The sequence below is a fragment of the Bacillus sp. AR2-1 genome, assembly GCF_008368755.1.
GTDB lineage: Bacteria > Bacillota > Bacilli > Bacillales > Bacillaceae_G > Bacillus_A > Bacillus_A wiedmannii.
This window is the reverse complement of the sequence record NZ_QORY01000025.1, coordinates 1-57,671: the sequence shown is the minus strand read 5'-3', so window position 1 is coordinate 57,671 and position 57,671 is coordinate 1. Positions and strand designations below refer to the sequence as shown.

General features: G+C 36.0%; 60 protein-coding genes and 1 riboswitch. Of the genes, 23 read left to right on the top strand and 37 right to left on the bottom strand.

Annotated elements, in window-relative coordinates; genetic code table 11:
* The first annotated feature begins 166 nt into the window (after positions 1 to 166).
* Entirely contained in the window at positions 167 to 370 is a 204-nt protein-coding gene (sasP, locus tag DT250_RS25620; protein WP_000013339.1) for a small acid-soluble spore protein, SasP family, read from the top strand.
* Between the two features lie 51 nt (positions 371 to 421).
* On the opposite strand, the gene DT250_RS25615 is transcribed toward sasP, so the two are convergent.
* The 5 genes from DT250_RS25615 to DT250_RS25590 all read right to left on the bottom strand — a co-directional run bounded on the left by DT250_RS25615 (position 422) and on the right by DT250_RS25590 (position 6,696).
* Positions 422 to 1,156, bottom strand: coding sequence for an amino acid ABC transporter ATP-binding protein (locus DT250_RS25615; protein ID WP_000623593.1), 735 nt, complete (start codon positions 1,154 to 1,156; stop codon positions 422 to 424).
* A 28-nt stretch (positions 1,157 to 1,184) separates the two neighbouring features.
* Positions 1,185 to 1,883 carry an amino acid ABC transporter permease gene (locus DT250_RS25610; RefSeq protein WP_033657688.1) on the bottom strand — a complete coding sequence of 233 codons (699 nt, stop codon included), beginning with the start codon at positions 1,881 to 1,883 and terminating at the stop codon, positions 1,185 to 1,187.
* Positions 1,870 to 2,667 carry an amino acid ABC transporter substrate-binding protein gene (locus DT250_RS25605; RefSeq protein WP_000732834.1) on the bottom strand — a complete coding sequence of 266 codons (798 nt, stop codon included), beginning with the start codon at positions 2,665 to 2,667 and terminating at the stop codon, positions 1,870 to 1,872. The genes DT250_RS25610 and DT250_RS25605 overlap by 14 nt, the downstream gene beginning before the upstream one ends.
* 271 nt (positions 2,668 to 2,938) lie before the next feature.
* The gene (locus DT250_RS25595; RefSeq protein ID WP_149213901.1) at positions 2,939 to 4,939 is read right to left on the bottom strand and encodes an ABC transporter ATP-binding protein; all 2,001 of its coding nucleotides are present in this window, start codon (positions 4,937 to 4,939) and stop codon (positions 2,939 to 2,941) included.
* Positions 4,936 to 6,696: an ABC transporter ATP-binding protein gene (locus DT250_RS25590; protein WP_147786179.1), complete on the bottom strand. Its 1,761-nt coding sequence runs from the start codon at positions 6,694 to 6,696 to the stop codon at positions 4,936 to 4,938. Before DT250_RS25590 ends, DT250_RS25595 begins: the two co-directional genes overlap by 4 nt.
* Positions 6,697 to 7,281: 585 nt before the next feature.
* On the opposite strand from DT250_RS25590, the gene gapN reads away from it, so the two are divergent.
* The 6 genes from gapN (at position 7,282) to DT250_RS25555 (ending at position 15,082) form a co-directional block, all read left to right on the top strand.
* Positions 7,282 to 8,721, top strand: coding sequence for an NADP-dependent glyceraldehyde-3-phosphate dehydrogenase (gene gapN / locus DT250_RS25580; RefSeq protein ID WP_149213900.1), 1,440 nt, complete (start codon positions 7,282 to 7,284; stop codon positions 8,719 to 8,721).
* Between the two features lie 178 nt (positions 8,722 to 8,899).
* Positions 8,900 to 9,081, top strand: a riboswitch (Lysine riboswitch).
* A 146-nt stretch (positions 9,082 to 9,227) separates the two neighbouring features.
* Positions 9,228 to 10,652 (top strand): amino acid permease, encoded by a 1,425-nt coding sequence (locus tag DT250_RS25575; protein ID WP_001186291.1) that lies wholly within the window; start codon positions 9,228 to 9,230, stop codon positions 10,650 to 10,652.
* A gap of 60 nt (positions 10,653 to 10,712) precedes the next feature.
* Complete coding sequence (locus DT250_RS25570) at positions 10,713 to 11,912, top strand: ABC transporter permease (protein ID WP_149213899.1); 1,200 nt, start codon at positions 10,713 to 10,715, stop codon at positions 11,910 to 11,912.
* Positions 11,913 to 12,103: 191 nt separating this feature from the next.
* A complete protein-coding gene (locus tag DT250_RS25565) occupies positions 12,104 to 14,101 on the top strand; it encodes a catalase (protein ID WP_149213898.1) in 1,998 nt (665 codons plus the stop codon).
* A gap of 23 nt (positions 14,102 to 14,124) precedes the next feature.
* Positions 14,125 to 14,640, top strand: a complete 516-nt coding sequence (locus tag DT250_RS25560; protein ID WP_000037553.1) for a type 1 glutamine amidotransferase domain-containing protein — start codon at positions 14,125 to 14,127, stop codon at positions 14,638 to 14,640.
* A 238-nt stretch (positions 14,641 to 14,878) separates the two neighbouring features.
* Positions 14,879 to 15,082 (top strand): hypothetical protein, encoded by a 204-nt coding sequence (locus tag DT250_RS25555; protein WP_001063864.1) that lies wholly within the window; start codon positions 14,879 to 14,881, stop codon positions 15,080 to 15,082.
* 46 nt (positions 15,083 to 15,128) lie between these two features.
* Here the strand turns inward: DT250_RS25555 and DT250_RS25550 are convergent, their stop codons facing one another.
* The gene (locus DT250_RS25550; protein WP_149213897.1) at positions 15,129 to 16,391 is read right to left on the bottom strand and encodes an MDR family MFS transporter; all 1,263 of its coding nucleotides are present in this window, start codon (positions 16,389 to 16,391) and stop codon (positions 15,129 to 15,131) included.
* A gap of 105 nt (positions 16,392 to 16,496) precedes the next feature.
* On the opposite strand from DT250_RS25550, the gene DT250_RS25545 reads away from it, so the two are divergent.
* Positions 16,497 to 18,236: an SgrR family transcriptional regulator gene (locus DT250_RS25545; RefSeq protein ID WP_149213896.1), complete on the top strand. Its 1,740-nt coding sequence runs from the start codon at positions 16,497 to 16,499 to the stop codon at positions 18,234 to 18,236.
* 30 nt (positions 18,237 to 18,266) lie between these two features.
* On the top strand, positions 18,267 to 18,785 hold the full coding sequence (locus DT250_RS25540; protein ID WP_149213895.1) for a general stress protein: 519 nt from the start codon (positions 18,267 to 18,269) through the stop codon (positions 18,783 to 18,785).
* A gap of 44 nt (positions 18,786 to 18,829) precedes the next feature.
* Here the strand turns inward: DT250_RS25540 and DT250_RS25535 are convergent, their stop codons facing one another.
* Positions 18,830 to 19,378 carry an NAD(P)H-dependent oxidoreductase gene (locus DT250_RS25535; RefSeq protein WP_149213894.1) on the bottom strand — a complete coding sequence of 183 codons (549 nt, stop codon included), beginning with the start codon at positions 19,376 to 19,378 and terminating at the stop codon, positions 18,830 to 18,832.
* A gap of 19 nt (positions 19,379 to 19,397) precedes the next feature.
* Positions 19,398 to 19,937, bottom strand: a complete 540-nt coding sequence (locus tag DT250_RS25530) for an ester cyclase (RefSeq protein ID WP_149213893.1) — start codon at positions 19,935 to 19,937, stop codon at positions 19,398 to 19,400.
* Between the two features lie 170 nt (positions 19,938 to 20,107).
* On the opposite strand from DT250_RS25530, the gene DT250_RS25525 reads away from it, so the two are divergent.
* Positions 20,108 to 20,446: a winged helix-turn-helix transcriptional regulator gene (locus DT250_RS25525; RefSeq protein ID WP_001059469.1), complete on the top strand. Its 339-nt coding sequence runs from the start codon at positions 20,108 to 20,110 to the stop codon at positions 20,444 to 20,446.
* A gap of 136 nt (positions 20,447 to 20,582) precedes the next feature.
* On the opposite strand, the gene DT250_RS25520 is transcribed toward DT250_RS25525, so the two are convergent.
* The 5 genes from DT250_RS25520 to DT250_RS25495 all read right to left on the bottom strand — a co-directional run bounded on the left by DT250_RS25520 (position 20,583) and on the right by DT250_RS25495 (position 24,973).
* On the bottom strand, positions 20,583 to 21,785 hold the full coding sequence (locus tag DT250_RS25520) for an MFS transporter (protein ID WP_048545666.1): 1,203 nt from the start codon (positions 21,783 to 21,785) through the stop codon (positions 20,583 to 20,585).
* A gap of 209 nt (positions 21,786 to 21,994) precedes the next feature.
* Entirely contained in the window at positions 21,995 to 22,573 is a 579-nt protein-coding gene (locus tag DT250_RS25515; RefSeq protein ID WP_149213892.1) for a TetR/AcrR family transcriptional regulator, read from the bottom strand.
* Between the two features lie 151 nt (positions 22,574 to 22,724).
* Positions 22,725 to 23,039: a DMT family transporter gene (locus DT250_RS25510; RefSeq protein WP_000539678.1), complete on the bottom strand. Its 315-nt coding sequence runs from the start codon at positions 23,037 to 23,039 to the stop codon at positions 22,725 to 22,727.
* 2 nt (positions 23,040 to 23,041) lie between these two features.
* On the bottom strand, positions 23,042 to 23,386 hold the full coding sequence (locus DT250_RS25505) for a DMT family transporter (protein ID WP_000796014.1): 345 nt from the start codon (positions 23,384 to 23,386) through the stop codon (positions 23,042 to 23,044).
* 1,227 nt (positions 23,387 to 24,613) lie between these two features.
* A complete protein-coding gene (locus tag DT250_RS25495; protein WP_149213891.1) occupies positions 24,614 to 24,973 on the bottom strand; it encodes a MerR family transcriptional regulator in 360 nt (119 codons plus the stop codon).
* A 137-nt stretch (positions 24,974 to 25,110) separates the two neighbouring features.
* Between DT250_RS25495 and DT250_RS25490 the strand changes: the two genes are divergently transcribed.
* Positions 25,111 to 25,881, top strand: coding sequence for an SDR family NAD(P)-dependent oxidoreductase (locus DT250_RS25490; RefSeq protein ID WP_149213890.1), 771 nt, complete (start codon positions 25,111 to 25,113; stop codon positions 25,879 to 25,881).
* 31 nt (positions 25,882 to 25,912) lie between these two features.
* Here DT250_RS25490 and DT250_RS25485 read toward each other — a convergent pair whose 3' ends face one another.
* Both DT250_RS25485 and DT250_RS25480 read right to left on the bottom strand, forming a co-directional pair.
* Entirely contained in the window at positions 25,913 to 26,404 is a 492-nt protein-coding gene (locus DT250_RS25485) for an N-acetyltransferase (RefSeq protein ID WP_149213889.1), read from the bottom strand.
* 128 nt (positions 26,405 to 26,532) lie between these two features.
* A complete protein-coding gene (locus DT250_RS25480) occupies positions 26,533 to 27,027 on the bottom strand; it encodes an Lrp/AsnC family transcriptional regulator (protein ID WP_000446101.1) in 495 nt (164 codons plus the stop codon).
* A 205-nt stretch (positions 27,028 to 27,232) separates the two neighbouring features.
* Between DT250_RS25480 and DT250_RS25475 the strand changes: the two genes are divergently transcribed.
* A complete protein-coding gene (locus tag DT250_RS25475; RefSeq protein ID WP_149213888.1) occupies positions 27,233 to 28,144 on the top strand; it encodes a DMT family transporter in 912 nt (303 codons plus the stop codon).
* 32 nt (positions 28,145 to 28,176) lie between these two features.
* Here the strand turns inward: DT250_RS25475 and DT250_RS25470 are convergent, their stop codons facing one another.
* From DT250_RS25470 to DT250_RS25430, 9 genes are all read right to left on the bottom strand, one after another.
* Positions 28,177 to 28,662 carry a PRK06770 family protein gene (locus tag DT250_RS25470; protein WP_149213887.1) on the bottom strand — a complete coding sequence of 162 codons (486 nt, stop codon included), beginning with the start codon at positions 28,660 to 28,662 and terminating at the stop codon, positions 28,177 to 28,179.
* Positions 28,662 to 29,063, bottom strand: a complete 402-nt coding sequence (locus tag DT250_RS25465) for a nuclear transport factor 2 family protein (RefSeq protein ID WP_088062071.1) — start codon at positions 29,061 to 29,063, stop codon at positions 28,662 to 28,664. The genes DT250_RS25470 and DT250_RS25465 overlap by 1 nt, the downstream gene beginning before the upstream one ends.
* Before the next feature lie 155 nt (positions 29,064 to 29,218).
* Positions 29,219 to 29,623 carry a DoxX family protein gene (locus DT250_RS25460; protein ID WP_001077749.1) on the bottom strand — a complete coding sequence of 135 codons (405 nt, stop codon included), beginning with the start codon at positions 29,621 to 29,623 and terminating at the stop codon, positions 29,219 to 29,221.
* 160 nt (positions 29,624 to 29,783) lie between these two features.
* Positions 29,784 to 30,848, bottom strand: coding sequence for a DUF871 domain-containing protein (locus DT250_RS25455; protein ID WP_088608448.1), 1,065 nt, complete (start codon positions 30,846 to 30,848; stop codon positions 29,784 to 29,786).
* 48 nt (positions 30,849 to 30,896) lie between these two features.
* The gene (locus DT250_RS25450) at positions 30,897 to 32,261 is read right to left on the bottom strand and encodes a PTS transporter subunit EIIC (protein WP_098133073.1); all 1,365 of its coding nucleotides are present in this window, start codon (positions 32,259 to 32,261) and stop codon (positions 30,897 to 30,899) included.
* 24 nt (positions 32,262 to 32,285) lie between these two features.
* Positions 32,286 to 33,170 (bottom strand): N-acetylmuramic acid 6-phosphate etherase, encoded by an 885-nt coding sequence (gene murQ / locus DT250_RS25445; protein WP_088062067.1) that lies wholly within the window; start codon positions 33,168 to 33,170, stop codon positions 32,286 to 32,288.
* 296 nt (positions 33,171 to 33,466) lie between these two features.
* Positions 33,467 to 34,330: a MurR/RpiR family transcriptional regulator gene (locus DT250_RS25440; RefSeq protein ID WP_000648163.1), complete on the bottom strand. Its 864-nt coding sequence runs from the start codon at positions 34,328 to 34,330 to the stop codon at positions 33,467 to 33,469.
* A 29-nt stretch (positions 34,331 to 34,359) separates the two neighbouring features.
* Complete coding sequence (locus DT250_RS25435) at positions 34,360 to 34,677, bottom strand: outer surface protein (protein ID WP_098133075.1); 318 nt, start codon at positions 34,675 to 34,677, stop codon at positions 34,360 to 34,362.
* 125 nt (positions 34,678 to 34,802) lie between these two features.
* Positions 34,803 to 36,026: a cation:proton antiporter gene (locus tag DT250_RS25430; RefSeq protein WP_052767423.1), complete on the bottom strand. Its 1,224-nt coding sequence runs from the start codon at positions 36,024 to 36,026 to the stop codon at positions 34,803 to 34,805.
* Between the two features lie 180 nt (positions 36,027 to 36,206).
* On the opposite strand from DT250_RS25430, the gene DT250_RS25425 reads away from it, so the two are divergent.
* Positions 36,207 to 37,610 carry a branched-chain amino acid transporter BcaP gene (locus tag DT250_RS25425; RefSeq protein WP_088608446.1) on the top strand — a complete coding sequence of 468 codons (1,404 nt, stop codon included), beginning with the start codon at positions 36,207 to 36,209 and terminating at the stop codon, positions 37,608 to 37,610.
* Between the two features lie 34 nt (positions 37,611 to 37,644).
* Here DT250_RS25425 and DT250_RS31830 read toward each other — a convergent pair whose 3' ends face one another.
* The 3 genes from DT250_RS31830 to DT250_RS25415 all read right to left on the bottom strand — a co-directional run bounded on the left by DT250_RS31830 (position 37,645) and on the right by DT250_RS25415 (position 40,568).
* On the bottom strand, positions 37,645 to 37,809 hold the full coding sequence (locus DT250_RS31830; RefSeq protein ID WP_075312097.1) for a hypothetical protein: 165 nt from the start codon (positions 37,807 to 37,809) through the stop codon (positions 37,645 to 37,647).
* A gap of 12 nt (positions 37,810 to 37,821) precedes the next feature.
* Positions 37,822 to 38,025 (bottom strand): hypothetical protein, encoded by a 204-nt coding sequence (locus tag DT250_RS25420; RefSeq protein WP_000391504.1) that lies wholly within the window; start codon positions 38,023 to 38,025, stop codon positions 37,822 to 37,824.
* Between the two features lie 80 nt (positions 38,026 to 38,105).
* Positions 38,106 to 40,568, bottom strand: a complete 2,463-nt coding sequence (locus DT250_RS25415; RefSeq protein ID WP_142293435.1) for a LamG-like jellyroll fold domain-containing protein — start codon at positions 40,566 to 40,568, stop codon at positions 38,106 to 38,108.
* 351 nt (positions 40,569 to 40,919) lie between these two features.
* Here DT250_RS25415 and DT250_RS25410 point away from each other — a divergent pair, with 351 nt between their 5' ends.
* Positions 40,920 to 41,345 carry an S-Ena type endospore appendage gene (locus DT250_RS25410; protein ID WP_088608443.1) on the top strand — a complete coding sequence of 142 codons (426 nt, stop codon included), beginning with the start codon at positions 40,920 to 40,922 and terminating at the stop codon, positions 41,343 to 41,345.
* A gap of 57 nt (positions 41,346 to 41,402) precedes the next feature.
* Here the strand turns inward: DT250_RS25410 and DT250_RS25405 are convergent, their stop codons facing one another.
* From DT250_RS25405 to DT250_RS25390, 4 genes are all read right to left on the bottom strand, one after another.
* Positions 41,403 to 41,747 carry a DUF3992 domain-containing protein gene (locus DT250_RS25405; protein ID WP_000525803.1) on the bottom strand — a complete coding sequence of 115 codons (345 nt, stop codon included), beginning with the start codon at positions 41,745 to 41,747 and terminating at the stop codon, positions 41,403 to 41,405.
* A 20-nt stretch (positions 41,748 to 41,767) separates the two neighbouring features.
* Positions 41,768 to 42,136 carry a DUF3992 domain-containing protein gene (locus DT250_RS25400; protein ID WP_088062054.1) on the bottom strand — a complete coding sequence of 123 codons (369 nt, stop codon included), beginning with the start codon at positions 42,134 to 42,136 and terminating at the stop codon, positions 41,768 to 41,770.
* A gap of 110 nt (positions 42,137 to 42,246) precedes the next feature.
* Positions 42,247 to 42,852 carry a DedA family protein gene (locus DT250_RS25395; RefSeq protein WP_061677846.1) on the bottom strand — a complete coding sequence of 202 codons (606 nt, stop codon included), beginning with the start codon at positions 42,850 to 42,852 and terminating at the stop codon, positions 42,247 to 42,249.
* An 11-nt stretch (positions 42,853 to 42,863) separates the two neighbouring features.
* Positions 42,864 to 43,145: a YkvA family protein gene (locus tag DT250_RS25390; RefSeq protein WP_000733852.1), complete on the bottom strand. Its 282-nt coding sequence runs from the start codon at positions 43,143 to 43,145 to the stop codon at positions 42,864 to 42,866.
* Between the two features lie 350 nt (positions 43,146 to 43,495).
* Between DT250_RS25390 and ku the strand changes: the two genes are divergently transcribed.
* Positions 43,496 to 44,308: a non-homologous end joining protein Ku gene (gene ku / locus DT250_RS25385; RefSeq protein WP_149213886.1), complete on the top strand. Its 813-nt coding sequence runs from the start codon at positions 43,496 to 43,498 to the stop codon at positions 44,306 to 44,308.
* A gap of 17 nt (positions 44,309 to 44,325) precedes the next feature.
* Here ku and DT250_RS25380 read toward each other — a convergent pair whose 3' ends face one another.
* Entirely contained in the window at positions 44,326 to 45,105 is a 780-nt protein-coding gene (locus DT250_RS25380) for a DUF2935 domain-containing protein (protein ID WP_088608441.1), read from the bottom strand.
* 14 nt (positions 45,106 to 45,119) lie between these two features.
* Positions 45,120 to 45,533, bottom strand: a complete 414-nt coding sequence (locus DT250_RS25375; RefSeq protein ID WP_097891327.1) for a VOC family protein — start codon at positions 45,531 to 45,533, stop codon at positions 45,120 to 45,122.
* Positions 45,534 to 45,581: 48 nt separating this feature from the next.
* On the opposite strand from DT250_RS25375, the gene DT250_RS25370 reads away from it, so the two are divergent.
* The 4 genes from DT250_RS25370 to brnQ2 all read left to right on the top strand — a co-directional run bounded on the left by DT250_RS25370 (position 45,582) and on the right by brnQ2 (position 48,184).
* Positions 45,582 to 45,797 carry a spore coat associated protein CotJA gene (locus DT250_RS25370; RefSeq protein ID WP_046957262.1) on the top strand — a complete coding sequence of 72 codons (216 nt, stop codon included), beginning with the start codon at positions 45,582 to 45,584 and terminating at the stop codon, positions 45,795 to 45,797.
* 8 nt (positions 45,798 to 45,805) lie between these two features.
* A complete protein-coding gene (locus DT250_RS25365; RefSeq protein ID WP_000194492.1) occupies positions 45,806 to 46,069 on the top strand; it encodes a spore coat protein CotJB in 264 nt (87 codons plus the stop codon).
* Positions 46,070 to 46,081: 12 nt separating this feature from the next.
* Positions 46,082 to 46,651, top strand: coding sequence for a spore coat protein CotJC (gene cotJC, locus DT250_RS25360; protein ID WP_000265275.1), 570 nt, complete (start codon positions 46,082 to 46,084; stop codon positions 46,649 to 46,651).
* A gap of 216 nt (positions 46,652 to 46,867) precedes the next feature.
* Positions 46,868 to 48,184, top strand: coding sequence for a branched-chain amino acid transport system II carrier protein BrnQ2 (gene brnQ2 / locus DT250_RS25355; protein ID WP_097891329.1), 1,317 nt, complete (start codon positions 46,868 to 46,870; stop codon positions 48,182 to 48,184).
* A 39-nt stretch (positions 48,185 to 48,223) separates the two neighbouring features.
* Here the strand turns inward: brnQ2 and DT250_RS25350 are convergent, their stop codons facing one another.
* The 4 genes from DT250_RS25350 to DT250_RS25335 all read right to left on the bottom strand — a co-directional run bounded on the left by DT250_RS25350 (position 48,224) and on the right by DT250_RS25335 (position 52,981).
* Positions 48,224 to 50,146, bottom strand: a complete 1,923-nt coding sequence (locus DT250_RS25350) for an FtsX-like permease family protein (RefSeq protein ID WP_088608439.1) — start codon at positions 50,144 to 50,146, stop codon at positions 48,224 to 48,226.
* 139 nt (positions 50,147 to 50,285) lie between these two features.
* On the bottom strand, positions 50,286 to 51,290 hold the full coding sequence (locus DT250_RS25345; RefSeq protein WP_088608438.1) for an ABC transporter permease: 1,005 nt from the start codon (positions 51,288 to 51,290) through the stop codon (positions 50,286 to 50,288).
* Between the two features lies 1 nt (position 51,291).
* On the bottom strand, positions 51,292 to 52,158 hold the full coding sequence (locus DT250_RS25340; protein WP_142293434.1) for an ABC transporter permease subunit: 867 nt from the start codon (positions 52,156 to 52,158) through the stop codon (positions 51,292 to 51,294).
* 88 nt (positions 52,159 to 52,246) lie between these two features.
* Positions 52,247 to 52,981, bottom strand: a complete 735-nt coding sequence (locus tag DT250_RS25335) for a YwaF family protein (protein ID WP_097891333.1) — start codon at positions 52,979 to 52,981, stop codon at positions 52,247 to 52,249.
* Positions 52,982 to 53,192: 211 nt separating this feature from the next.
* Between DT250_RS25335 and DT250_RS25330 the strand changes: the two genes are divergently transcribed.
* From DT250_RS25330 to DT250_RS25315, 4 genes are all read left to right on the top strand, one after another.
* The gene (locus DT250_RS25330) at positions 53,193 to 54,296 is read left to right on the top strand and encodes an efflux RND transporter periplasmic adaptor subunit (RefSeq protein WP_097891335.1); all 1,104 of its coding nucleotides are present in this window, start codon (positions 53,193 to 53,195) and stop codon (positions 54,294 to 54,296) included.
* The gene (locus tag DT250_RS25325) at positions 54,293 to 54,967 is read left to right on the top strand and encodes an ABC transporter ATP-binding protein (RefSeq protein WP_000609098.1); all 675 of its coding nucleotides are present in this window, start codon (positions 54,293 to 54,295) and stop codon (positions 54,965 to 54,967) included. The genes DT250_RS25330 and DT250_RS25325 overlap by 4 nt, the downstream gene beginning before the upstream one ends.
* A gap of 2 nt (positions 54,968 to 54,969) precedes the next feature.
* A complete protein-coding gene (locus DT250_RS25320) occupies positions 54,970 to 56,145 on the top strand; it encodes an ABC transporter permease (RefSeq protein WP_097891337.1) in 1,176 nt (391 codons plus the stop codon).
* Between the two features lie 600 nt (positions 56,146 to 56,745).
* Positions 56,746 to 57,671 (top strand): SH3 domain-containing protein (locus tag DT250_RS25315; RefSeq protein WP_149213906.1); only part of this gene is annotated, 926 nt, incomplete at its 3' end.

Genomic DNA, 57,671 nt, shown 5'->3' with positions numbered 1-57,671 from the left:
ACAAAATTTACAAATTATTATTTCGTATATCTTTCTAGGTAACATCCATACTATGAGTACAAACTTAATTACCGATGGATTAGCGCCAAACGGGGCGATAATCTGGTTCAAATCCAGCTAGTCCAACCAAAAAAAATTTTTATAACTCTAAGGAGGATATATTCCTATGGCAAACCAAAATTCTTCAAATCAATTAGTAGTACCAGGAGCAACAGCTGCAATCGACCAAATGAAGTACGAAATCGCTCAAGAATTTGGTGTACAATTAGGAGCAGATTCTACGGCTCGTGCTAACGGTTCTGTTGGTGGAGAAATTACAAAACGTCTAGTTGCAATGGCTGAGCAAAGCCTTGGCGGATTCCAAAAATAAATATATATGGCAAAAAGGTCTCAAGGCATATGCCTTGAGACCTTCCTTCATTTACTGCAACATTTGTAAAAACTTCTTCGTGCGTTCTTCTTTTGGATTTGTAAATACATCTTCTGGTGTACCTTGTTCGACAACGACACCGCCATCCATGAAAATAACGCGGTTCGCAATTTGATGCGCAAAACGCATTTCGTGCGTTACAATCACCATCGTCATGCCTTCTTTAGCAAGTTCTTTCATTACTTTCAGAACTTCTTGAACAAGTTCAGGATCAAGTGCTGACGTCGGTTCATCAAATAGTAATACTTCCGGCTCCATCGCAAGCGCGCGAGCAATTCCAACGCGCTGTTGTTGTCCGCCTGATAATTGGAACGGATATAAGTCTACTTTATCCGCAAGACCAACTTTTTCAAGGAAATAGTTTGCTTTTTTCTTCGCTTCTTCTTTCCCCATCTTTTTCACTGTAACGAGCCCTTCCATTACATTTTGAAGTGCTGTTAAATGAGGGAATAGATTATGGTGCTGGAATACCATACCTGTTTGCGTACGAAGATTGACAATATCTTTCTTCGATACTTTTTGAGAGAAGTCGAGCTCTTTATTACCGATGCGAATATTACCAGCGTTCGGCGTTTCTAACACGTTGAGACAACGTAAGAATGTCGTTTTACCAGATCCCGATGGCCCGATAATAACAACAACTTCCCCCTTCTCAACTGATAAATCTATATGCTTTAGTACGGTATTATCTCCGAAACTTTTTTGTAAATGTTGAATTGAAATCATAAAAACAAAAACTCCTTTTATGAAAGGGTTATTTTAGAGTGTAACGTTCTGAACGTTTTTCTAATATTTGTTGCACAATAGATAATAAGAAGCAAATTGCCCAATAAATTAGACCTGCTTCGAAATAAACAATTAAAAACTCATAGTTCATTGCCGCAATTTCCTGCGCTTTTCGGAACATTTCTGTTACTAAAATTAACGATGCTAATGAAGTATCCTTCACTAAACTAATAAATGTATTCGAGAGCGGCGGAATAGATACTCGCGTTGCCTGCGGTAAAATAACACGTTTTAATGCTTGCGGGTATGTCATCCCAATTGTGTAAGCTGCTTCCCACTGTCCTTTCGGGATTGAAAGGATAGAAGCACGAATAATTTCAGATGCATACGCACCAACATTTAACGAAAATCCAATAACTGCTGCTGTATATGGCTCAACTTCAATATTAAGAGTTGGAAGACCATAGAAAATAATAAATAACTGTACAAGAAGTGGCGTTCCGCGAATGATAGATACATAGATACGAGCAATCCATTGTAAAATACGACTACCTGAAATACGTGCAAGCGCTGTTAACGTCGCAAGTATAATCCCGATAATAAATGTAATAAGCGTTAATGGAATTGTCGTAAATACAGCTTCCTTCAGCATAGGCATGAAGGAAGACTGCATAATATCTATCCAAGTAGACAATCGATCTGAAACCAACGCACTACTTAGATACATTTTCACCGAACCATTTTTTCGCTATTTTATCGTACGTACCATCTTTTTTCATATCTTCTAACGCTTTATTTACTTCTTGTACTAGCTTGTCGCTACCTTTACGGAATAAGAATCCACTCTGTGACGCTTCTTTTTCTGTATCTACAATTTTAATTTTTGCATCTTTTTTCGTTTCTAAATAATTTAACACTGATAATTTATCATTAATTGTGAAATCAACACGGCCAGTGTTTAATAATTCTGCAGCTTGGCTAAAGCCTTCTACATTCGTGATTTCCGCACCATTTTTCTTAGCAATATCTGCATAGTTACTTGTTAAAGATTGTGCTGCTTTTAATCCTTTTACATCAGCAAATGTAGCAGGTTTATCTTTATCCTTCGCAATAACTAATACCGCTGAAGATGAAACATATGGGCTAGAGAAGTCATATTTCTTTTGACGATCTTCACGAATACCAACTTCATTCGCAACCATGTCGAAACGTTTTGCATCTAGACCAGCAAGTAAGCTATCCCATTGTGTTTCTTTAAATACAGGTTTTACTCCTAAACGTTTTGCAACTTCTTCTGCTAATTCAACGTCAAATCCAGTTAATTTATTACTTGAATCGTGGAATGTGAACGGTGGATATGTACCTTCTGTTCCAATTACAAGTTCACCACTTTGTTTTATCTTTTGTAACGCATCTTGATTAGCTGTATCTTTTTTCTCTTCTTTACCGCAGCCCGCTACAATCCCGATTGCTAATGTAGTTACTGCAAGTACTGAAAATAATTTTTTCATGATGGTAATCCTCCAAGTATTCTGATAGGAATTTAAAAACTATATTGATTGTATGCAATCTTGAACAATTTTTCAATGAAAATGTTCTTATTTAGTTTATCCTTTTTCTTCATAATCAAACAAAAGGGGAAAATAACGCTACATACAAAAAATAAGTAACATTTTTTAATATAGCATTTATAAAGAAAAAGGTAAAACAATACTTCTTATTTAACAGCCCTGATTCACTAAAAAAGAACTTGTGAAAATCACAAGTTCTCCTCCATACATATTAAGCGCTCTGGTTTCCTTCCATTTGCGTTTTGTACATATCGTAATAACGCCCGCGCTTTTTCATTAGTTCATCATGAGAGCCTTTTTCTAAAATCGTTCCTCTATCAAGCACAATAATTTGATCTGCGCTTTTAATTGTTGAAAGACGGTGAGCGATAATAAATGTCGTTCTTCCTTTTTTCACAACTTCTAACGCTTGTTGGATCATCGCCTCTGTTTCTGTATCAATACTAGACGTTGCTTCATCTAAAATTAAAATGGCTGGATCAAAAGCGAGTGCTCTAGCAAACGAAATAAGCTGACGTTCTCCGGTTGAAAGTGTGCTTCCTTTCTCCGTAATTTCTTCATCTATATTGTTCGCAAACCGTTCAGCGCCAACATCACGCAATGCTTTTACGATGCGATCTTCTGAAATTTTTTCATTCTCTAAGCTTACATTAGAAGCGACCGTCCCGCTAAATAAAAACGGATCTTGCAGTACGATTCCCATATGTTCACGCGTTGCTTGTTTCGGCATCTCTTTTACATCGTGACCATCAATCGTAAGCTTCCCTTTTTCAAACTCGTAAAACTGGAAGAGTACATTCATAATGGAACTTTTTCCTGATCCAGTATGACCGACAAGTGCCACTGTCTCTCCTTGTTTCGCTTCAAAAGAAATATTTTTTAGCACTTCATCTTTTCCATTATAAGAAAACGACACATTATCAAACTTTACATTTCCTTGTAAGCAAGGCATACGTTCCTCTTCTACTGCTTCCCCTTTTTCCTCTAACAATTCAAAAACACGTTCTGATGCAACACGCGATTGTTCTAAGTTAGCAAGCTGATTTACCATATTTGTAATTGGCGAGAACAATCGTGTTAAATAATCAACGAACGCATACAGTATCCCTAGAGAAATAACGCCTGAAGCACTTAATGAAGCACCACCGAAATACCAAATCACACCTGTGAAAGCAATATTCCTTAATACAGAAACTAAGTTATGGGAAGTTGCTGCATTTAAATTCAAAATTTTATTTTGATATTTAAAATAATCGCCATTTAATTCTTCAAACTCTTTCTTCGTTTCACGCTCTTGACGAAACGCTTGAATAATCGGCATCCCTTGAATAGATTCATTCACTGTTCCGTTAATATCAGATAAACGTGAGCGCATTTTATGATTGTATACAGACGCATACTTTCTATAAAGAATTGCCCAAACAATTAAAATCGGGATAATAAGTAAACATAACGTCGCCAATTTTACATCGAGTAAAAATAGCGCAGCGAATATCCCAATAATATAAATGATACTAGAAACGAATGTCGCCAGTACCGTTACGTATAAATCACGAATGGCTTCCGTATCATTCGTTACACGCGATACAATTTTCCCTGCTGGTAAATGATCGAAATAACGAATCGGCAACGTTTGAATATGAGAAAAGACATCTTCCCTCATAATTTGAATAATTTTGTTCGCTGCCTTCTGTAGGAAAAATTGCTTTCCGTATGCAAATAATGAGACAACTACTAATAAAGCGAAATAACCACCACCAAGTAATAATAGGGGGTTTATTTCTGGTTTATAAAACGCAAACACTTCTTCTTTCGTTAATGATTTCGCTTTATACACTTGCACTGCCTTACCATTTTGGACGGTAATCATATCATCTTTTACAGTACGTGACCCTTCCAGATTTACTTTATTCGGTACAAAATAATATTGAAAACCAACTTGCATCACACGTACTTCTTTTCCTTTTTTCTCCCCTTCTCCAAAGCGATCACTTCGCTTATAGAAGGTGCCATTATACGAAACAGCCTCTTCACTCTTTTCTGTTTCATACCACGGTTTCTCTATTCCAACGATATGATCGTCAATCATCGTTTTCGCGACGAAAGGACCAGCAAGCTCTGCGATGACGAAAATAAATAACATTAGCATCGCTGCAAAAATCGTCCCTTTCACTTTCATCGCATATTGAAACAATCGTTTTGAAACACTCATATTTTCACCCCACTATCCGCACTTTCACTTTCACCTTGTTGTCTTTCAAACTGCTCCGCATACCAGCCTCCGCTTTGAATAAGCTGTTCATGCGTACCCTCTTCCATTACTTCACCTTCATCCATAACGAGAATCCAATCCGCATGTTGTACGGCAGATAAACGATGCGTCGTAATAATTGTCGTCTTTCCGCTTCTTTCTGTTCTTATATTTTCAATGATTGCTGCTTCCGTACGAGCATCAACAGCTGATAAAGAATCGTCCAAAATTAATATTTCCGGATTTTGAATAACAGCTCGCGCAATCGAGATCCTTTGTTTTTGCCCTCCCGATAAAGAAACACCTTTCTCTCCAACGAGCGTTTCTAACCCTTCTGGTAAAAACTCTAAATCCTTTGTAAACGCCGCAATTTCAATCGCTTTCTCGAGTTCTTCTTCAGTCGCTTCTCGGTTTCCGAATAAAATATTTTCCCTCGCTGTTTTTGAGAACAAAATATGTTCCTGAGGTACATACCCAATCCATCCGAGTACATTTTCATTCGTTATGTTATCTAACGTCACATCAGAGACTGCAATATCCCCATCTCCAAGTGGGTATTGACGAAGAAGCTGGCGTACGAGCGTCGTTTTTCCGCTTCCTGTTTTTCCAACAACCCCAAGCGTTTCCCCTTGTTTTAATGTAAATGAAACCTTTTTTAAATTTGTTTCAGTTGATGAAGGATATGAAAAGGTAACGTCATCGAACTGAATATAATCCGGCTCTTGTACAAGCTTTGGATTTTTCGGATCCTTGACATCTGGTTCATACGCTAACGTTTCATTCACACGGTCTAGCGAAGCATTTCCTCTTTGCATAACATTAATTAATTCGCCAATTGCAAACATCGGCCAAATCATCATCCCTAAATACACGTTAAATGAAACAAGTTCACCAAGTGTCACCTTTGATTGAAATACAAGATATGCGCCGTACACTAAACCGATTAAATAACTAAGGCCAACAAGCATTTTCACCGTCGGCTGGAATAATGCATCAATTCTTGCTACTTTCATATTTTTTTCGTAGACGTCATCTCCTAAATGATGAAACCTTCCCACATCTGCATTTTCCTGTACGTATGCACGAATAACGCGCACACCAGCGATCGATTCAAGTACTTTATCATTCATATCTCCGAACGCATCTTGCGCAACTGTAAATCTCTCATGCAATTTCTTTCCATATATGTTCATCGCATACGCCATAATCGGAAGCGGTATAAGTGCCGCAAATGTAAGCTCCCAACTGATTGTAAATCCCATCATAAAGACAATCGTAAGCATATATAAACTCGAATCCACGAGCGTTAATATACCGAAACCAGCTGTCATAGCAATTGCTTTTAAATCATTTGTCGCTCTCGCCATTAAATCACCAGTACGATTTTTATGATAAAACGTCGGTGTCATCTTAAGTAAATGCCCCATAAATTTAGAGCGCATCGTCTTCTCCAGTACGAATGCTCCCCCAAACAATTGATGTTGCCAAACGAAAGTAAGACCATATCCAATTACCGTAACCCCTATTAAAATAAGAATAAATTGCATAATCGCTGCATTCGTTAACGTTCCTGTTTTTATATTATCAATCGTAACCCCTAACACTTTCGGGGGAATGACTTCAACTATATTTACAATTAAAAGAGCTCCAATGGCGATACTATATCTCTTCCAATGCTCTTTAAAAAACCATTTTAACTTTAGTAATACTGATAACAATGTAACCTCTCCCTTCTCGTTCTCGTTTCACTCCCATTTCTTTACCCACTATCCAGATCCATCACATTTACATTTCGTAATCCATACAATCTCATCACATTTTTCCACCTTCCAAAATTTTATATAGTAATGTGGAAAACAAAAAAAAGCATACCGCCGCTTGACGATATGCACAAAAATGCATAAAAGCGTACGTTACGATATACGCAACGTACGCTTTTTATAAGACAAAGATGCCTTATATATCCGCACGGGTTGCGTAATGATATGAATGTTTTCTGCCATTTAACAGAGCTAAGCCCATCACATTTACGATTACAATCATTACGCACACCCCCTTCATTTATTTTCCATTTATAATCTTACAACTTTATTGAGTATTCTGTCAATTGTTTTTTTACACAATGAATAAAAATATACGCTACATCATTTTGAAATAAGGGAATCTTCTGTAAGAAAGGGCATACAAAATAAAAAAAGAATAAGAAATCGTTTTCACAAACATTTCATTTGAAAAATGTTATCAAACACCCTACAATCACCTTATACTCACTCTTACAAGTTGCTATTTTAGGAGGACTAATCATGACAACTAGCAATACGTACAAATTTTATTTAGACGGAGAATGGAGAGAAAGCTCTTCAGGAGAAACAATCGAAATTCCATCTCCATACTTACACGAAGTAATTGGACAAGTACAAGCAATTACTCGCGGAGAAGTAGATGAAGCAATTACATCTGCAAAAGAAGCTCAAAAATCATGGGCAGAAGCTTCTCTACAAGATCGCGCAAAATATTTATATAAATGGGCTGATGAGCTCGTAAATATGCAAGATGAAATTGCCGATATCATTATGAAAGAAGTCGGTAAAGGATATAAAGATGCGAAGAAAGAAGTTGTTCGTACAGCTGATTTCATTCGTTACACAATTGAAGAAGCTCTTCATATGCACGGAGAAAGCATGATGGGCGATAGCTTCCCTGGCGGAACGAAATCTAAACTTGCGATCATCCAACGCGCACCACTTGGTGTTGTATTAGCAATCGCACCATTTAACTACCCAGTAAACTTATCTGCTGCAAAACTTGCACCAGCATTAATTATGGGTAACGCTGTTATTTTCAAACCAGCAACTCAAGGTGCAATTAGTGGTATTAAAATGGTTGAAGCACTACATAAAGCTGGCCTTCCAAAAGGTCTTGTAAACGTAGCTACAGGACGTGGTTCTGTAATTGGTGACTACTTAGTAGAACACGAAGGCATCAATATGGTATCGTTCACAGGTGGTACAAATACAGGTAAACATTTAGCGAAAAAAGCTGCAATGATTCCACTTGTATTAGAACTTGGTGGTAAAGACCCTGGTATCGTTCGTGAAGATGCTGACTTACAAGATGCTGCAAACCATATCGTAAGCGGTGCATTCTCTTACTCTGGTCAACGTTGTACAGCTATTAAACGTGTACTTGTACACGAAAACGTAGCAGATGAGCTTGTTAGCTTATTAAAAGCGCAAGTAGCTGAACTATCAGTTGGATCTCCAGAACAAGATAGCACAATCGTTCCATTAATCGACGACAAGTCTGCTGACTTCGTTCAAGGTTTAGTTGACGACGCTGTAGAAAAAGGTGCAACAATTATTATCGGTAACAAACGTGAGCGTAACTTAATTTACCCAACATTAATCGACCACGTAACAGAAGAAATGAAAGTTGCTTGGGAAGAGCCATTCGGCCCAATCCTTCCAATCATCCGTGTTTCTTCAGATGAGCAAGCAATTGAAATTGCTAACAAATCAGAGTTCGGCTTACAAGCAAGTGTCTTCACAAAAGACATTAACAAAGCATTTGCAATTGCTAACAAAATCGAAACTGGTTCTGTTCAAATTAACGGACGTACAGAGCGCGGCCCTGACCACTTCCCATTCATCGGTGTAAAAGGTTCAGGTATGGGCGCACAAGGTATTCGTAAGAGCCTTGAGTCTATGACACGTGAAAAAGTAACTGTATTAAACTTCGTTTAATCTTATATGTAGAAGCTGATCTAGTTTTAGATCAGCTTCTTTTTATATCAAATAATTATCCATTCCTAATCACAAACTCTTCCCTATAATCTGATTATTACTATATCCATTGACGTATAAAAATTCATTTGTTACTCTTAAAGACGTTAATTTAATATTTAAATCCTCATTCGTATCTCGGTGAGGTAGAGGTTGCAGTCATTAAAAGTATCATTTCAGGAGATGTAGTGGCATTGATGAAGGAATGAGAAAGGAATGATTGCCGAAGTAAGTCGTGTCCACCATGCACACTTGCTGGGTCTGCATTTAATAAGTGCAGAACTGTCACAAACGTTTCGTTTGTGGAGAGCTATCGAGAGGTATGTCGTGGGTTTCTTATAAGATAGAAAGCATGTAGCGGCAAATTACGTGCTTTTTTTGTTTTGTTTGGGACTTCTCTTCTCTACTAAGAAGACATACATATCTCCTCGCTTGACTTGGTTATACTAACTTTGGAGGTATTTTCTATGCAACAAAAAAAATGGGGCTTTTGGGTATTAACAGCTTTCGTTGTCGGTAACATGGTTGGCGCTGGTATTTTCATGGTGCCAAGTACGTTGGCACAAACAGCAAGCCCTCTCGGTGTCACTTTAGCTTGGTTAACAACAGGGTTTGGTGTTTTAATGCTAGCTCTTGTTTTCGGTAATTTAGCAATTCGTCGTCCTGATTTAACGACAGGACCACAAAGTCATGCATATGCTTTATTCTCAACACCAAAAAAGAAAAAAATGGCTGGTTTCAGTATGGTATGGGGATATTGGGTAGCAAACTGGGCAAGTAACGTTGCCATCATTACATCATTTGCGGGATATTTATCACTCTTCTTCCCAATTATGAAAGATACACGACTACTATTTTCAATTGGTTCTTTTAACATAGAAGTCGGAAAACTAATTACATTTACGATTTGTTCCATCTTACTTTGGGGAACTCATATTATATTAACAAACGGTGTAAGCGGGGCTGGAAAGCTAAACTTCTTAGCAACAACAACGAAAGTAACTGGATTCCTTTTATTCATCGTCGTTACGTTATTTGCATTCGAAGCTTCTAAGTTTGGACAATGGTACACACCGATGATCGATAAATCAGGTGTATCACACGGCCTTCTTTCACAAGTAAATTTAGCTGCTCTTACAACACTTTGGGCATTTATCGGAATTGAATCAGCAGTACTTTTATCAAACCGTGCTACCTCTCCTAAAACAGTAAAACGCGCAACGGTTGCGGGATTACTTATTACAGTTGCGATTTACTTAGGAATTACAATTTTAACAATGGGTGTACTTCACGTTGATAAATTACAAGCTTCTGAACGTCCATTAGCAGACGCATTAAACGCTGCAATGGGGCATGGCGGCGGGAAACTGATGGCATTACTTGCTCTTACTTCCCTATTCGGTTCTATCTTGGGCTGGATTTTATTAAGCTCAGAAGTACCCTATCAAGCTGCAAAAGAAGGTTTCTTCCCTTCCTTCTTTACGAAAACAAATAAAAAAGGAAGTCCAATTTACTCATTACGATTAACAAACATTATGTCACAAGTGTTCTTATTCTCAACACTATCCGGAACAATTGCGGAAGCTTATACATTCGTTATTACCGTATCAACACTAGCCTACCTCATTCCATATCTCGTTTCACCAATCTTCCAGTTAAAACTAGTCGCAACTGGTGAAACATATAAAAATGAAATGCGGGCAAGAATTACAGATGGCATAGTCGCAGTAATCGCACTTTGTTACGCACTATGGGTTATTAAAACCGGCGCATCCGACATAAAAACGTTCCTTCTCGGAATTGGTTTATTCGTAATCGGATTTGCTTTCTATCCATTAATGAATCGTGATGAGAAAAAAAATAAAGAAAAGAAAAACGGGCAAGTTGCATAACGCAATTTGCTCGTTTTTTCTTTTGTAAAACATATATAATAGAACAAAGAGGTGAAAAACATGTCAATTGAATCACTATGGAGCAGTCGCTTCCAACAACATATGCAAAATATCATTACATACTTTGCACGTATGATTAACGGTTTACTATATAGCTTTATCTTCGTTGCCTGTATAGGTGCTTACTATTACGCAAAGTTTCTTAAGACAGCTCCTTCTAAAGGACTATCTTTATTACTTATTACAATCGTCCTAACAGTGATTATAACGAGATGTCCTATCCGTACATTTATTCAAAAACCTGATGCTGTCTATTTGCTTGCATTAGAAGAGAAACTAACGTCTTATTTTAAAAAATCTCTTCTATATAATTACATCATTCAGCTTTTCCCATTATTATTTACGTTCCTTATTCTCGTTCCACTTGCCCTGCAATCATTACAATTAACTGTACCTTTCTTATGTACAATCTTTATCGTTTTAATGATTACGAAAGCTTGGAACATGTACATACATTGGATGTGGCGTGATAGCCATGAAAAAAACATATGGTTCATTATTCGTATTGCTTGTAACGCCCTAATCATTTACATGCTATTTTACTCGGCACATGTTCTCATATTAGGCGGATTGCTCTTACTACTTGCTTTCCTACTTCTATACACGAAAAAACAGCCTACAAAACGAATACCGTGGGATTACATAATCGAGCAAGAAGAAAAAATGAACGTTCGTTTTTATCAATTTGCTAGCATTTTCACCGATGTTCCACAACTAAATAAGCAAGTAAGTAAAAGAAAATGGCTTACAAATTGGATTGAACCTTTATTACATAAAAAACGAGCAACTTTCTTCTATTTACATACACTAGCATTTTTACGCGGGAATGATTATTTCGGTATATATATTCGTTTAGGGTTGATCGGTGCCTTCGCCTTATATTTTATACCAAACATATACGTAAAAGGCGCTATCGCTTATATCGTCCTATATATGATTTCTATGCAGCTCCGTTCCCTGTGGAAATATTTTTCGGGAAATATTATTGTAGCATTATATCCAATTGATACTGAAAAACGAATGAATCAATTTCTTCACTTAATCTTTATATTGCTAAGCATTCAACTCATTGTATTTTCAATTGTTATACTCATTGCTACAAGTCAATTTTTACATAGCCTTATCATTATGATTGTCGGGTTACTCTGGATCAAATGTATTATTGTACCAAAAACGAAGCAACGCGTTTCCTCGTTTTAACGAAAGGGATTATCATAAAAGCCAAGGAGAAAATAAATTCTCTCCTTGGCTTTTTTATTTTTCCTCCTCAAACAAGAATCATCGGCACAATCGATATTTTATAATTTTACATATAAAAACGATAATACATGTTTACGTCCTAATAAAAAGGGTATGTATTAAATTAACAGGGCAAAGGAGGTGCCTATATTGTGAATAAGAAAATGGAGCAATTGGAACATCACATTACAGATAATCAATGCAAACATGCTTTAACAACAAACCAAGGAGTAAAAATAGCCGAGGATGAATTTTCTTTAAAGATGGGCTTAAGAGGCCCAACCTTAATGGAGGATTTCCACTTTCGCGAGAAAATGACCCACTTTGATCATGAACGAATTCCTGAAAGGATTGTTCATGCGCGCGGAGTTGGCGCACATGGTTATTTTCAGCTTTATGAATCTTTAGAGGCATATACAAAAGCAGATTTTCTTACTAACCCTTCAAAAAAAACACCTGTATTTGTACGGTTCTCGACCGTTCAAGGCTCTAAAGGATCCAATGACACAGTAAGAGATGTGCGCGGATTTGCCACAAAATTTTATACAGATGAAGGTAACTATGATTTAGTAGGTAATAATATGCCAGTATTCTTTATCCAAGATGCTATTAAATTTCCTGATTTTGTACATGCAGTTAAACCAGAGCCACATAATGATATTCCTCAGGGAGCTAGTGCTCATGATACATTTTGGGATTTTGTTGCGCATAATCCCGAGTCTACTCATATGGTTATGTGGCAGATGAGTGATCGCGCAATTCCGCGTAGTTTACGAATGATGGAAGGTTTTGGAGTTCATACATTTCGACTTATTAATAAAGAAGGAAAAGCCCACTTCGTAAAGTTTCACTGGAAACCTACCCTAGGGGTTCATTCATTAGTATGGGATGAGGCTCAAAGGATTGCTGGGAAAAATCCTGATTTCCATCGTCAAGATTTATACGAAGCAATTGAAAAAGGCGATTATCCGGAATGGGAGCTTGGATTACAGTTAATTCCGGAAGAAGATGAGCATGCATTTGATTTTGATATTTTAGATCCAACGAAACTATGGCCTGAAGAAGAAGTTCCTGTAAAACTAGTTGGTAAAATGACACTGAACAAAAATGTTGATAACTTCTTTGCCGAAACGGAACAGGTAGCTTTTCACCCTGGCCATGTCGTACCAGGTATTGATTTTTCAAATGATCCTCTTCTGCAAGGAAGATTGTTCTCCTATACAGATACACAATTATCTCGTTTAGGAGGTCCTAATTTCCACCAAATTCCTATTAACCAGCCTGTATGTCCTTTTCATAATAATCAACGTGATGGTATGCATCAAATGCAGATTCATCGCGGTCAAACAAGCTATCATCCTAATGGCTTAAATAACAATCAACCAGCAACCGTCCAAGCCGAACAGGGCGGATATGAACATTATCAAGAAAAGGTTGATGGACATAAAATTAGGGGGCGCAGTAAAAGCTTCCTTAACTTTTATTCTCAGGCTAAACTTTTCTACAATAGTATGAATGCTATTGAAAAGCAGCACATAAAAGACGCATTTTGCTTTGAAGTTGGGAAGTGCAAATCAGACATGGTGAAGGCAAATGTAATTGCTCTTTTAAACCACGTCGATCGTCAATTAGCAAAGGAAGTCGCTAACATGATTGGAGCTCCCTTGCCTAAGGAAAATCAAGAAATAAATTCGGATGCAAAATCACCTGCACTCAGCATGTCCAATACTATTTTTAAAGCTGATTCCAAAAATGTGGCAATTCTATTAAATGGCGATCCAAGCATTTCCCTTCTGTTCGAATGGATTCAAGCTTTTGCACAGCACCGAATTAACTATGGCATCATAGATAATAAAATTCATCATTTCAATGATTCTATTAAAGTAACGGATACTTATACAACAGCAGACTCCTCACTTTTTGATGCAGTCTTAGTGTTTAGTAGTGAATCTGTCATTAAACCCCCTGTTTTAGAATTTGCAGAAACTACTTTTAAACACTTTAAACCGATAGCCTATGTCCTTAGCGACCCTCATGCTTTAGACCATAGTAAGGTTAAACTGGATGGAGCAGGAGTTTACAACTTAACAGATACTTCAATTGAATCATTTATAGAAAGCATTTCCCAAGGACGATTCTGGAACCGATAATATAATGTAAGGAGCGGATTAGAATGAGTAAAAAAATTGCTACTTTAATAACAGATTATTTCGAGGACACAGAATACACAGAGCCCGCAGAAGCTTTTAAACAAAAGGGATATGAATTAACAACTATTGAAGCAGAAAAAGGTAAAACGGTACACGGTAAACAAGGAAAAAGTGAAGTTGTAATTGATAAAGGTATCGATGATGTTTCTCCAGAGAACTTTGATGCCCTCTTCATACCAGGCGGATTTTCCCCAGATATACTTCGTGCAGATGAACGTTTCGTTCGCTTTAGCAAAGCATTTATGGATGCGAAAAAACCTGTTTTTGCTATTTGTCACGGACCCCAATTACTCATCACTGCACAAACACTTGAAGGACGCGATGTGACTGGATATAAATCCATTGCGGTCGATTTGAAAAATGCCGGCGGAAATTTTCATGACAAAGAGGTTGTCGTATGCCAAAATCAGCTAGTAACAAGTAGACAACCGGAGGATATCCCAGCGTTTATTGAAGAATCATTGCGTATATTAGGATAGTTATTAGAGGTTAACCAAAATAGCTGTTTAGCTACTTTGGTTAACCTTTTTATTTGTATGAAAATTAAAAAGGAATATCATTTTTAATGACCTGTGGATTCCTCCCTTCTTCGTCCCCAAATTTCTAATCACTTTTCATAGGCATTTCTCATATAGTGAAAATGACTATACGATTCCTATCCATAAGTTAAATAATAATTTTACACATATATAAATACAAAAGATGGGAGCCTTAATTATGAATAACAATCCACCTTCAACGCCCCCAAATCCAACGGAAACGAATAATAATGAAGTAAGCTTACAAACGTTACGCGTTATTGGGCTTATTGTACTAATTAGTGGCTACATATTAGTAGCTCTTTCTGAAGTAGGAACGTTAAAAAATCTTTTACTACAGCCTAGTACTACTCCAAATTTAGCTGAAGTTGATCCGTTTTAAAAATTATATAAAAAGCGAGTCCAGTTCGTTCGCTTTTTATATAGTTTTACCCAATCTGAGAAACCTCTCTCTCATCCTCATACTTCTCTTTCCCAATCGCCTTCATAAATAATAAAATACTGCTCATACCAACGATAAAGTACAGAGCACTCATGCCCCAAGATGCAATAAATGACCCCAACATAACACCCAATGCTCCGTTCATTTTTGCCACTTGAAAGACCATTCCGTTAATCGCCATATATGAACCTCTTGCCTCATTCGGCACCATATCTGCCATAATAGATTGACGAACTGGTACATACATCATCTCACCTACCGTTTGGAAAAGCCCTGCAATTAATAAGACCCATAAACTATTGCTCGTTCCGAGTATTGTAAATCCAATTGTGTAAATGAATAAACCTACATATAAAATTTTCAAATCGTTGAAGCTTTTTAGCATTTTAATAAGAAGTGCTGAACATAACACAACTAAAATTGTATTCTCTGCTGAAATCCAGCTCAACATTCGAATACCTGTTAAATCAAACGTAAAACCATTCCCGAATAAAAAGTGCACTGTTTCAAATTCCTGCTGCAAACGTACCCCTAAATAATTATTAATTTGAAACTCTAAAGATAATGTACATATACTTGCTGCGCAAAAAATTAAAAACGTTCTATCTTTCATCACGACTTTATAACTATCCGCCATATCTTTTAATACATTTTTCTTCTCTACTATTTTTCGTGCTACATACACTTCTTCCATATATACAGCCATCACATATAAAGTAATAATTGCAATAACTGTTAATCCGATAAACAATTGTAATCTATAGTTTTCAAATAGTAATCCGCCAAATATCGCTCCAATTGCAATAGATAAATTAATCGCCCAGTAGTTAATGCTATACATCACTTTTCGATTTTCAGGTGTACTCACATCGATTAACATCGCTTCCGTCGCTGGATTCATAAGTCCAGACCCTAAACTATTCACTAACATAAACACAAATGTTAGCCACGGTGAATCTACATAATCCGAATTTGCAATCCCCATACAAGCGATTGAAATGGCTTGTATACTTTGACCGATAATCATTACTTTTTTACGACCGAGCCGATCCCCAACATACCCACCGTATAGACCAATTACTAATGAAGCTATTACATTAATGAGTAGTAACGCACCAGCAATCGCACTACCTAACTTTATTGAAAAGTAAATCGCCATAAATGGAAAAATCATCGTGGACACAGTACGTGTTAAAAACGAAGTTATAATTCTAATTTTTATATTTCGATGCATACTCCAAAATCCCATTGTTTCCCCCTCCTTATGCTTACTTATTTTACTTTGAAAAAGAGGAAGAAAAAGGTTAGAATATTCTAAAGAGTTTCCCCTTTTATTATATAAGGAAGTGTATATATGAAAATTATGGACTATTACATTAGACTAAGACTACACGCACAAGATCAACAACATATCCGAAATAGCTTACAAGAATTAGCGAATATGTTATATTGCAGTACGAAAAACGTAAAAATTTTATTAAAGAAGATGAGTGAGGAGCAATTAATTCGCTGGACTCCCGGGCGAGGCCGCGGGAATAAAACGGAAATCCTATTTATACATAATTTCGTAGAAGCGATTGAGTCCTATACAGATGAACTGTTAACGCAAGAAAAGTTAAAGGATATTTTTCTTCTTTTAAAAGAGCCCCTACCCTTTGCACTTCAAAAAAAAATAGAAAATAAACTACATCATCATTTTGGATACGAACCTTCAAATGATATGTATGACATATTAAAGATTCCTATATCAAGAAAGATATTCCCATTAGATCCGGCTTTTGTGGCTGTAACTACAGAGAGCCATCTTACGAGTCAAATTTTTGACACGTTAGTCGTTTATAACGATGTTACTGAAAAAATGGAACCACACATTGCACATACGTGGGAATTAAGTGAAGACGGGCTTACGTGGACCTTTTATTTACGAAAGGATATACATTTTCATAACGAAACAGTTTTAACTTCTAAAGATGTACAATTTTCATTTGAACGATTAAAGCAAGTTCACTCTCCTTTCGAATGGTTAACAGAAGAAATTGTTCAAATCGAAACACCATCACCACTACAAATACGGTTCCATTTAGCAAAACCCAACTTTTTTTTCTTACACTATGTAAGTTCCATGCAACTAGCTATTTTGCCGCGTGATGCTAGTATTCAAAATCATCATTATGTAGGTACTGGACCTTTCAAACTTGCTCATTACACTGAAGACAATATCGTACTCGAAGCGTTCACCCATTATTTTAAAGAGCGTGCGTTACTAGACCGTATTGAATTTTGGGGTATTCCTGATCATGTGCAAATAGATGCTGATTATGAACTACCAAATGAAGAAGAAAATGAAAGACATGATATACAAATAGAAGAAATAGGTTGTATTTATGCTAGCTTCAACTTTACAAAACCTGGTCCTCATCACGACATGTACTTTCGAAAAGCTTGGAGAGAACTATATGACGTTGAAACGATACTTCGTAGCATAGAGGGTAGACGGACAATTGCTGCATCAAGCTTTTTCCCTGAAAGAAGCCGCAAAGCTACTAAAAGGTCCTACTCTTTAGAAAAAGCGAAAGAGTATTTAAAAAAGAGCACCTATAATGGCGAAACGATACATATTTACTTCTTCGCATTTAAAGATAGTGCAAATGACGCACATTTCCTAAAGGAACGTTGCGAACAATTAGGAGTACACGTAGAACTTCATCCATTTCTCGTTTCAGATTATATGGATCATTCTATCGATAAACACGCCGATATTATTTTCATGGGAGAAGTGTTTGCTGCCGATCATGAACTTGCATTCTTAAATGTATTTAAAAATAAAAGTTGCTTCGTAAATAGGTTCATGGACCCGCACTATGAAAACCAAATTAACTGTTTACTTGATACATTTTTATTAGAAGAAAATAAAGAAAAACGCTATGAGCTCATGTATGAGATCGAAGAATTTATACAAGCAGAACACATCATTTTATTTAACTATCACGTTTTAAAGAGAAAAACATATCCCTCTTCCTTAAAAAACGTAACAATTGATTCATTCGGCTGGGCAAATTTTGCGAAATTATGGATACAGCCATCCATGCCTTAAAATGTGAGTTTTTATAAAAGGAGAGGAACCATGAAAAGCACCCTAGAAAAAAGACTTTCTTATCTATACACAGGTGAGTTATTTTCAGTCATTACTTTTATTTTCACAAGTTACTTACTTAATTATGCTTATCCTACGTTACATTTATATTCCCTATATTCTTTTTGGGGATCATTTCTTCTTTTAGAGTTTATCTTATTGCAAGGAGTAATTTACTGGTACGTAAAATGGAAACGAATAAAAAAAGAGAAAACATCTGTTACCCCTATTAGGGTGGTTCAATATTTAAAAATACTTCAAAAGATAAATATAGCATTCATTATCACAGGATTTATTACGTTTACTATTGATTTTATAATTTGGTATCCCCACTTACCTTTAGGCGGGCTATCATTCACTCTATTTATTTATATTTTCGCATTACTTGAGTACATTAACTATTATCATACTCAGCTTTCATACGATAACATCCCTGATATTAAACATTTAATCAAATCAAAAAAACTAAAACAGTCCTGTATAAGTAAAGATTTTCAACGTATTTCATGATAGAGAAGGTACTACATCCTTAGTAGTACCTTCTTCACATACTATTATTTAATTACTCCATCTAAGTGATCTTTCAAGTTCAATACATATTGCTCAATATTCGGATTCTTCACCACATCATAACAAGCAAAGCTCTTTAACGGACTCATGCCAAGAAACTTTTGCACGCGGTGTAAATGGCTAAGCGTTGACTCTAAACTTTCCCCTTCAAAGAACTTCGTCTTATCTCCAAACGCCTTTTCAGGTGCATTCCAAGTTGTAGAAAACATATACTGCTTCTCTTTTAATAAACCACCTGTTCCATATTCATCAGCACCTTTAAAGAACAAACCATATTCATATACTTCATCCATATACGTTTTAAATAAGCCCGGTACACTAAACCAGTAAATCGGTGTTTGATAAATCACAACATCGGCCCATAAAAACTTCTCTTGTTCTTCTTTAATACTATAGCCATCTTGAATCGTTGTTGTTTTCACATGATGCTTCTCACTTAATACCGTTACCATACAATCAACTAACGTTCTATTTAATCGTCCTTCTTTCGTACCGTATTTTTCATGTCCATTTATAATGAATATATTTTTCATCGCTTTTCTCTCCCTTATTTTACTCCTCGGCTATTAACCCCAGTTGCTGTTTCAGCGTAAGATTATCTTCTAAATGCCAGTCTTCCGTTATCTTTCCGTCTTTCACATGTAAAATATCAATTGCAAAAAAATTGATTTTCTTATCCTTATGCGTTCCTGTAAAAGAAAGACGAGCTGTTACTTTATCACCGACGACTAATAAATCTTCAATCTCGCAATGTATATTAGGAACGACTTTACGAAAATTTTGTGCCGCAAACTTTAATCCTTCAGTGCCTTGTGGTCGCCCTTTCGGCAATGTATTATCGGAAAAATTTTCAGAAACAGTTTGCAGAATAAGTTCCTCCTTACCTGTATCCCAAAATGCATAAAAACGCTGCGCTGCATGAACCATTTCGGTCGCTTCCTTTTTACTTAGTAAGGGATCAATTGTCATTGCTTTTGGCTTCGGCATTTCTTTTAATAACTGGATTTCCGTTTTTTGTTCCCCGCTACATGCTACAAGTACAATACAAACAACAAACAAACTAAGGAATCCAAACAACTTTTTTATCCCCATGAAAATCACCTCCTCCTTCATACAAACCCTTTGTATTTCGTATTTCTATTGTATATGCACTAACTTCCTTTATGGAAGTAGTGATATTTTTTTCATATAGTTACCAAAAGTATAGTTTTGTGATACTATAAAGCAAATTCATCCAAAAAAATTTTATGGAGGCTAGTTCCATGAACAATATAGATCCAGTTGAATTAACGAAAGGTTTACCTGGCATACCTTGTCCTATCGCTAAAACACTTGACGTAATTCGTACAAAATGGACGTTTTTAATCATTCGCGACCTTCTTATCGAAGGAACATTACGCTTTAGTGATTTACAAAAATCAATGGACGGGATTAGTCCGAAAACATTATCACTTCGCCTAAAAGAATTAGAATCTCAAGGTATTATAACGAGAAAAGTATATCCAGAAGTTCCGCCTCGTGTAGAGTACACATTAACGGATAAAGGAAAGCAATTAGAGAGGATTTTCATTGAATTAAAACGGTTTGGATTAAGCTTATAAAGTGAAACTTTAATCAGTGGGGGTTTTCTTCATCCCCCACCTAAATTCTTTGCTTTCAGTGAATTTTGAGGTGGGGGTCTTACTGCCCATTAAAGCGGGATAAAACAAAAACCCCTTACCGTCGTAAGGGGTTTTATTACTTCGCAAAACTTTCAGCTAGCTGTTTCTCTCTCCACATAAATGTAATGCCGAGACCAACTATTAAAACAACTCCTGAAAATGCATATGGATAATGAATATTCATATCAAATAATATTCCGCCCATCGCTGGCCCTGCAATATTTCCTAAACTCGTATAAGTCGAGTTCATACCAGCAACGAATCCTTGCTCTTTTCCAGCTGCTTTTGATAAAAACGTCGTTAAAGCTGGACGAAGCAAATCAAATGCTAAGAAAATGAAGCAAGTAACGAGAAGTACAATCCAATAATTAAAGACTACAGTTGAAACAAACGCTAATACTGCACCTACAATTAAACATATTTGAATTAACACTTTTTCACCGAACATATCAACCAATTTACCAAACATAAATACTTGCACAACTACCCCAAAGATGGAGCTAATCGTAATAATTGCCGCAATATCTTTCGGTGTGAATCCAAACTTATGATCAGAAAATAGACTAAACACAGTTTCATACGCTGATAATCCGAATGCGAGTACAAATACGATAATAAATGCAATTGCATACATTGGATGTAATGATTTCTTTAAATCACCAATAAAACTTGATTCTTTCGTGTTAGCAGAAATCTCTGCAAGTTCTTCTTTCGTTAACGGTTCTTTTAAAATAAAGATCGAAATTACACATGCTATAAAGGCAATTGCTGCTGCAACGAAAAACGGCACACGTATACCATACTCTGCAATAAATCCGCCAATTCCAGGTCCTATAATAAAACCCGTACTAATCGCTGCTGATAAATACCCCATCGCTTTTGGACGTTCCTGCATAGATGTAATATCCGCAACATATGCCGTAACACCAGGCATAATAAACGCCGCACTAATTCCGCCTAACACCCGTGCTGCATAAAGCATCCACACATCTTTTCCTAATCCAAAAAGAAGTTCTGAAACACCAAAAATAAATAATCCAATGATGATCATTTTCTTCCTACCGTAAAGATCGACCCACCGGCCTGTAATAGGTGACGTAATGAGCTGAGCCATTGCGAATACTGCAACGAGATAACCCATCGTCTTCCCTGTTAAACTCATGTCATTCATAAAGGACGGCATAACCGGAATGATTAATCCAATCCCTAAAAAAGCGATAAATATATTACTCAAAAGAATGACCAATACCATCTTTTGTTCTTTTATCGGTTTCTTCACTTTTTAACACCTCTTCCCGTAAGTTCCTCAAAAAAATAATGCCCAAGAAGCTTTTTCTTTATCCTGCTATTTGTGGGCTAATCATGAGTAGAGATGCCCACTCATTAGAATTTCACTCTATCCTTCCACACATACATACGCATTAGGTGAATGACTATCATTCAGTTTTCCTCAAAAATGAACCTACCTTTTCAGACAGGTTCATCTTACTACTTCTTTATATGTAGTGCATGTGTTAAAAAATCTAGTACTTCTGCCTTTTGTAGCTCGACTTGCTCTTCATCTTTATGATCATATAAATAAACTTGTTCTGCTGCTGATTCAACAAGGGCGATAAATAACTTCGCTGTTCGCTCTGCGTGAACCGAATCACGAATTTCACCAGCTTCTTTCGCCTTACTTAAAAATTCGCTTAGCCACATATAAAGAGGCTCATACACAGCTTCCCATTCTTTTATATGTTCTGTAGATGCAAGACCCGCATACATTAAAGCTTGTATTTCACGATATTCCGCTATAAAGTGAAACACCGCATCTATTACTTGCGTCACTTTACTTGAGAAAGGCGCATCATTTTGCACTTTTTCTTTCACTGCAAGTATCATCTTTTCAACCATCACTTCTGCTATTGCAGGCATAACAGATAACTTAGAAGGAAAATATAAATAGAAAGTTCCTTGTGCAATGCCAGCCAATTTCACGATATCAGAAATCTTCGTTTTTTCAACGCCCTTCTCCTGAAACACTTCAATAGCTGCATAGACAATTTTTTCTTTTTTATTCATCATCTAAACCCTTTCACACACATATTGAATGACTGTCACTCATTTTATAAGATAATCGATTGTACTGTCAATGATAGTGAATTCTAAGAGGAAATCATTTTTTAATAATAAAAATCTCCTAATAAACCATTAGGAGATAAAATACAATATATCTTTAAGAAAGAGCCTTCAATCCTGTCACTCCGCATACAATAAGAGCCACACTAATGATACGTGCTTTACTTTTCGACTCACCAAATAGGAACATGTTTAATAAAACGGCTCCTGCTGTTCCAATACCAATCCAAACCGCATACGCGACACTTACTTGTAAAAATAAGAAAGATGTATACAAGAATGCAAAGGATGTAGCAAACCCGCCTATATAAATCGCGCCATTTGCTAACGTCTTTTCTTTACTATACATTTTCAGACCGATCACACCGACTATTTCACTAATTGCAGCACAAAATACGAAAAACCAACCCATCTTTAAGCAGCTCCTTCCACAGTTTCTTCTTTATTATCAGCTAACTTTAAACCGATAACGCCAGCTACAACCATCACGATAAAGAATAACTTTCCTACACTGAAACTTCCGCCGAAAAGGAATACATCCATTAAGAAAGTCCCTACCGTACCAGCTCCGGCAAAAATGGCATATACAGTGCCTGTCGCAAGATGTTCACACGCTTTAGAAAGGAAGTGAAAATCAACAGCGATAACTCCTAAAATAATAATCCAATGCCACCAAGTATCGGCTGTATTAAAACCAAACACCCAAAAAATTTCAAAAATACATGTTAATATGACATATAACCAAGCTCTATTTTTCATACCTCTCACCTCTTATGACTGACTATCAGTCATTTTTGTTTTAAAAAAATATACTCCTTCATCACTACTATATATAAAGTGAAACTTTAATCAGTGGGGGTTTTGTTCATCCCCCACTGATTATTAGTTGAACCAATCGGGCTTTTACGGGCAGTTGATCCTCCACCTAACTTCTTTGCTTCCGCTGAATTTTGAGGTTTGGGTCTTACTGCCCGTTAATGCGGGATAAACAACTATCATCCTCATTTACCATTATATTTGTTCCATTTCCAAGCTAACCGCATTCTGCCACACGAAAATGACTGAATGTCATTCATGTATATATTGTACATGAATATTTTAAAAACTGTCAATGCCGAAAGATTATTTAAAATTTCTTTCATCCGATTTGTATATTTCCTAATAACCTGTCAATACTGCTAGTAACATAATATTTTCTCCACTCCCCCTTGGAGAGATCCCTTTAATAGAGCAGTTAGCTTGTGCTAGTTGCTCTTTTTATTTTTCATCTTTCATAATCCAATTCAATCGCATATTCACTTGATCCAAAATAAATATTTGCTTATGCAATACTATCACGATATTCCTCAATATGAATTCCCGAAAAGTCATTTCAGATTCATTTTAGATCTGATTTTCTTCGTTCTAAATCCGTAATAAGTTGTTTAATTTATTCAGATTTCAAGATGCACATCCTTTTCTACAAAATAGCATTTTCATTCGATTCCCATTTCACTTTTTTGTTCTACAATTCGATATGCAATATTTCATATTTCATTATCGCAATATCACTTTATTAACCATCTTTTTATATAAATGAGTTCCTATTATGCGTTAAATCAACATTTGTAATTTAATTCCTTATTTAAATCATCTGGATTTTATTTTTAAACACTATATTCGGATAATTATATTGGAATTTCCTGTTCTACACATCCAAATACATCTTGTGTATTATATAGGAGAAGAGTAATTAAAAGACTTACTCTTTGCTATTGAGGGAAGAGCCTGAGAGCCATATCAGGCTCTTCTTCGTTTATGTACCTTGTATTAAGATGCGATTTTCAGTAAAAAATCACATTCAAGAAATCATAATTTATCTACTATGAAAATATAAACACTAAATTTTCACATCCAATTTACCGAGCAGTTAGCTTTTGCTAGCTGCTCTTTTTTATTTTCCAGCACACTGTGAGATTAAATCCATTTTTATCATATATATGTTTTCTATTTATTTTCCAAAGAGGCTTTGTATGCAATAATTTTATTCTCAAGCATCTTTTCTGTAATGACTAAGTTTTCTCTTTGAATCTGAATAGATTTCCTATGATCTTCTAGGAGCTGTAAACGAGCTTCGGTTGTATGCTCCCCTTCTAAATATAACCTAGCGTATTCTCTTATTTTCGCTATTGGCATTTGCGTTTGTTTTAATTTCATGACAAACTGCAACCACTTTATATGTGACTCTTCATACATTCGATTCCCATTTGTATCGCGATTTGCAATTAATATATTTTCTTTTTCATAATAACGTAGTGTATGTGTACTCACTCCTATTAATTTAGCCGCCTCGCTAATTGTGTACATACTCTAACTCCCTCCACGTGCTTACCCGCATATATTTTATAGCCTTATCAACTTCATAAAAAATATTTGACTTAGAGTATACTCTAACAAATAAAATCTAACCATAATACTTTTATTTGAACTTAGGGGGATTTTATATGAAATACACTGTTATTACTGGTGCTAGTTCTGGAATTGGCTATGAATCGGCTTTAGCCTTTGCAGCTCGCGGAAAGAACTTAATACTTGTAGCTCGAAGACAAGAAGAATTAGACGGATTAAAATTAAAAATTAACGAAATGAATCCAGAATTGGATGTTGTTATTCGAAAAACGGATTTATCTATCACGGAAAATGTTTATAAGCTGTATGAAAGCCTACAAGCCTTTCAAATTGAAACGTGGATTAACAACGCCGGTTTTGGTAATTTCGCCTCCATTGCTGAACAAAATTTAAATAAAATAGAAACGATGTTACATGTAAATATAGAAGCACTAACAATACTCTCCTCTCTTTTCGTTCGAGATTATTCAATGGTTGATGGCACACAACTTATTAACGTTTCATCAGGCGGTGGATACACAATCGTTGCTGATGCTGTTACGTATTGCGCTACGAAATTCTATGTAAGTGCATTTACAGAAGGTTTATCTCACGAATTGAAACAACAAGGTGCAAAACTGCAAGCAAAGGTTTTAGCACCTGGTGCAACTGAAACAGAATTTGCAAAACGTTCATTTGATATTGATGAGTTCCAATACGATAATGTTGTACCGAAATTTCACACTGCAAAACAAATGGCACAATTTATGCTTGATCTTTACGATAGCGATAAAGTTGTAGGGCTTGTCGATGGTTCTACTTATAACTATGAGCTTAAAAACCCCATTTTTAATTTTGCAGTAAGAAAAACGAATTCAAGTTCTTAATTTCTCCTAAAATAAAAAGTCCCACTATTAATCAAATAATAGTGGGACTTTTTTCTCTCTGAAAATTTCGCCCAACATATCGAATCATCGCCACCTCATCACAATAATCAACTTTTGGACAATGTCTACAATCGATCCATACTTTCTCAGGTAACGCCTCTCTATTCACAAAATCAAACCCGCACTTTTGAAAAAATTCCGTTTCATATGTTAAAGAAATGACTCTACTCACTTTTATTTTCGCTGCCTCATTTATTACATGGTTCACTAACATACGCCCGATTCCTTTCCCTACATATGTATGCGAAACGACTAATGACCGGACTTCTGCAAGGTCCTCCCCTAACACATGTAAACCAGCAACTCCAACGATTTCTTCTCCTTCTTTCATAACATATAAGCATTGTAAATATTGATAGAGAGATAAAAGAGAACGCGGTAAAACAACTCCCTCTTTTGCATAAACTTCAATGAGACTATAAATTTCTTTCACATCACTCGTAACCGCATTAAAGATTTTCATATTATATCCCCTTGTCCCCTATATTAATATTTATAACCTAAAATGAATTTTAATACATAATTTTATATAATAATACATCTCTCTTTTCTCCCCGTCAATCACTTTATACAAACAAAAAACCAAGCAATCTAATCGATGCTCGGTTCCTCATTTCGGATCGGTAATACTGTCGAATATTTAATTTCACGAAGTGCTAAACTCGTCTGTATCCTTGTAATACCAAGCTTATTCAGCTTTCTAATAAAATGCTCCAGCTCTTTACGATCACGATTTGCAACTTTTAATAAATAATCATACTCTCCTGTTAAACAGTGACACTCTAACACTTCCGGCATCGATTCTAATTCTTTTTCCAACACGTCAAGTTTATCCGATTGATGAATATTCGTACTCATAAAAATGAAGCATAACAAATCAAAACCAAGCTTTTCTTGATTTAAAATGGCTACTTGCTTATCAATGAACCCTTCTCCATCTAATCTTTTTATTCTCGCATGCATCGCAGCTGGTGATAAATTAACGCGTCGCGCAAGCTCTGCATTACTTACTTGAGACTCCTTCTGCAATATATCTAAAATTTGTACGTCTAAATCATCTAACACTTTAATAACAGATGACTCCATTACAATTCCCCCTTTTTTCTTACCGATGATTATTCGAAAAAACACACCCTAACTTATTCAGAACTAAACCTTTTATTGTAAAGGGTATCTAAAACAAAATATTTTATTGACTTTTAACCATTATACAAAAGAATATATTACATAATAAAGAAAAATGCTAAAATTATTTACAATTCACATTGATTACAACAAAGGGGATTTTAGTATGCCTTATTTTTATGTCTTTTTACTATTACTAACGAGCTTATTATGGGGAGGAAATTTCGTCGTTGGAAAATCGCTCGTTAATCACGCGTCTCCGATGACACTTACAAGTTTAAGATGGATGATTGCGATCGTTTGTTTATTACCGATGGTTTGGTTTAAAGAAAAGAAAATCATTCCACCTCGTGCTGCAATACTTCCGTTAGTACTAATGGGGATTTCAGGGGTCGCTCTTTTTAACATCTTTCAATTTCTAGCACTAGAAAAAACATCCGCAACGAATGTAGGGCTTATTTCTACATTAAATGCGATTTCAATTGCACTATTTTCTGTCTTATTTCTAAAAGAAAAAGTAAATACACTTCAAATCCTATCCATGGTTCTTTCATTCTTTGGGGTTATTCTTGTCCTATTAAAAGGTAACTTTGCACTTTTATTTTCACTACATTTTAATAGCGGCGATTTATGGATGATTGCGGCTGTGTGTATTTGGGGAATCTATTCTGTTTGTAGTAAATGGGCAACAAAAACAACTACACCGCTCATGGCAACATTATACTCTGGTATTTTCGGCGTTATTCTATTACTACCATTTAACATAGGGAGCTTCACTGTTACAAACATAAATACTTCTTTCCTAACATCACTTTTATATACTGGGCTTATTTCCACAGTTCTTTGTATGGTGTTTTGGAATATTGGCGTGCAAAAATTAGGAGCTACGACATCCGGTATTTTTCTAAACTTCAATCCAATTTTCACAGCTATTTTAGCATTCCTTTTCCTCGGAGAAGAACTAACGTGGATACAAATTTTCGGGACAATGATCGTTGTGACGGGATGTTATTTATTTTCTCATTTCAAAACGGTTACTGTTCAGCCAACTAGAGCTTTAATGCGAAAACATTCTTAATCAAAAACATCGCCATCAAGGTGGCGATGTTTTTATTTACCTTTCATTTCTTTCACATACTGCTTTTCTTCTTCTGGCGATAAACGTTCCGTCGCTTTGCCGGTATCTCCACCTTGAATTTCCCACAAAAAGTTATGCTCCTCAACTGTTTGTGAAAAATCTCCTTTTTCCCATCTATTTATAATAGAAAGTAACCTCGTTTTATATTGAAAACCTATACTATTTTCAATATCTTTCTTTACGCTATAAATTTCTTTTGTTGTCATTTCTACAAATCCCCATTTCTCAGAGGATTTTACCTTTTGGTGTACCATTTTGTGCATAGTAGAAATAATTTCACCTTCGCTAACTCGTGGGGCTTCTTCTGCAACTTTCTTCTCCTTTTCGTTTGCCACTCGCTCAATTTGAATATTTTTATTCTCTTTTTCCACATATGCAAGCAATTTCTTTCCGCCAACTATAGACGTGATAATTACTATAATTGTAATACATATGCCTACAATCCATTTAAAAAGCATTAGCTCTTCATCGCTTCCTTAACAATATGACTATCTACATACTGCTTAAACTTCACGATTTTTCCGTTCTCCAGTTGCCATACATGAACAAACTCTGCTTCAAATGATTTTCCCGTTTCTTTATAAACTCCTGAATAAACACCTTCAGCAATAATTACATCTTTTCCGTTTACTTCATGGTACATATTTACACTCGCCTTAAAATCATCCCATTCTGATCCTAATCGGCTAAATACATTTTCCATTATTGCTTCTACACCTATATAAGTTCCCCCGTATGGGAATCCTTCTGCCTCTGTCCATTCTACTTTTTCAGAGAGGGCTTCTGCTAAATGTTTTGCATTCGAAGAAGCTGATCCTTCATACGTGCTTCGAATAATTTCTAAATTTGATTTAGGCATGTTACTTCCTCCCGTTTTATTTATTTTTTACACAAGTCGTAACCACCTCAGTTACAACCTGTGTAAAAAAATATTTATATTGTTTTATTCTTAATCAACTAGTTGTAATCATTATAGTTACAATTATGATTCAAGTCAACAATTTATAAATAAGTTTACTTCGCTTTCATTACTTTCTCTTTTACGAAACGATCTACATATCCTTCTGCTTTTACAACGAATAAATACGCACCCATTGCTAATAATGCAAGATCTAATTCATACCCTGGATTCTTTCCATCTCCTAATAAACCTGCTGCTCCATTTACCTTTACGATAGCCCCAGCTAAAATAAGAGCGAATAATAGTCCTACATATCTTACGCCTAAACCGATAATTAATAATATACCACCAACTAATTCAACTGTTGCTACGCCGTATGCAAGACCACCTGGTAAGCCGATGCTTGTAAACCATCCTGCTACGTTATCGATACCTGATTGAAACTTCGCTAAACCGTGCGCAAAGAATGTCACTCCTAACACGATACGAATAATTAAATTCCCAATATATTGGTTCATTTTGAACTCTCCTTTTTGTTTTGTTATGGTGAACTTTTATTCACAAGTCAAAACAATACGGTATTTCATTTCATTCGTCAAATACTTTTTTTAAGAAAACAAAAAACATTATCCCTTTTACGGATAATGTTTTCCTACAGAATAGTGCTAATTCAAGCTTTTACTCTATTGCACAAAAAAGTTGAAACATTTTTCCAGCGCCAACATACGGCAATAAAGACAAGTCCTCTTCTACAACCATGCCAACAACATTCACTTTCTCATCTTTAGGCAAATCATGTGTGGCAACTTGCATCTCTCCTGCATATCTACCGTACAATTCATTATCAATTGTAATGCTGCCTTTCTTTCTTGCAATTGTATGCATCGGCTTTAAAATCACTTTATTTCCTTCTCTTGATTCAACTGAACGAATGACATCACGAGCTGGATCTAGTCTATTTGTATGCACTCGCTCCACCACTTTTAACACTTCACTTTTCTCTATCAATGGCTCGTATCGCAGCGGAATAATTCCTCTACTCGCACTCGCTATCTCTTGTACACTTTCTATACTTCCGCTTATATCCCCGATTAACACCTTATCGACACCACAATCTTGTACAAGTTCTAAGTACGCTTCAAGTGGGCGCATATTGCGGTGCTTTTCTAACGTTGGTAAACCTTCACATAGCGGACCACGTTTTTCACCATCTCCCGGAATAAATGCCATCGTTTTTATTCCGCACTCATGTAAGTATTCGTTTTGTTTTTGTAAAAAGGACTTTGCTAGTCCTGTTTCTGGACGCGGATAAAAATTATGCCAAGCTTCTACATTCTCTACTTTTATATTTTCTATGATTAACTCTTTCCAAAATGAATCTGTAATCGTACTCGCATTTAAAGCTACTTTCATTTTATGAGATACGCGTACGATTTCTTTCGGCGTGATGCCGTAGTCCATTCTTAAGCCTGTAATGCCCCAGTCTAATAGCTCCTCCACATTTTCATACGTCATCCCTAAATGATGTAACGATTTTGGAGAAACATCGACCATTAATTCCATTTCATATTTGAGCGCTTGTTTCCCAAGTATTTGAATTAGCTCTTTGTACGTACCAGGATCATCTTCAGGAATGTGAAGTGATGTAAAAATAGATGAAAACCCGTTTTCCTTCGCTACTTTTAGCCACTCTTCTTGCTTCTTTACTCGTTCTTTTGAAAGATAAATTGAAACTCCTATCATATGAATCTCCCTTTCTATGAATAGAAAAAGAGAAAGGAATCCCTTTCTCTATATGTTTTCTGCCATTTCTTCTTTAAAGCCAAAGAAGTACGTAAAAATGAATCCGAAAGTATATGCCACTACTAATCCAAGGAAATATAATAAATATTTATTATCAGCAATTAACGGAATTAATGATAACCCTGATACACCGATTCCGAGTGCGGCTGTTTTCATAACTGCTTGGAATGCACCGCCAACTGCTGCACCTAAACAAGCTGTAAGAAACGGTTTCCCAAGTGGTAATGTAACCCCGTATAATAGCGGTTCGCCAATTCCTAAAAATCCAACTGGTAATGCACCTTTAATTACGTTACGAAGTCGTTTGTTTTTTGTTTTTACATAGATGGCAATCGCTGCTCCTACTTGCCCAGCGCCAGCCATTGCTAGTACTGGTAATAAAGGCGTTACGTGCGTTTGATTAATAAACTCCATATGAATTGGTGTTAAACCGTGATGCAATCCGACCATAACGAGAGGTAAAAATGTTCCAGCAAGTACTGCTCCCGCAAATGCGCCGCCAATACTTAAAATACCATTAATTCCGCTTGTAATTCCTTCAGATAAGAAACCTGCTACCGGCTGAATGGCTAACATCGTTACAATACTTACGACTAACACAGTAATGAGCGGTGTCACGATAATATCAACTGCATTTGGCACTGCTTTTCGAACTTGTCTTTCTACTACAACCATAAGCCATGCTGCAAAAATAACTGCAAACAATCCGCCCCGTCCGGGTACGAGCGCTTCACCAAATAATTTTACATTCGCCATCGCCGGGTTAAAAATTAAAATACCCGCAATCGCCCCAAGAACTGGTGTCCCGCCAAATTCTTTCGCTGTATTCCAGCCGACTAAAATTCCTAAGAATGTAAAGATACCGCCACCAATGAGTAGTAGCATTTGTAGCCACGTTGCATTCGGATCAGCACCTGCGTTTTTCGCAAAGTTAGCGACCCCGTTTATAATTCCTGAGGCAACAAGACCTGGAATTAACGGAATGAAAATACTTCCTATTTTTCTTAAAAAGTTTTTCACCGGTGTATTATTTTTCTTCTTAATCTCTGACTTCATTTCTTGCCCAAGGTCTTCAAGGTGATGATCTGCCACCTCACCGATTCGCAGTCCCGTTAAACCTTCCATTTCAGCTGCTACTTTATTTACTGTCCCTGGGCCAACAACAACTTGAAGCGTCTCATCTTCAATAACGCCCATAACCCCTTCAACCTTTTTCAAAAGGTCCATATTCGCTTTACTTTCATCATGAAGCGTTAATCGCAGCCTCGTCATACAATGAGCAATGCCACGAATATTTTTTACTCCCCCAAGTTGCTCTGATATTTCTTTGGCCATTCTCTCTTCTTTCTTCATAATAGAATCCCCATCCCTATTATTTTATAGTGCCTTCTTTACAAACCCTTTCGCTTCTTTTAATTTCTCCAGTGCTTCCCCATACTCACACTGTAGTAACACCATAACAATCGCAGCTTTCACATTACGTTCTGCTTTTTCATAACACTCTGCTGCTATCTCATAGCTCACACCTGTTGCTTCCACAATAATGCGTTTTGATCGTTCTACTAACTTTTCATTTGTAGATTGAACATCTACCATTAAGTTTTTATATACTTTCCCCACACCAATCATAGAAGCTGTTGAAATCATATTAAGTACTAATTTTTGCGCTGTACCAGCTTTCAAACGCGTTGAGCCTGTTAAAATTTCCGCGCCTGTTTCTACTTCCACATTTAGTTTTGCATATTTACTTATTTCAGCATTTTTATTACAAGAAATACTCGCCGTGCTCGCTCCCACGCTAGCCGCGTACTTCAAACCGCCAATTACATAAGGAGTTCGACCACTTGCCGCAATTCCAATCACTGTATCTTTCTCGTTTAATCCAATACTTTTTAAATCTTCTTCTGCTAACTCTTCGCGGTCTTCTGCACCTTCCACCGCCTTAGTAAACGCTTTCAATCCACCTGCTATAAATCCTTGTACCATTTTATCATCTGTGCCAAATGTCGGCGGACATTCCACCGCATCCAAAATACCTAAACGGCCACTCGTACCAGCCCCAATGTAAATTAATCGTCCCTCATCTTCAAAGGATTTAATGACAATCTGTACAACCTTTTCAATTTCTTCTATTTCATTTTCAACTGCTAACGCAACAGTTCGATCTTCTTCATTCATACTTTGTAACACTTCTTTTATACTCATCTCATCTAAATTCATCGTCTTCTCATTACGATGTTCTGTCGATAAATTTTCTAACATATTATCACCTGCTTTGAAATTTAATTTCATACTTTTATTATAACTTTAAGAAATTTAAAATCAATATCACTTTATTATTTTATGAAATTTTATTTCTTTTCATGACGAATTTATCCCACTTTAACTGGCAGTAAGACCCCCACCTCAAATTCAGCGAAAACAAAGAAGATAGGTGGGGGATCAACTGCCTGTAAAAGTCCGATTGGTTCAACTAATAATAAGTGGGGGATGCCCCCCACTTATTAAAGTTTCACTTTATGTCAGTACGCAAAAAAAAGATGGGTTTCCCCATCTTCTCATTTTAACTTCCGTAACCGTAGAGCTTCTTCCCTTGTCTCCATAAATTGATCCAGCACTTTATTACCAATACGATTAAAAGTAATCACATATAAAGCATCAATCATATTCAGCTGTGTCATTCTCGAAGCAATACTCGCAATACGATGATCTTGCTCTACATCTGGCATACAAAGACGAATATCCGCTTCTTTATATAAAGGTGATGATTGGTCAAGCTTTGTAATCGCAATAACTGTTGCACCTTGTCTCTTCGCATATTGCGCCATTTCAAGTACATCTTTCGTACGACCAGATGTTGAAATGGCAACAAATATATCGCCCTCTTTTAAATTCGTCACAAGCGGCAACATCATATGAAAATCTGATAGCATCATCGCTGTAAATCCGAGCCTTGTAAATTTATAAGCCCCGTCCATCGCAGGAGTAGCTGATCCGCCTACTCCATAAAATATAATTTTATCTGCATTTACAATACGATCTGCAGCTTTCTCAAGTTCCTTTTTATCTATCGCAGTAACGCTCGCCTCAATTGCAGCTTTATTCACATACGTAACTTTATTAAACAAATCATACGGTCCATCTTCCGTATTCATAACTGAAAAATCATTAATATTATAATCAGCAATCGTCAATTCACGAACGAGCGCGATTTTAAATGCTTTAAAGCTTCCGATTCCAATTGACTTACAAAAGCGAACAACACTTGCTTCACTCGCGCCTGCATTCGTTGACACTTCTTTCGTCGTTAAGTTCGGAACAATCTCTGCATTCTCCATTATGTACATGGCAACCTTCTTTTCAGCTGGTGAAAATTGATCCATATTACTTTCAATTTTAAATAGTAATGTTGAAGCTTTCACTATTTAACCTCCACTTCTTACGGTTGCGTTTATTCTCTAATATCATTTACATCGTATAGATAAAAACCATCATTACCAGGTGGATGGTGAACAATTACAGTTCGATCCCCTTTTTTATATGACGTTATTTCACCTTCAGATCGCTGTTTTTCCCATCCATGTATCCAAATTGCAAAGTCAGGTACAAAAGCAGTATAATTATAGTCTTTCGGGTTTTCGTCTTCTACATAGGAAGAAAAAATAGAAACAGGAAAGTCTTTCACTTTTGACTCTTTCCATGCAGTAAATGGTATACATAGCGCAATAAGTATGATTATACCGATAACCTTCCCCTTCGTAATCCTCACACATTTTCTCTCCTCGACTTATCATATACGTAGATTTTACCATAATTACAACCTATTCACGCTATATGACTATTGCTTTTTTCCAATAAAAAAGAGCTTACCTACATCAGATAAGCTCTTCCTCTCTATACAAAATACTTCTTCAAAAGCGGCGGCGTAATAATCGTCGTTAATATAACAACAATAACAATCGCTGTGAAATTTTCTTTCGCTAATAAATTCGCCGCAAGTCCATTCGCTGCGATAATAAGCGCCACTTCTCCGCGCGAAACCATCCCCGCACCAATACTAATAGAAGATTGAAGGTTGAACCCTGTCAGTCTTGCTCCTAAACCTGATCCGATTAACTTTGTAAAAATTGCAATAAGCGTCATGATGATAATGAACCAAAGTTGGCTTCCGATACCTTGAAATGTAATTTCCATTCCGATACTTACGAAGAACACCGGTACAAATATTGCATAAGCAATCGGTTCAATTTTATGTTCTACTTCGTGCTTATACTCTGTTTGCGAAATGGCAATTCCAGCTGCAAATGCCCCAATAATACCTGCGATCCCCATCATTTCACTGTAATACGAAAATGAGAAACAAATAATAAGAGCTGCACTAATTAACGCTTCTGTTACGCGAAGTGGTACGAGCATTTTCATAATCCATGGAACAACTTTCCAAGAGATGAAAACGATACTGACAAAAAAGATAATTTTCTTTGCAATGACAAGCGTTACATTTACATCTTGTGTACCTAAAAAACTCATCACAAATGCTAATAAAATAACAACAATTACATCATCAAATACAGCTGCCCCTAAAATCGTCGTACTTTCTCTCGTATTCATTTTCCCTAAATCTCTTAGTGTTTGAACAGAAATACTAACGGAAGTGGCACAAAGTAATAACCCTAAAAAGATCGCATGCGACTGTAACATTCCGAACGCAAGTCCTGCTAAATACCCACCAAGGAATGGGAAAATAATTCCTCCCATCGCTACTGCGAATGCAGATTTCAAATTTCGATTTAACTCTTCTAAATCTGTTTCAAGTCCTGCCATAAACATAAGTAGTAAAACACCAATTTCACTCAGTTCATCAATGAGTTCAGAACTATTAATAATACCAAGCACAGCCGGACCGATAATAATACCAACGATTAATTTACCAAGTACAGAAGGCTGGCCAAGCCTAACGCTAATATCACCAGCTAATTTCGTACAAAGTAAAATGACGACAAGTTCAAAATAAAATAACATAACATCTTCTCCTACTTTATAAAGTAAAACTTTTATGAGTGGTTTTGTCACTCTGTTAACCCTCGTCCATTCCTGCCAGTAGTTTCCCCTATTCATTCGCATTTTATTTGTCACATTTTTATTTGACAAAATATTCTGAATTATAATAAAATTAATCCAGCAATTTTAAAAAACAACCTACCATAACTGTACCTCCATTTACTTACATACTCTTTTCTAGTGGGCTCATACTATATTCGCAGTTATGGAAATGAAAAAACGGGGGGAGAGTCCAAAGTGAAGTCATTATTACGAAAAAAACCGCTTAGTACTGAATCACCACGGCAGTTAGATAGAACCTTAACTGCACTTGATTTAACATTTTTAGGAATTGGCGCCGTAATTGGGACAGGGATCTTTGTATTAACAGGTATTGTCGCAGCGAAACATTCTGGTCCTGGTATTATGTTATCATTCCTTATTGCTGCATTTACTTGTGCTTGTGTAGCCTTTTGTTATGCTGAATTTGCTTCTTCTATTCCTGTCTCAGGAAGTGTGTACACTTACGCATATATGACAGTCGGAGAAGTCGTCGCCTTCATCGTCGGCTGGTGTTTAATGCTCGAATATTTACTTGCAGTCGCGGCAGTAGCTGTCGGTTGGTCTGGTTATTTACAATCTTTACTACAAGGATTTAACATCCATCTGCCCACCATAATAGCCTCGGCCCCTGGCGTAGGAAAAGGCGGTATTATCGATTTACCGGCTGTTTGTATTTTACTACTCATTACGGGACTTTTAAGTTTCGGTATACGCGAAAGCGCACGCATTAATAATATTATGGTTCTTATCAAGTTAGCTGTTATTATCGCCTTTATCGTAGCAGGGGCAAAATATGTAAAACCTGAAAATTGGACTCCGTTCATTCCATTCGGATACGACGGTATCATTACTGGGGCTGCCACTGTATTCTTCGCCTTCTTAGGCTTTGATGCAATCGCAACCGCTGCAGAAGAAACGAAAAAACCACAGCGCGATTTACCAATTGGCATTATCGGTTCCCTTCTTATTTGTACTGTTTTATACATGATTGTATCTTTCGTTTTAACAGGTATGGTTCCGTATACACAATTAGATGTTTCTGATCCGGTTGCGTTTGCCTTACATTTCGTTGGCGAAGATACAATTGCAGGACTACTCGCTGTTGGGGCGATGACTGGAATGACAACCGTTCTCTTAGTCGTTATGTATGGACAAGTTCGCGTTTCGTATGCAATGAGCCGCGACGGTTTACTTCCAAAAGCGTTAGCACGTGTGAATAAAAGAGTAAAAATCCCTTTATTAAACACGTGGATTACTGGCGTTGTGTCAGCTTTATTAGCAGGACTTTTAGACTTACATTTACTAGCGAATTTAGTAAACATCGGTACGTTAACAGCATTCACATTCGTTTGCTGCGCTGTACTTATTTTACGAAAAACACATCCTGATTTAAAACGTGGATTCCGCGCACCTTTCGTACCTGTATTACCAGTTGTTGCAATTCTTTGCTGTTTATATTTAATGATCAATTTGTCTAAAACGACATGGATAAGCTTTGCAGTTTGGCTTCTAGTCGGCTTATGCTTCTATTTCTTCTACTCTAGAAAACATAGTCATTTAGCTACTGAAAAAACAAATGATGAAAAGAAAAAAGCATAACAAAATAGCTCGCCGATAAAACGGCGAGCAACCTTCATGTCTGATTATTTTTTTTCGTTAACGATTGTAAAATGAAAAACATGCCGATGCAAGCTGTAAACGATGCCCAATTTCCTATCGGTGTGGCGTATTTAAAAACGCCAATACCTACAAGCAATAGGAAAATAATCACCTGATATATAAGCTTCCACTTTTGCATATGTTCCCTCCTTTACTTCGTTCCCTTCTTTTTCTTCTTCCATGCATTTAAACTATCAAAGAAGAAGTTAATAAATAACGTGCCTAAACCCGCTAATAAAAACGTCATTAAAAATAGAACCCATATACTTTTCTCTTTTAAGAAATAATATCCTACAAGGAGCACAACCGCGATCCATACATATTCAAGAATTCTTTTTAGCTTTTTCTCTTCCAAATTATTCGCTCCCTCATACTATGCTATTTTTAGTATAACAAAAAAGAAGCCTATCATGATAAGCTTCTTTTTCTTCTCTCTTATTTGCTTATGCTTTTTTCAACGAGTGAAATCGCATATTCTATCGTACGATTCATCGTTTCTACTTGTGCATCTTTTACTTTCGCATCTTTTAATACAGCTTCTGCCACTGTAATTTTTTGACTCAATGATTTCACTGAACCGTCCGTTACATTTGCAGCTTGCGCTTTTTTCACTACTGCTTTTGCAGTTTCAATATTGATTTGTAATTTTTCTTTCAGTGTTTTCGGTTGTTCTTCTGCTACTTTAGATTGTACAAATGTTACATTAGCTGTTTTTAATTCGTTATACGCTTGAACGATTTGCTCTCCAGTACTTCCTACATTTTCAAATGCTTGCTTTGCAGTGTTATAGCTTTTCTCTAGTGCTTGAAATGCTTCCTTTGAATATTGACCTGGTTTGTCACCAAACTCATACGTACCAGCTAACACTTCTTTCACTTTCCCAAGCTCTTCATATAACGCGTTTACTTGCTCTAATTTTGTACGATTAGAAAACTCATTATACGCTGCTAATACTTCTGAAGAACTTAATGCTTTACTATATAATTTTGCAAGCGCAATTTGTCCATTTAGCGGTATACCACCATTCCCATTACTATCAGGGTCTGCCCCAAGCGCAAATGGTACGTTCGGGTGATATACTTTCCCTGTAGCTGGTTGGCTATTTACTTTTTTACCATCTACGTAAATTGCTACTTCACTTCCGTTATACGTTCCTGTTAAATGGTACGTTTTATTAGCCTCTAATTGAACGCCAACACGTTTATAACTTCCACCAATATGAGCCCATAATTCTACATAACCACTTCCTGTAGATTCAAAACCAATTCCGCCGCTCTCTGTATTTTGTAAAATACCTTGTCCGCGAATTTCATTCATTGAAAACACAGTTTCTAATGTAAATGTATTTGCTACTTTCTCTTTTTGTGCTGCTGAAAATGGAAGGTATCCAAATGTATTTGCTTTTCCGTTTAGCTTCATAACATTCTTTTTCAACACTTTATCATATTCAATAGTCACATTACCCTTAACATCACCTTTTGTACCAAATGATGAATTGTCTTTAAATGTACCATCTGCAAAGTTTACATCAAAAACATCCGCCTTTGGTACTTTCACATTCGGGTCAATATTATCTTTTTTCGTAGTAATCTCTGCCGTTAATGGTTGTACACTTTCGTTGCCGAATGAATCGATCGCAACGACTTCCAGTGTATATGTTTTCCCGCCATCTAGTCCTGCAAGCGTAAATGTCAGTTCTTTCGGCACTGGATCACGATAAAACTCTGAGAATGCTAACAATTTATTCTTTATTTCTCCCGTTTGCTTATCTCTCGCTTGTACACGGTAAGAATGAACAAGAAGGTTGTCCAACGCTTGCTGAAATGTTACTGTTGCTGCATTTTCTGTTACATTTGATACCGACAACTTCGCATCTTTTGCAAAGTATGGCTTTTCTTTATCACGATCTTCTACATGTGTAAATGTGTCTTTCTTTGATGGTAATTTAATTTTCCAAGGCTCGCCTGTCCAAGAATTTGTATGGAAATCACGGCGATTAATCGTTACTTCTTTATCATCTACTTCTACTAATAAACCTTGGCTTAATGTACTAGCTCCTGACGGGATATTTCCTTGTACTTTACCACCTTCAACCTCCATATAACTTACTGAAGATGTGCCAACTGATGTAAAGTCTTTTTGATGAATCGATCTTGGATCATCTAACGGATAATGTGAATGACCTGAAAACGTAATAACTTGTGGGTATTGTTTTAATACCTCATTAATTTTCGCACTATCTTTTGTTCCCCATTCTTGGCTACCGTATACTGTATCTTTAATATGTTGGTGTAAAAATACGAAAATCGGCTTTTCTGGATCATCTTTTTGTGCCTTTTCCATTTCTTCTTTTAACCAATTAATTTGTTTATCTGAATAATATCCATGAGTTGTCCCGTCCTCTGGAGACATAACAAGGAAGTGATAACCCTTTACCACGTTATGATAATAAATTGATTTCATACCTGTTTTTTCTAAGAAACGCTTCTGCGCTCCTTCTACAGATAAACCGTTCCAATAATCATGATTGCCTAGAGAATTCATTCGTACCGCATCTTTATTTGCATTTTCATTATATACTTGCATGAAACGATCATATTGTTGTACCGATCCTGAATCAGTAAAGTCTCCCACAATTACGAACGCATCTTGTTTAGGTGCAAGTGTATTAAGTTGCTCGATTGCTCGTTTCCAGCGAAACGTATCATCCGTTCCACTATTTTTAATATGTACATCACTTACGACTGGAAAAACGATCTTCTTCTCACTTGGTGCCTTTTCTTGCTTCTTCTCTTCCGCTTTGACTGATGTACTCCACGGAAATGATACGAACGCTAATACAAAAACCATTAATAATCCAATAAGGCCTTTTACTTTTCGTAAAATAGTTCTTTCCACGTGAATCCTCCTCATAATAATTGATTCATTACAAGGGCTATTTTATCTAAAACATATTAATGCCGTTTAAATAACAAATTAATTTTATTAGATTTTTGTAAATATACAGTTAATTAGAAGTTAAGTCCAACATTCCTCGTACTATTGTATACAACCACCTTTTGTCTAAAAGAGTCTGATCATTCTTTTCCTATGACTATTCACATATAATCTTTTCTATAACACTAATGATAAATTAAAGTTTAAGCCTATTGGACAATCTTAATTTTTAACATTTCCTTCTTTTTTAACACATCGGCCATGCTTCTACATTTAATAGTAGTAAAAGACAACTTAAAAGGAGGGGGTATATTGAAGAATAAAAGAAATATTGGCTGTTTCGCTCCTTTATCTATTATTTGTCCAGACCCTTGTCCACCGCCCCCTCCCCCAAATCCAAATTGCGAGCGAGTAACTAATGAATTTGCAGGGAATTTCCTCATAACTAATAACACCATCCCATCTGCCAAAGGTGCATTACAGTCAATGATACTATGGCAAAGTGATGGGATACTACTTATATCAGGTAATGTCTCGGTTTACAATAGTACTAGCAGCACAGAAGCAATTACAATTCAAATCACTGGAGCAGTAACTAATGTTTTCACTGTGTTTCCTGGTAATACAATATCGTACACAGGAAAAGACTTAGAGTCAGTCAGGATTATCAATATACAAAGTAATCCTTCACTATATTTAGAAGGTAAGTACTGTTGCCAATTTACATGTTGCTTATAGAATACCAATTTCATTACGTCCTTAATAAAAAAAGCATACCATTTACGGTATGCTTTTTTATGAAATTGGATAACGTACAGTAATACAAAACTCTCCTTGATTAACAGTTGTTCCTGTCGTAGTAATTCGGACAGTCGTAAAATATCGTACAGTGAAAGTACCACTACTTTGTGGTTGTACAGTAATTGTATCAACTACTGTAGCACCTACTAAAAAATCAACTGTAATGGGATTCGCGCCTACATCATATTTCACATAACCTGAACCATATACTTCTTGTGTAATATTATTCGTATATACAATTTGAGTACCAGCACCTGTAATAGACCAGTCTGTACATACTTGATCTTGCACAAGTGTTTTATTAGAACAACAAGACAAACCGGAACTTCTCATTCCCATTTTGATCCTCTCCTATTCTGCTATGAAAGTGGATAACGTGTTGTAATACAAAATTCTCCCTGATACGTTCCAGCAGGTGTTGCAGGTAACACAACTTGTATACTATCAAAGCGACGATACGTGAAAGCAATACTCGTTCCTGGGTTTAATGTTTGTGTATCAATTGTAGCCCCAGCAGAATCAAGCGCTTCTACAGTAATTGGACCTGGGCCAACATCATATTTAACAAAACCAGTACCAACTACATTTTGGTTAATATTATTTGTATAAAGAACATTATCAATTGCTGTTGCAACTACAGTAGCAGACCATGGACTACACACTTTATCTTGCACATAATTTTTATCTGGACAACACGTTAATGCCGCCCCTGAGCATTCACAAGACATAGAAGTTTCCCCTCTCTCTTACTTATTCCTTATATGTGTATGTCCCTCAGAGTCTTTTGCCTGTACTATTCATCTATTTTCAAAAAATAAGACAACTCCTGTACTAATGACTAGATAGATTCCGTTCTGTTTCTTTTTTTCATAAATTTATAGATTAAAATACCACCTACAACAATAACTACGACTAGTAATATCGGTAACATATATTGTCCAACAACATCCGCCGCTTTTTCCCAATGCGGACCTAATTTCATCCCAAAATAAATATACAAAGTCGTTAACGGGAACATTGCTACAAATGTATATATACTAAATTTCCATATGTTCATTTTCGCCATTCCACATGGAACAGAAATAAGCGTTCGAACCCCTGGCACAAAGCGTCCAACAAATGCTACAACTGGTCCATATTTCTCAAAGAAATCATCTGCTTTTTGAATTTGTTCTTCTTTAATAAAGAAGTATTTCCCGTACTTTATTAATAGAGGACGACCACCGTAATAACCGAGTGCGTATAACGTTAATGGTCCTGTCGTTCCCCCCAGTGTTCCAGCTAATACAGCTAGCCAAAAATTCATATCCCCCTCGTACACCCAATATCCAACCATGGGCAACACTACTTCTGCTGGAATAAATTCAAACGTTAATGCTAACACAACTCCAAAATAAGAAAACTGCTTTAAAAACTCAATTATATCTAAAATAATTTGCTCCATATTTTTAACTCCTATCCTACGTTTACGTTATGCTTTTCTTGTAATTGAACTGGCGCCATTTTTACAATTCGGTTCAAAATGAATAACACAATTCCAATATCATCTAAAATACCGATAAACGGCAGGAAGTCTGGAATTAAATCAAGCGGCATCGCAACATACCCAACTAAAAAAGCAACAGATAAAATTTTCTTCTTTATTGAAACCTCTTTTGAAGTAAAAAAGTCAAATAGGAATGGAACGAAACGACGGACATGAAATACAACTCTTAATCTACTAATAAGTTTTTTCATTTTTATTTCTCCTCTCTTTGTATACAAAAAGGACCCTACCAAATATGGTAAGGGTCCTAAAAAAGACAATAAGGGGCCTTTACCATTGCTGGTAAAGGTCTCACTAACAACGAAACGTTGCCAATAAAGCCGAGGGTTTCTCCCTGTAATGACGACTTTATTGTAATAAGTTACTCCCCTTTATACACAATTTTATACACTCACATTAAAATATTTCAGAGGGCTTGTCAATATATTTTATATCCCAATCCCTCCTGCTTACCCTTCCGTAAAAAACAAAAAACGTATAGGAAATTTCTTACTATCTCATAATATACATAATCATTTTTGAATGAAAGGAGAGGTTTCATTTGCATACCGTATGGAAAGGTGCACTTTCACTCGGACTATTAAATATAGGAATTAAACTATATAGCGCCGTAGAAGAAACCGATATAAAATTTTTAAGTCTCCATAAAGAATGCTTAACACCTATTAAATATAAAAAATTTGCTCCTGATTGTACGGATGAAGAAATTGATGATAAAGATATTGTAAAAGCCTATGAATATGCACCTCATAAATACATCATTATTGATGAAAAAGAATTAGCTGCGTTGCAAAAAGCTCACGAACCACGATCCATTCGTATTATATCTTTTATCCAAAATAACGAAATCGATTCTGTTCTTTATGACCGTTCTTATTTTATAGGCCCTATCCCAGGACATGAAAAATCATATTTATTATTAAAAGAAGCTCTTGAACGTACAAATAAACTTGGGCTTATTCATATTTCTATTAGAAAAAAACAACATTTAGCTATTATCCGTAACTTTGAAGATGGACTTATGTTACAAACCATCCACTACCCTAATGAAATTCGCGATATAACAAATACACCTAACTTACCAAGTAATGAAAATTACCCTATCCAAAAACAAGAACTCACCGCAGCAATTAATTTAATCTACCACCTTACAAATCCTTTTGAACAAGAAATGTATATAGATGAATATGCAGAAGCCCTTACCGAATTAATCGAGAATAAAATTGAACAACAGGAAAAAACTGAAACAATCTCTCCAGCTCCGAACATCATTAATATTATGGAGACATTACAGGCAAGCATTGAACAAGCAAAAATAAAAAGAGAAAACAAAAAAGAACAAGAGGCCAAATGAAATTGACCTCTTGTTCTTTAAAGCGGATTACATTTCGGCATTTCGAGTCCAGATGATTGAGCTAATTTTAATAAATAATAACATTCCTCTCTTGCCATATGATCTGCCATTCTAGCTGATAGTGCACTTAATACTTCATGCGATAACTCCAGCTCTTCCACTTCATGTAAAAAATGCGAAAATAATTTCAATTCAAGTGAAACATCTTTTGTAAACTTCTTTAATGCTGGAAAATGATGAAGCTCCGTTCGTAAATACCCAGTCATCTCAACTGCCTTTAAGTAAAATTGTTCAAAATGCTTCGTAAATTCTTCGCTTTTCTCTTTTAATCTTTTTTCAACAAGATCTAGCCCACCAGAAATAGAGCCCGCATGACCAGCCGCATCCGTTAACCAAACGAGATGATAATGCAATTCATGAAAAACAGGCGGAACTTCCCCTTTCTTCAAAAACTCTAAAACCGTTATATACTCTTCCACTTCGTTTACCATATGATTAATAAAAGTTGGTGTAAAATGAATAGTAATTTTCCCTTCCAACTGCTTCTGTATAATACTTAATTTAAACGTCCGAATTTCCTTTGCAGCTTGTTCTGCCTCTTTTGAGAATGCCATCAGATTCACATTCCGAACTTTATTTAACAGGTTCGTAAATGTTTCAACAAAGTAAGTAGCTTTTTTTATATCCGCTTTTTCCTTCGGAGCTAATGCATCAAGTAAAAATTGTGCATGATCAGTAAGTACCTTTAGCCAAAATTGATGCTCAAACAACGCACTTTCTTCATAATTTCTCTCCACTAAATCCCCTCCGTTTATTCATCCTTCTCTACCACTTGAAGTTTATATCCATCTGGGTCTTGTACTACAATACTTTTCTCACTTTTGTTTTCTGTATATGCAATTTTATAAAATACTAACCTCTTCTTTACATTCTCTATGTTAGAAATTGAAAACGTTAGAACATCAACTGAGTCCGTAACACTCTTCTCACGCCCGCCCAAGCTGCGATTCATAACAAAACTAATTCTCGTTGAATCGGTATCATACCAAACCCCTGTAATATCTAATTGCGGCCTCTCTGAACTAGGTGTTATTCCTAAAATCCCTTCGTAAAAATACAGAGTTTCCTTTAAGTTCTTTACTTCTAACACAATTAAATTCTTTACATTCTCCACATTCATTCCCCCTGTACTTATTACTTTTTTATATGTGTCATAAATGCTCATTATGTCTGAATACAATACGTAGTAATGAACATTTAAGGAGGTTTATTCGTGAATAAATATATGAGATCATTCGTGCCCTATCATAGTCCTCTCGACCCTTGTCCTCCTATCGGAAAAAAATATTATTCTACTCCTCCTAATTTATTTTTAGGCTTTCAACCGCCAAACTTACCACAATTCACGCCAAAAGAAGCGCTACAAAAAGGGACTTTATGGCCTATTTTTTATGACTATTATGAAAATCCTTATAAAAAAGGGCGGTGACTACTGACGTGACTCAATCGCTACCAGAAGAATACTATCAGCTTTTACTGGAGCTTCAAGAACTGGACTTTGTACTAGTTGAACTCACTCTTTATTTAGATACACATCCAGATGACACCGCTGCGATTAATCAATTTAATGATTTTTCCTATAAACGGCGAGTATTAAAACAAAAGATGGAAGAAAAATACGGGCCACTCCAACAGTTTGGAAACAGCTATTCCAATGCTCCTTGGGAATGGAGCAAAGGTCCTTGGCCATGGCAAATATAAAGGAGAGAAACTATGTGGATTTATGAAAAGAAATTACAATACCCAGTTAAAGTGGGAACTTGCAATCCAGCACTTGCAAAATTATTAATTGAGCAATATGGCGGTGCAGATGGCGAGCTAGCTGCTGCACTACGTTACTTAAATCAACGTTATACAATTCCTGATAAAGTCATTGGCCTACTTACTGATATTGGTACAGAAGAATTTGCTCACCTTGAAATGATTGCTACGATGGTTTATAAACTAACGAAAGATGCAACTCCTGAACAAATGAAAGCCGCTGGACTTGATCCTCATTATGTTGATCATGATAGTGCACTTCATTACCATAATGCTGCTGGTGTTCCCTTTACTGCAACCTATATACAGGCTAAAGGTGATCCAATTGCCGATCTATACGAGGATATCGCAGCTGAAGAAAAAGCACGTGCAACATATCAATGGCTCATTAATTTATCAGATGATCCAGATATAAATGACAGCCTACGCTTCTTACGTGAACGAGAAATTGTCCATTCACAACGTTTCCGAGAAGCAGTTGAAATTTTAAAAGAAGAACGTGATAAAAAAATATTTTTTTAAAACACGTATCCTAGTGATATGTGTTTTTTACGTTAAAAGTTAAATCCTTCCTATTAAAGATATAAATAGTATATTTATTCGATTTAATGTATTATTTTTTAATATTTTCAAAATTCCCTATTGCTTTCTAGTCATCAGACCTTTAAAATAGTAACAGTTACTCGACAAATTATTTGAATTTTCGACAAAAATACTCATTAGGAGGATTTTCTTTATATGCGTACAACTTTAAAGCCAGCGCAAATACTTTCGATTAGTTTATTACTATTCGCAGTTTTCTTCGGTGCTGGTAATATGATTTTTCCGCCCCTTCTCGGTCTTTTTTCCGGAGAAAATATGTGGGTCTCCATTACAGGATTTATTATTACAGACGTCGGTTTATCTTTACTAGCTATCGTCGCTGTTGCCCTTGCCGGTGGTAGTTTTAACACTTTAGCAAGCCGTGTTCATCCAAAATTCGCAGCAATATTCGCTATCATTATTTATCTTTCAATCGGCCCACTATTTGTTATTCCACGAACTGGATCTGTATCTTACGAAATTGGGATTGCACCACTTTTCCCGGACCAATGGTACTCTATGTTAATCTTTAGTGCGATTTTCTTTACAGTCGTTTACTTCTTATCATTAAATCCATCAAAATTAGTAGATCATATTGGAAAAATATTAACGCCAATTTTACTTGGAATTATTGCAATTATGGCAACAAAAGCGATTCTTTCACCAGGAACGTTTACAGAACCTATTGGTGACTATAAAGAAATTCCATTTTTCAAAGGATTTCTTGAAGGATTTTTAACGTTAGATGCAATCGGTGCTCTCGTATTATCAACAATTGTTGTAAATGCAATTCGCCAAAACGGTATACAAGAGAAGAAATCAATTGCGAAATATACAATTATTTGCGGAAGCATTGCAGCTGTATTCTTAACAATTGTTTATTTCTTACTTGGTTATATCGGCGCTTCAAACGGCAACTTGGGACAATTCGAGAACGGTGGTCAACTGTTAGCTACTGTTATGTACCAATTTTTTGGGACAAGCGGTAATGTTTTATTAAGTATCGCCATTATTTTCGCTTGTTTAACGACAGCCATTGGTGTTGTAAGTGCATTCGCCAACTATTTTGCAACAGTATTAACAAACGTTTCTTACAAAAAGCTCGTACTATACGTTTGTATTTTTAGCTTCGTGATTTCAAACTTAGGATTAAGTTTATTAATCAAAATTACATTACCTGTATTAATTATTTTATATCCAATTACAATCATTTTAATTTTCGTATCATTTCTTGATAAATATACGAAACGTAAACCTTCTGTCTACATCGGAGCAATGATCGCAGCATTCATTATTAGCTGTATTCATGCACTGGATAATGTGGGAATGATACCAAGTTTTATCGCTAATATCGTACACACCATTCCTTTTTATAACTTAGGAATTGGTTGGATTATTCCAGCAATCGTTGGTGGTATAATCGGATACTATATTCCTCAAACAGAAGCTGAAGGTGAAGTTTCTACAAAATAAAGAAAAGAAGCAAGCATGAAATCCATGCTTGCTTCTTTTTTATTTTCTATCGCTACATACAATATTTGTGTACGAACGGACCGTTAACGTATAGTAACTAAAGTATATGATTATATACACACCTATACTGCCTAGTAAAGGAAGGCTATATTCAAACATTCCTGTAAAGCCCATCAAACTTAAAAATGCAAAGAATGTATGACATATTGCCAGCAGTAATGGTACTACGAATATCGCCCCCACTTGCTTTCTTACAGACTCTGTTGCTTCCTTTTTCGTTAGTCCAATTTTCTTTAACATTCCGTACGCTGGTCGCTCTGCCATCGCTTCTGTTATTTGTTTAAAGTATAAAATACAACCTGTTGCAAGAATAAAAACAATCCCTAAAAATACGCTAGCAAATAATAATACTGCACCATCTTGCAATTCAGATTGGCTCGCCTCTTCAAATGATTGGAATTTCACTTCTTTAGGAATGATTGTCCCTAGCTCTTTCGTTAGCTCTCTATTACCGTTTCCTTCAACGATAAATCCGCTAACTGTTGAAACATCCTTTCCTTGCTGCAACTTATTAAATAGCGAATCTCGAACAACAAGCCCCACTGGTGCAAGTTTCGCACTAACAACTGTTTCTTCGCGGTGATCAACGATTGTTAAACCACTCTTCATCCCTTCAAAGGACACATTACTTCCTTCAAGCGAATTCTTTTCGATGTTATATGATTTATATGGATCTAATAAAATAACTTCCTTTTCAGAACCGAGAATAACTTGTTTATTGCCTAACATAGAAGCTGATTTATTATAATCTGTCACTTTTATAACTTGTACATTACCATTACCTATTAAATACCCTGTTAATATTTGTTTTCCATCTATCTTCCCTTGCATAGACAGCATAGCTACAGACGTTTCATTTTTAATTGCTAACTCATGCTTTTGAATTTCTTCTCTAACTTTCTTATCTAATCCTTTTCCAGTTGTTACATATTCATAACTAACTGGATTCATTAATGCCGCTGTCTTCTGCGCTCCATAATACATACTAGAACTAATTCCAATCGTACATAATGTTACCGCACTTAATAAAGATAATAGCGCCAGCATCTTTACGTTCCCTTTTATTCTAAAGAACAATGAAGAAATCGATAAAATGTTCGTTCCATTCCAATATTTCGTTTTATCTCCCTTTATTTTATGGAGTGATTTCACTGTATATTGCTCAAATAGTAAAAACGTACCTTTTACAATACAACCAAAAATAAGTAGACCTGTAATGAAAATGGCCCCAAACCCAAAGATTTGTGTAAGTAGCGCAATGATATAACCTGTAATTAATAAAGCAATCGCTCGTTTTGCCTTCTCACTTGCATACGTAGGTGCCTCTTCTTTCTGATTTTCACCATATAGTAATTCAACTAAACGATGCTCATAAATTAACTTTTTACTTTTCCATGATGCAATAAAGAAAATTGCGCCTATCGTTATAAGAACTTCTACTATAGATAAAAATGAAATCGTAAATGTGAACGTAAACGCACTTCCCATTAGCTTCACAAGAAGCCCTGCGCACATATTCGCTATAAATAAACCAGCAAGAATACCTAACACACTTGCCGCACCACCAACTAATAACGTTTCATAAAAGAGTAACTTCGCAATTTCTTCTTTACGGATACCTAATAAACTGTATAGCGCAATTTCTTTTTTCTTCTTTCGCAAAAAGAAGCTATTACAATAAAAAATAAATATCGTTAAAAAGATAATTAACAATATTTGTGCAAACGTAAATGTCGTTTCCACTTTATCCGACTCTTTTAAAAGAGCTACTACACTTTCATTTCGTTTAATCGATACGAATGTAAAATAAATAATAATGCTGCCTACTAATGAAATAAAGTATAGAAAATAATCTTTCATATTTCGTTTTATGCTACGTTTTGATACTTCTAAAAAATCCATCGTACACCTTCACCCGCTCTCGCATTTCTCTATACATGAAGTGTATACGAAATTGTATTTCTCCCCTATCGATTTTCATTACATCTCTCTTACGATATTGTAATATAGCAAAATAAAAGAACCTAGTTTCCTAGGTTCTTCACATCGTATGTTTAAAAGTAAATAACTCTTCTTTTGACTGCACAGCAGATTGTTCCTCTTCTATAGCGTCCTTCTTTATCTCTCCTCCTAACCTTACTTTCATCATCGCCTCTTCTATACTTTTTACAATCATATTTCCTGAAAAAATAGTAAGTCCAAAAAATGTAATGGGAACGAGAGGAATCCATGGATTCACTGTTAATGATCTAAAATAGACTCCAATTAAACCTGACCATTCATGCGTGTATGATTCTATTTCTTCTATCGGTCCTAAAAACTGAACTGTTCCACCAAAGAATATTTCCAGTAATCCTAAGTGCAGTAAAATAGTAAGAGTTTGCGTAAACTGCTGAAAAAATACAAGTATAAACGTCATATAGAGATGCGGGAAAATATGCTTTATAACAATGTGCCTTCTCGATCCACCCAATATGCACGCAGCTTCAATAAATTCTTCGGTTCTCAATTTACGGACTTCCTTCGCAACATACAGTGCAATAACTGGCATCACAAGCATTACAAGTAATAAAACTTGAAACGAAGCTCTTTCAAAAAAGGTTGTTGTTTCCTCTCCACTCCCAAATGCATTTGCAAGGTGAAGAAAAAAATACGCAATCATAACTGTTGGAATAACTGTAAAACTATCAAAAAAAGCCTCGATTTTTGAAAACCCTCTTTTTACATATGTTCCAAGCACAACACCAAAAAACACACCTATCACCATTCTAAGTGCCGCAATTAAAATAGATATACCAATCGTCCACTTCGCACCTTCAATGACTAAATGTAACAGGTCGTATCCTTTCCGGTCTGTCCCAAGTAAAAATTGTAATGAAGGTGAAAACGGTGGCACTTGTGGATTTTCATCCGCATCATATTGCAATGTAACTTGTCTAATATGTCCATCATTCCATATCGTATTTCCGATGCTCAAAAGAACTAATATGAGAAGAAAACCAATGCTTATCCAAAATCTTTTATCGCGTTTTATATACGTCCACATATTATAGTCTCTCCTTCATCGCAGCTGGAATGAGATAATGAAACACTTTAAACAAAATAAAAATCGGAATATAAATAAGCAGCACACTAACGATGAAAACCTCAACCCTAATACTCTCATACGATTTCAAAAAAATAAAAATACCACCCGTATTAAAAATCCATTCTATAATATATAAATTAGATAACATAAAAAAGATATTCGTTTTCGCAAAGAAAAGTGTACTAAGCAACACATTTCGTAAAACATGACGATTTAAAATATGAAAACGATTCAGCCCTTTCGCCTTAGCAAATAGTACATAATCTTTTTCTAGCTCATTTTCAAAACGAAGCACTAACATTTTTACAAACAAAATCGTAGTCGGTATACTCAAACAAAATATCGGCAATCCTCTAATCGATTCGCCTCCGATTGACGCAATTTGAAAAGGTAAAAAACCTGTACTTTTAAAAAACCATACAACTAAAATTTGTGATACTAAAATAAGAAGAATGTCTGGAATAGATTCTAGGAAGATGAGAAATGATTTAATGCGATGCTGTATACGCGGTGAACTACTCATAATGACATAAACAATACAAAATGCTACAAATAATGAAATGAAAAAAGCCGCCAAAAAAATCACAATCGTTTCTTTATAATGGACGAACAACTGCGGAAATAAAAATTTACCTCTCACATATTGAAAATTGGAGATATCCATTAAGTTCACAAACACTTCTTTTAAACTCTGTATGTACTTTGATACATGCAGCTCAAATCCATAAAATAATGTCGGCAATGCTCCTAAACAAATAATACCCAAAATCGAAATAATAAATTGAACCGTCACTTCCATCCCATTCAGAAAAACTTTTTTGACCACGTTTTCCCTTCTCTCTTTATATAATTTACCCTCTAATTTTATTCTTAATTTTCTGAATTTTAAATATTCAAATAAAAAAATCACTAGGTTATGATCCTAGTGATTCTTTATGCGCATGCCCTTCTCTTTTCGCAAACGGCATATACAAAATAAAACATCCAATAAGCGCTGCAAGCTCTAATGAAATAATATAGTAAGGGTGTGGTCCTAACATATCAAGTAATGAAGCAGTTTCTGGCTTACGAGCTAAAAACATATAATTGCCACCTGTTTTGTAGTTCACAAAAGAAACGATTGGAATTATTATGTTTAAAAATATCATCGTACGCTTAATTGATTGCAAGGTCGGTCTATATCCTTCTACCCACGTCATAAAGAGTGGTGCCCAAATGAGTAATACATGTGCAACGAAGAATTCTATAAAGCGAAAATGCGGAAAAGCATATTGCACGTTCGGCGTTAAAATAGCTTGTGATGCACCGATAATCCCTGTAAAAAATACAATCTCATATATGCGGTAACTTTTCGTTACAATCATAATCGATGCTAACAATAAACTAATCGTACATAGCTCAAATGGTAATGAAGTGCCTAGTTCAAAAATCCCCGCTTTCCATTCCCACATATGGAGCCCAATTTCACTCCCAACAAATAAAAATGCAATCGCATATCGAACCGTTATATTCCACTCATTTTGACGCAATAAATCTTGGTATTGATATAGAAAAAATATCCCCACCAACATAATAAATAATATAAGGACATGTTGCCTTGAGTATGGAATAAATGGTTTTAATGGATGCGCACTAAAATAAGCTTCCATCTTGCCTCCTCCTCTCTTTCATACAATATTATTGTTAGAAAGAAACGACGAGTCAATTCATTTGCTCACACTTGGACAAGCTCTACCTTACATTTACATATTCATACCTTACAAAACTGTAAGGTTATTGTAAGCTAAAACGATTTGTCAGATTCTTCACCTCTTCTATACTTAATGTAGATACTAAAACGAACGAAAAGGTGATAAATAGATGAAGAAGAAAAATAAAGTGTTAATTACTAGTGTAGTAGCAATCGGTATTGCAGCTGGATCATATTTTGCATTTGCTGGCGGTAGTTCAGAAGTAGCAATGGCATATAGCGGATATAAAGTAACAGAAAAACAAATTGAAAACGCGCAAAAATTTGGCGGTGAAGTCATTCCAAACGGCATCGAAACAATTTCATTTGATCCAACAAAAGGTACGTATGAATTAGCTGTTAAAAAAGGCGATGAAGTTAAGAAAGGGCAGCTTCTGTTTAAATATAATGACCCTACTGCGAAACAAGGTGTAACGGAAGCAGAAATGCAAAAGAAAATCGCACAAAAAGAAGTAACATTGTTCCAAAAACAAATTGATACAGCGAAACAAAAATTACAAAAAGATAAAAATGCAGGCCTTCCTGCTGAAGCATTAAAAGCATCAGAAATCGAAGTACAACAATTAGAATCACAAATTGAAATGAAAAAGTTTGAAGTTGAAAAATCTGATGAAATGATTAAAGCAGCAAAAGAGAAAGTAAATACACTTTCTGTAACGAGCCCTACTGATGGCGTAATTGATGATATCGTAAAAACTGCTGATGAAAAAACAGGTATGAGCGGCATTACACTTCGCCACGCTGGGCCATTTAAAGTAAAAGGTCAACTTTCTGAATATGAGCTTGCTAGTATGAAAGTCGGGCAAGAAGTAACTGTTTCCTCAAAAACTGTCGCTGGTAAGACTTGGACAGGAAAAGTAACAGAAATCGGTTCTACACCATTAAAGAGCATGGATGAAAACAAAACAGTTTCTAACTATCAATTCACTGTCACATTAGATAATAGTGAAGAATTACAAAACGGCTTCCACGTTTACGTAACAAGTAAATCTGGCGAAGCAACTGGTACGATTGTTCCGAAAAGCAGCATCGTGAAAAAAGGTGACAAAAATATTGTCTTCGTTGTAAAAGACGGTAAAGCGAAAGAACAAGCTGTTACTGTTGAATTCGAGACTGATAGCGAAGCAAAAGTTTCTGGAGTGAAAAAAGGAGAGCAAATTATCTCTAAACCTGAAAAAGACTTAAAAGATGGTATGGAGGTCGTCGCCCGATGATTAACTTAAAAGGCATCACGAAATCTTTCCAAAATGGTGCAGAATCCGTTCAAATATTACACGGCATTGACGTAACACTGAACCAGGGAGAATTCACTTCTATTATGGGACCATCTGGTTCTGGTAAATCAACATTAATGAACATTATCGGCTGCTTAGATAAACCAACGACAGGTGCGTATGAACTAGCTGGTCAAAATATTTCAAACATGTCTGAGACAGAACTTGCACGCGTTCGTAATAAAGAGATTGGGTTCGTATTCCAAAACTTCATGTTATTACCGAGACTTACAGCACTTCAAAATGTAGAGCTACCTCTTATTTACGCTGGAGTCGATAAAAAAGAAAGACGCGAGCGCTCATTAGCCGCTTTAACAAAAGTAGGTTTAGCTGATCGTGCTACTCACCTACCGAACGAATTATCAGGTGGACAAAAACAGCGTGTCGCAGTCGCACGTGCAATCGTAAATAATCCAAAGTTCATTTTAGCCGATGAACCGACAGGAGCACTTGATACGAAAACAAGTACACAAATTATGGATCTCTTTTACGAATTAAACAAACAAGGCTCAACAATCATTATGATTACCCATGATCGTGAAATTGGGGAAGCTGCAGCAAGGCAAATTGTAATTCGTGACGGAAACATCGTCCAAGATTGGAGAGGTTAATTTTGAACACGAGTGAAAATATACGCATGGCCCTTTCCTCTATCTTTGCCCACAAAATGCGTTCCATCTTAACAATGCTAGGAATTATTATCGGTATTAGTGCCATTATTACTATCATTTCAATGGGTGATGGTACAAATGCAAAGTTTAAAGAAGAGCTAGGCCAAGGAAAAGATAATGAAATAACGATTTACTACAACAACCCTGATTATGGAACAGATAGTGCCAAAATCACACCTGATATGCTAAACCGTCTTCAAACCGTACCAGGCATTAAAGATGTGTATCCAGATGTAAGTATGAAAGTAAAAGCATCTGCTGGTTCAAAAGATGTCTCTCTTGATTTAAAAGGTGGAACAGGCGCCTTTATGACAGATTCGAAAATAAAATTAGTTCACGGTCGTGAATTAAACGACAGCGAATTAAACCAGGCAATCCCTGCTGTTATATTAAATGAAGAAGCTTTCAACAAATTATTTAGTGGTTGGGAATCAAATCAATACACAGATATAAAAGGAAAGCCGTATAAAATAGTCGGTGTATACGAAACGAAAAACGAATTTGGAATGGCTATGCCTGAAGGTTACACATCACTGGAAAACGCACCTGTCATTTCAGGAGTAAATGAGTATGACTCTGTAAGATTAACGATGACCTCTCCAACAGAACGTAAAAGTGTAGAAAAACAAGCCGTTTCTGTTTTAAACGAAATGAAAGCTCCGAAATTTGAGCACAAATTCGAAGCACAAGACTTAGGTGAATTTACGAAGCAATTAGACGAATCCATCGGTATGATGAAAATGGTATTCGGTGGTATTGCCGCTATCTCCTTACTTGTTGGTGGTATCGGCGTAATGAACATCATGCTTGTATCTGTAACAGAACGTACACGTGAGATTGGTATTCGTAAAGCACTTGGTGCAACACGTGGTAAAGTATTAACACAATTCTTAATTGAATCTTGTATTTTAACAGGACTCGGTGGTTTTATCGGATTCATGCTCGGTATCTTCTTCGCTTGGATCGTCTCAATCTTTGCCGGATGGCCACTCGTTGTCTCAAAAGAACTTGGACTTCTTGCAGTAGGTATCTCCATGTTAATCGGTATTATATTCGGTTTACTACCGGCTAACAAAGCTGCAAAACTGGATCCAATTGAATGTTTACGATATGAATAAACAAAAGCGTAGGAGTTTACACTCCTACGCTTTTTATTTATCCCGCTTTAATGGGCAGTAAGACCCCCACCTCAAAATTCAGCGAAAGCAAAGAATTTAGGTGGGGGTCGGGCTGCCCATAAAAGCCCGATTGGTTCAACTAATAATCAGTGGGGGAGGAAGAATCCTCCCCACTGATTAAAGTTTCACTTTATCTATTAAATCGTGTTTCTTCTATTATATATGTTTCACGTTATAAACACCTTTCATTATTTTAGCTTACTAAAGCTATTATAGAATCCTATTATTGCAAAAATAATATGTAACAGACTAAAATCAAGGTGTAATTTTTTCCATAACTCGACTTATTTTGTAACAATTATAGCGATATTTTATCGATTTTCACCTCATTTATATTTCTCCACAACCAAAATAGTTATTTTTACATAACTACTTTTCTGTCCTAACAGCAAAACACGCCGTTTTCGTAACGATTACGAAACATTTTCGTAACGTTTAAGAAACATTATTAACCGATTAGAAATTGAAATACTCCTCTTTTTATGTATGGTATGCTCTAACCTCCCCTAACAACTATAAGGAAGCGCTTTTAGGATATTACTGGAATTATTACAGAATATTAATGACCCGTTACGAAACCTTTGTAATTTTATGTTTTCCGCAAATAAGAAAATAATGGTTGCTATAATGAGGTCAACGAAAACAAATGCAATGGAGGCTATTATGAAAAAATTTATGGGTATAGCAACAGCAGCGGTTTTTGGTCTTGGGATTTTCACAACATCTGCTAAAGCAGAAACAATCGTAACGACTGATGTACTAAATGTACGAGAAAACCCAACTACTGAATCAAAAGTTGTAGGAAAATTATTAGATGGATATAAAGTTAACGTTTTACATACAGAAAACGGATGGTCAAAAGTGAAATTAAACAGCGGTAAAGAAGCTTTCATTAGCGCTGACTATACAAAAGACACTTACTACGTAACAGCAAACGTATTAAACGTACGTGCTGGTGCAAACACAGACTCAGAAATTCTTGGTAAATTGAAACAAGATGATGTAATTGAAACAACACACCAAGTACAAAACGACTGGATCCAATTTGAATATAACGGCAAAACAGCTTATGTTCATGTTCCTTACTTAACAGGTAAAGCACCAGTTAAAGTTCAACCAGTAGTTAAAGCTGAAAAAACAACTAAAGTTCAAGATACAGCTAAAGCAGTGGAAGCAACTAAAGCTCGTGAAGTAGCTGAAACGCAAGCTAAAGCTAAGGCGGAGGAAGCGACTAAAGCTCGTGAAGCAGCTGAAGCTCAAGCAGAAGCTAAGGCTCAAGAGGCAGCTAAAGCTCGTGAAGCAGCTAAAGCCGGGGCAGAAGCTAAAGCTCAGGCAGCAGCTGAAGCTCAAGCAGAAGCTAAGGCTCAAGAAGCAGCTAAAGCTCGTGAAGCAGCTAAAGCTCAAGAAGCAGCTGAAGCTCAAGCAGAAGCTAAGGCTCAAGAAGCAGCTAAGGCTCAAGAAGCAGC

What these genes read in the sequence shown, in the direction of transcription:
- sasP (WP_000013339.1), top strand. Translation starts at nt 167, where the DNA reads ATGGCAAACCAAAATTCTTCAAATCAATTAGTAGTACCAGGAGCAACA.
- DT250_RS25615 (WP_000623593.1), bottom strand. Translation starts at nt 1,156, where the DNA reads ATGATTTCAATTCAACATTTACAAAAAAGTTTCGGAGATAATACCGTA.
- DT250_RS25610 (WP_033657688.1), bottom strand. Translation starts at nt 1,883, where the DNA reads ATGTATCTAAGTAGTGCGTTGGTTTCAGATCGATTGTCTACTTGGATA.
- DT250_RS25605 (WP_000732834.1), bottom strand. Translation starts at nt 2,667, where the DNA reads ATGAAAAAATTATTTTCAGTACTTGCAGTAACTACATTAGCAATCGGG.
- DT250_RS25595 (WP_149213901.1), bottom strand. Translation starts at nt 4,939, where the DNA reads ATGAGTGTTTCAAAACGATTGTTTCAATATGCGATGAAAGTGAAAGGG.
- gapN (WP_149213900.1), top strand. Translation starts at nt 7,282, where the DNA reads ATGACAACTAGCAATACGTACAAATTTTATTTAGACGGAGAATGGAGA.
- DT250_RS25575 (WP_001186291.1), top strand. Translation starts at nt 9,228, where the DNA reads ATGCAACAAAAAAAATGGGGCTTTTGGGTATTAACAGCTTTCGTTGTC.
- DT250_RS25570 (WP_149213899.1), top strand. Translation starts at nt 10,713, where the DNA reads ATGTCAATTGAATCACTATGGAGCAGTCGCTTCCAACAACATATGCAA.
- DT250_RS25560 (WP_000037553.1), top strand. Translation starts at nt 14,125, where the DNA reads ATGAGTAAAAAAATTGCTACTTTAATAACAGATTATTTCGAGGACACA.
- DT250_RS25555 (WP_001063864.1), top strand. Translation starts at nt 14,879, where the DNA reads ATGAATAACAATCCACCTTCAACGCCCCCAAATCCAACGGAAACGAAT.
- DT250_RS25550 (WP_149213897.1), bottom strand. Translation starts at nt 16,391, where the DNA reads ATGGGATTTTGGAGTATGCATCGAAATATAAAAATTAGAATTATAACT.
- DT250_RS25545 (WP_149213896.1), top strand. Translation starts at nt 16,497, where the DNA reads ATGAAAATTATGGACTATTACATTAGACTAAGACTACACGCACAAGAT.
- DT250_RS25540 (WP_149213895.1), top strand. Translation starts at nt 18,267, where the DNA reads ATGAAAAGCACCCTAGAAAAAAGACTTTCTTATCTATACACAGGTGAG.
- DT250_RS25535 (WP_149213894.1), bottom strand. Translation starts at nt 19,378, where the DNA reads ATGAAAAATATATTCATTATAAATGGACATGAAAAATACGGTACGAAA.
- DT250_RS25530 (WP_149213893.1), bottom strand. Translation starts at nt 19,937, where the DNA reads ATGGGGATAAAAAAGTTGTTTGGATTCCTTAGTTTGTTTGTTGTTTGT.
- DT250_RS25525 (WP_001059469.1), top strand. Translation starts at nt 20,108, where the DNA reads ATGAACAATATAGATCCAGTTGAATTAACGAAAGGTTTACCTGGCATA.
- DT250_RS25515 (WP_149213892.1), bottom strand. Translation starts at nt 22,573, where the DNA reads ATGATGAATAAAAAAGAAAAAATTGTCTATGCAGCTATTGAAGTGTTT.
- DT250_RS25510 (WP_000539678.1), bottom strand. Translation starts at nt 23,039, where the DNA reads ATGGGTTGGTTTTTCGTATTTTGTGCTGCAATTAGTGAAATAGTCGGT.
- DT250_RS25505 (WP_000796014.1), bottom strand. Translation starts at nt 23,386, where the DNA reads ATGAAAAATAGAGCTTGGTTATATGTCATATTAACATGTATTTTTGAA.
- DT250_RS25495 (WP_149213891.1), bottom strand. Translation starts at nt 24,973, where the DNA reads ATGTACACAATTAGCGAGGCGGCTAAATTAATAGGAGTGAGTACACAT.
- DT250_RS25490 (WP_149213890.1), top strand. Translation starts at nt 25,111, where the DNA reads ATGAAATACACTGTTATTACTGGTGCTAGTTCTGGAATTGGCTATGAA.
- DT250_RS25485 (WP_149213889.1), bottom strand. Translation starts at nt 26,404, where the DNA reads ATGAAAATCTTTAATGCGGTTACGAGTGATGTGAAAGAAATTTATAGT.
- DT250_RS25480 (WP_000446101.1), bottom strand. Translation starts at nt 27,027, where the DNA reads ATGGAGTCATCTGTTATTAAAGTGTTAGATGATTTAGACGTACAAATT.
- DT250_RS25475 (WP_149213888.1), top strand. Translation starts at nt 27,233, where the DNA reads ATGCCTTATTTTTATGTCTTTTTACTATTACTAACGAGCTTATTATGG.
- DT250_RS25470 (WP_149213887.1), bottom strand. Translation starts at nt 28,662, where the DNA reads ATGCTTTTTAAATGGATTGTAGGCATATGTATTACAATTATAGTAATT.
- DT250_RS25465 (WP_088062071.1), bottom strand. Translation starts at nt 29,063, where the DNA reads ATGCCTAAATCAAATTTAGAAATTATTCGAAGCACGTATGAAGGATCA.
- DT250_RS25460 (WP_001077749.1), bottom strand. Translation starts at nt 29,623, where the DNA reads ATGAACCAATATATTGGGAATTTAATTATTCGTATCGTGTTAGGAGTG.
- DT250_RS25455 (WP_088608448.1), bottom strand. Translation starts at nt 30,848, where the DNA reads ATGATAGGAGTTTCAATTTATCTTTCAAAAGAACGAGTAAAGAAGCAA.
- DT250_RS25450 (WP_098133073.1), bottom strand. Translation starts at nt 32,261, where the DNA reads ATGAAGAAAGAAGAGAGAATGGCCAAAGAAATATCAGAGCAACTTGGG.
- murQ (WP_088062067.1), bottom strand. Translation starts at nt 33,170, where the DNA reads ATGTTAGAAAATTTATCGACAGAACATCGTAATGAGAAGACGATGAAT.
- DT250_RS25430 (WP_052767423.1), bottom strand. Translation starts at nt 36,026, where the DNA reads ATGAATAGGGGAAACTACTGGCAGGAATGGACGAGGGTTAACAGAGTG.
- DT250_RS31830 (WP_075312097.1), bottom strand. Translation starts at nt 37,809, where the DNA reads ATGCAAAAGTGGAAGCTTATATATCAGGTGATTATTTTCCTATTGCTT.
- DT250_RS25405 (WP_000525803.1), bottom strand. Translation starts at nt 41,747, where the DNA reads ATGGGAATGAGAAGTTCCGGTTTGTCTTGTTGTTCTAATAAAACACTT.
- DT250_RS25400 (WP_088062054.1), bottom strand. Translation starts at nt 42,136, where the DNA reads ATGTCTTGTGAATGCTCAGGGGCGGCATTAACGTGTTGTCCAGATAAA.
- DT250_RS25395 (WP_061677846.1), bottom strand. Translation starts at nt 42,852, where the DNA reads ATGGAGCAAATTATTTTAGATATAATTGAGTTTTTAAAGCAGTTTTCT.
- DT250_RS25390 (WP_000733852.1), bottom strand. Translation starts at nt 43,145, where the DNA reads ATGAAAAAACTTATTAGTAGATTAAGAGTTGTATTTCATGTCCGTCGT.
- DT250_RS25375 (WP_097891327.1), bottom strand. Translation starts at nt 45,533, where the DNA reads ATGAGCATTTATGACACATATAAAAAAGTAATAAGTACAGGGGGAATG.
- cotJC (WP_000265275.1), top strand. Translation starts at nt 46,082, where the DNA reads ATGTGGATTTATGAAAAGAAATTACAATACCCAGTTAAAGTGGGAACT.
- brnQ2 (WP_097891329.1), top strand. Translation starts at nt 46,868, where the DNA reads ATGCGTACAACTTTAAAGCCAGCGCAAATACTTTCGATTAGTTTATTA.
- DT250_RS25350 (WP_088608439.1), bottom strand. Translation starts at nt 50,146, where the DNA reads ATGGATTTTTTAGAAGTATCAAAACGTAGCATAAAACGAAATATGAAA.
- DT250_RS25345 (WP_088608438.1), bottom strand. Translation starts at nt 51,290, where the DNA reads ATGTGGACGTATATAAAACGCGATAAAAGATTTTGGATAAGCATTGGT.
- DT250_RS25335 (WP_097891333.1), bottom strand. Translation starts at nt 52,981, where the DNA reads ATGGAAGCTTATTTTAGTGCGCATCCATTAAAACCATTTATTCCATAC.
- DT250_RS25330 (WP_097891335.1), top strand. Translation starts at nt 53,193, where the DNA reads ATGAAGAAGAAAAATAAAGTGTTAATTACTAGTGTAGTAGCAATCGGT.
- DT250_RS25325 (WP_000609098.1), top strand. Translation starts at nt 54,293, where the DNA reads ATGATTAACTTAAAAGGCATCACGAAATCTTTCCAAAATGGTGCAGAA.